At 62.3% G+C, this 45,606-nt stretch carries 36 protein-coding genes and 1 riboswitch (1 of these 37 cut by a window edge); of the genes, 27 read left to right on the top strand and 9 right to left on the bottom strand.

Features of this window, described 5'->3' with window-relative positions:
- The first annotated feature begins 1,121 nt into the window (after window positions 1-1,121).
- Window positions 1,122-1,571 (top strand): Na+/H+ antiporter NhaC family protein, encoded by a 450-nt coding sequence (locus tag BSP239C_RS21380; protein WP_101574192.1) that lies wholly within the window; start codon window positions 1,122-1,124, stop codon window positions 1,569-1,571.
- 50 nt (window positions 1,572-1,621) lie between these two features.
- On the opposite strand, the gene BSP239C_RS15140 is transcribed toward BSP239C_RS21380, so the two are convergent.
- The 3 genes from BSP239C_RS15140 to BSP239C_RS15130 all read right to left on the bottom strand — a co-directional run bounded on the left by BSP239C_RS15140 (window position 1,622) and on the right by BSP239C_RS15130 (window position 5,869).
- A complete protein-coding gene (locus tag BSP239C_RS15140; protein WP_101574191.1) occupies window positions 1,622-2,509 on the bottom strand; it encodes an N-acetylneuraminate synthase family protein in 888 nt (295 codons plus the stop codon).
- Entirely contained in the window at window positions 2,506-3,876 is a 1,371-nt protein-coding gene (locus BSP239C_RS15135; protein WP_101574190.1) for an acylneuraminate cytidylyltransferase, read from the bottom strand. The genes BSP239C_RS15140 and BSP239C_RS15135 overlap by 4 nt, the downstream gene beginning before the upstream one ends.
- A gap of 178 nt (window positions 3,877-4,054) precedes the next feature.
- Window positions 4,055-5,869 (bottom strand): dolichyl-phosphate-mannose--protein mannosyltransferase, encoded by a 1,815-nt coding sequence (locus BSP239C_RS15130; protein ID WP_257930237.1) that lies wholly within the window; start codon window positions 5,867-5,869, stop codon window positions 4,055-4,057.
- 139 nt (window positions 5,870-6,008) lie between these two features.
- Between BSP239C_RS15130 and BSP239C_RS15125 the strand changes: the two genes are divergently transcribed.
- The 12 genes from BSP239C_RS15125 (at window position 6,009) to BSP239C_RS15070 (ending at window position 19,635) form a co-directional block, all read left to right on the top strand.
- Window positions 6,009-6,620: a DUF4190 domain-containing protein gene (locus BSP239C_RS15125; RefSeq protein WP_257930236.1), complete on the top strand. Its 612-nt coding sequence runs from the start codon at window positions 6,009-6,011 to the stop codon at window positions 6,618-6,620.
- Between the two features lie 207 nt (window positions 6,621-6,827).
- On the top strand, window positions 6,828-7,268 hold the full coding sequence (locus tag BSP239C_RS15120; protein ID WP_101574188.1) for a DUF4190 domain-containing protein: 441 nt from the start codon (window positions 6,828-6,830) through the stop codon (window positions 7,266-7,268).
- 91 nt (window positions 7,269-7,359) lie between these two features.
- Complete coding sequence (locus BSP239C_RS15115; protein ID WP_101574187.1) at window positions 7,360-7,809, top strand: DUF4190 domain-containing protein; 450 nt, start codon at window positions 7,360-7,362, stop codon at window positions 7,807-7,809.
- A gap of 406 nt (window positions 7,810-8,215) precedes the next feature.
- On the top strand, window positions 8,216-9,076 hold the full coding sequence (gene rsmI / locus BSP239C_RS15110; protein ID WP_101574186.1) for a 16S rRNA (cytidine(1402)-2'-O)-methyltransferase: 861 nt from the start codon (window positions 8,216-8,218) through the stop codon (window positions 9,074-9,076).
- Between the two features lie 445 nt (window positions 9,077-9,521).
- Window positions 9,522-10,406 (top strand): DUF559 domain-containing protein, encoded by an 885-nt coding sequence (locus BSP239C_RS15105; protein WP_180959054.1) that lies wholly within the window; start codon window positions 9,522-9,524, stop codon window positions 10,404-10,406.
- A 220-nt stretch (window positions 10,407-10,626) separates the two neighbouring features.
- Window positions 10,627-12,342 (top strand): methionine--tRNA ligase, encoded by a 1,716-nt coding sequence (metG, locus tag BSP239C_RS15100; protein WP_101574184.1) that lies wholly within the window; start codon window positions 10,627-10,629, stop codon window positions 12,340-12,342.
- Entirely contained in the window at window positions 12,342-13,262 is a 921-nt protein-coding gene (locus BSP239C_RS15095) for a TatD family hydrolase (RefSeq protein WP_101574183.1), read from the top strand. The genes metG and BSP239C_RS15095 overlap by 1 nt, the downstream gene beginning before the upstream one ends.
- A gap of 232 nt (window positions 13,263-13,494) precedes the next feature.
- The gene (locus tag BSP239C_RS15090) at window positions 13,495-14,724 is read left to right on the top strand and encodes a resuscitation-promoting factor (protein WP_101574182.1); all 1,230 of its coding nucleotides are present in this window, start codon (window positions 13,495-13,497) and stop codon (window positions 14,722-14,724) included.
- 492 nt (window positions 14,725-15,216) lie between these two features.
- Window positions 15,217-15,510 carry a co-chaperone GroES gene (gene groES / locus BSP239C_RS15085; RefSeq protein WP_009883265.1) on the top strand — a complete coding sequence of 98 codons (294 nt, stop codon included), beginning with the start codon at window positions 15,217-15,219 and terminating at the stop codon, window positions 15,508-15,510.
- A 36-nt stretch (window positions 15,511-15,546) separates the two neighbouring features.
- Window positions 15,547-17,136, top strand: coding sequence for a chaperonin GroEL (gene groL / locus BSP239C_RS15080; protein WP_101574181.1), 1,590 nt, complete (start codon window positions 15,547-15,549; stop codon window positions 17,134-17,136).
- Window positions 17,137-17,431: 295 nt separating this feature from the next.
- Window positions 17,432-18,217: an ABC transporter ATP-binding protein gene (locus BSP239C_RS15075; RefSeq protein WP_101574180.1), complete on the top strand. Its 786-nt coding sequence runs from the start codon at window positions 17,432-17,434 to the stop codon at window positions 18,215-18,217.
- Window positions 18,214-19,635 carry an FtsX-like permease family protein gene (locus BSP239C_RS15070; RefSeq protein WP_101574179.1) on the top strand — a complete coding sequence of 474 codons (1,422 nt, stop codon included), beginning with the start codon at window positions 18,214-18,216 and terminating at the stop codon, window positions 19,633-19,635. The genes BSP239C_RS15075 and BSP239C_RS15070 overlap by 4 nt, the downstream gene beginning before the upstream one ends.
- 23 nt (window positions 19,636-19,658) lie before the next feature.
- Here BSP239C_RS15070 and BSP239C_RS15065 read toward each other — a convergent pair whose 3' ends face one another.
- From BSP239C_RS15065 to BSP239C_RS15050, 4 genes are all read right to left on the bottom strand, one after another.
- Entirely contained in the window at window positions 19,659-22,220 is a 2,562-nt protein-coding gene (locus BSP239C_RS15065; RefSeq protein WP_101574178.1) for a PEP/pyruvate-binding domain-containing protein, read from the bottom strand.
- Window positions 22,221-22,280: 60 nt separating this feature from the next.
- The gene (locus tag BSP239C_RS15060; protein WP_145997467.1) at window positions 22,281-23,468 is read right to left on the bottom strand and encodes a hypothetical protein; all 1,188 of its coding nucleotides are present in this window, start codon (window positions 23,466-23,468) and stop codon (window positions 22,281-22,283) included.
- Window positions 23,437-23,832, bottom strand: a complete 396-nt coding sequence (locus BSP239C_RS15055; protein ID WP_101574176.1) for a polyketide cyclase — start codon at window positions 23,830-23,832, stop codon at window positions 23,437-23,439. Before BSP239C_RS15055 ends, BSP239C_RS15060 begins: the two co-directional genes overlap by 32 nt.
- 94 nt (window positions 23,833-23,926) lie before the next feature.
- Window positions 23,927-25,444 carry a class I adenylate-forming enzyme family protein gene (locus BSP239C_RS15050; protein ID WP_101574175.1) on the bottom strand — a complete coding sequence of 506 codons (1,518 nt, stop codon included), beginning with the start codon at window positions 25,442-25,444 and terminating at the stop codon, window positions 23,927-23,929.
- 72 nt (window positions 25,445-25,516) lie between these two features.
- Here BSP239C_RS15050 and BSP239C_RS15045 point away from each other — a divergent pair, with 72 nt between their 5' ends.
- The gene (locus BSP239C_RS15045) at window positions 25,517-26,119 is read left to right on the top strand and encodes a TetR family transcriptional regulator (RefSeq protein WP_180959053.1); all 603 of its coding nucleotides are present in this window, start codon (window positions 25,517-25,519) and stop codon (window positions 26,117-26,119) included.
- On the top strand, window positions 26,116-27,810 hold the full coding sequence (locus BSP239C_RS15040) for an acyl-CoA dehydrogenase family protein (RefSeq protein ID WP_101574173.1): 1,695 nt from the start codon (window positions 26,116-26,118) through the stop codon (window positions 27,808-27,810). The genes BSP239C_RS15045 and BSP239C_RS15040 overlap by 4 nt, the downstream gene beginning before the upstream one ends.
- Before the next feature lie 74 nt (window positions 27,811-27,884).
- Here BSP239C_RS15040 and BSP239C_RS15035 read toward each other — a convergent pair whose 3' ends face one another.
- Window positions 27,885-28,331 (bottom strand): hypothetical protein, encoded by a 447-nt coding sequence (locus BSP239C_RS15035; RefSeq protein WP_145997466.1) that lies wholly within the window; start codon window positions 28,329-28,331, stop codon window positions 27,885-27,887.
- 161 nt (window positions 28,332-28,492) lie between these two features.
- Between BSP239C_RS15035 and BSP239C_RS15030 the strand changes: the two genes are divergently transcribed.
- The 6 genes from BSP239C_RS15030 to BSP239C_RS15005 all read left to right on the top strand — a co-directional run bounded on the left by BSP239C_RS15030 (window position 28,493) and on the right by BSP239C_RS15005 (window position 37,934).
- The gene (locus BSP239C_RS15030; RefSeq protein ID WP_101574171.1) at window positions 28,493-29,458 is read left to right on the top strand and encodes a pseudouridine synthase; all 966 of its coding nucleotides are present in this window, start codon (window positions 28,493-28,495) and stop codon (window positions 29,456-29,458) included.
- Between the two features lie 39 nt (window positions 29,459-29,497).
- Window positions 29,498-30,160 (top strand): GntR family transcriptional regulator, encoded by a 663-nt coding sequence (locus BSP239C_RS15025; RefSeq protein ID WP_101574170.1) that lies wholly within the window; start codon window positions 29,498-29,500, stop codon window positions 30,158-30,160.
- A gap of 185 nt (window positions 30,161-30,345) precedes the next feature.
- The gene (guaB, locus tag BSP239C_RS15020; protein WP_101574169.1) at window positions 30,346-31,872 is read left to right on the top strand and encodes an IMP dehydrogenase; all 1,527 of its coding nucleotides are present in this window, start codon (window positions 30,346-30,348) and stop codon (window positions 31,870-31,872) included.
- A 322-nt stretch (window positions 31,873-32,194) separates the two neighbouring features.
- Complete coding sequence (locus BSP239C_RS15015) at window positions 32,195-33,904, top strand: pyridoxal-dependent decarboxylase (protein ID WP_101574168.1); 1,710 nt, start codon at window positions 32,195-32,197, stop codon at window positions 33,902-33,904.
- Window positions 33,901-35,403, top strand: a complete 1,503-nt coding sequence (locus tag BSP239C_RS15010) for a lysine N(6)-hydroxylase/L-ornithine N(5)-oxygenase family protein (protein ID WP_101574167.1) — start codon at window positions 33,901-33,903, stop codon at window positions 35,401-35,403. Before BSP239C_RS15015 ends, BSP239C_RS15010 begins: the two co-directional genes overlap by 4 nt.
- The gene (locus BSP239C_RS15005; protein ID WP_101574166.1) at window positions 35,400-37,934 is read left to right on the top strand and encodes a GNAT family N-acetyltransferase; all 2,535 of its coding nucleotides are present in this window, start codon (window positions 35,400-35,402) and stop codon (window positions 37,932-37,934) included. Before BSP239C_RS15010 ends, BSP239C_RS15005 begins: the two co-directional genes overlap by 4 nt.
- Before the next feature lie 75 nt (window positions 37,935-38,009).
- Here BSP239C_RS15005 and BSP239C_RS15000 read toward each other — a convergent pair whose 3' ends face one another.
- On the bottom strand, window positions 38,010-39,251 hold the full coding sequence (locus tag BSP239C_RS15000; protein WP_101574165.1) for a DUF418 domain-containing protein: 1,242 nt from the start codon (window positions 39,249-39,251) through the stop codon (window positions 38,010-38,012).
- Between the two features lie 84 nt (window positions 39,252-39,335).
- Here BSP239C_RS15000 and BSP239C_RS14995 point away from each other — a divergent pair, with 84 nt between their 5' ends.
- The 6 genes from BSP239C_RS14995 to thiM form a co-directional block, all read left to right on the top strand.
- A complete protein-coding gene (locus BSP239C_RS14995) occupies window positions 39,336-40,088 on the top strand; it encodes a TetR/AcrR family transcriptional regulator (protein WP_101574164.1) in 753 nt (250 codons plus the stop codon).
- A gap of 151 nt (window positions 40,089-40,239) precedes the next feature.
- Window positions 40,240-41,262: a LacI family DNA-binding transcriptional regulator gene (locus BSP239C_RS14990; RefSeq protein WP_101574163.1), complete on the top strand. Its 1,023-nt coding sequence runs from the start codon at window positions 40,240-40,242 to the stop codon at window positions 41,260-41,262.
- A gap of 165 nt (window positions 41,263-41,427) precedes the next feature.
- Window positions 41,428-42,525: a substrate-binding domain-containing protein gene (locus BSP239C_RS14985; RefSeq protein ID WP_101574162.1), complete on the top strand. Its 1,098-nt coding sequence runs from the start codon at window positions 41,428-41,430 to the stop codon at window positions 42,523-42,525.
- A 20-nt stretch (window positions 42,526-42,545) separates the two neighbouring features.
- On the top strand, window positions 42,546-43,370 hold the full coding sequence (locus BSP239C_RS14980; RefSeq protein WP_101574161.1) for an ATP-binding cassette domain-containing protein: 825 nt from the start codon (window positions 42,546-42,548) through the stop codon (window positions 43,368-43,370).
- Window positions 43,367-44,578: a sugar ABC transporter permease gene (locus tag BSP239C_RS14975; RefSeq protein WP_101574160.1), complete on the top strand. Its 1,212-nt coding sequence runs from the start codon at window positions 43,367-43,369 to the stop codon at window positions 44,576-44,578. Before BSP239C_RS14980 ends, BSP239C_RS14975 begins: the two co-directional genes overlap by 4 nt.
- Before the next feature lie 167 nt (window positions 44,579-44,745).
- A riboswitch (TPP riboswitch) is annotated at window positions 44,746-44,849 on the top strand.
- Window positions 44,837-45,606: the 5' portion of a hydroxyethylthiazole kinase gene (thiM, locus tag BSP239C_RS14970; protein ID WP_101574159.1), read on the top strand. The gene runs 67 nt beyond the window's last position; only the first 770 of its 837 coding nucleotides appear in the window; the start codon lies at window positions 44,837-44,839; the stop codon falls past the right edge of the window. It overlaps the preceding riboswitch by 13 nt.

Here is a 45,606-nt window from a genome sequence, read left to right as displayed (position 1 = left end):
GAGTCCCCGCTTCTGCTGTGGCGTGACACGGTGGTTGTGTCATACCCGGATGCGAGAATCATTACCTATACGCGGCAACGGAGCTGGAATCAGGACCGACTGGCCAGCCATGAAAAATCGAGGTTAGAGCCGAACGTTATGTGGTTGATGTTGGTGCGGACCGACTTGAGATCGTGGATTCCAGTTCGAACGGAATTCGTATGGAGCCTGTCCCCGATGGGGTGAGTCCTCACGCATCAGATCCCTGCGGTGGATGTACGAGTGCTACTCATCAGGCGCTTGCCTCAATATGCAAGACAACCGCTCCTGTTGACTGCGTTTTGAGTGGCGTTGGCTGCGCGGGTTGCGTAGCAGGTTGCACTAAGATCAACTTAAATTGCATCGGGTGCGTTGCTACGACGTGCGGGGCTGCGCTTATAAAGTGTTGCAACAAGCAAGAAGGTGGAGCTTGCTTCCCTTGTGGAGTAAAGCCGTGAAAGCAGTTAGAAGTGGAGGCGTAAGTCATGAGAGATATCATTATGTCGTTTGCTCTCGGTTTGTCGTTGGCCACGAGCATTTTAAGTGGGGTTGGTGAACCCACCTTCGGGGTCACGTCAATTTTGTTTGTGATTGTGTTTCCCCTTATCCTTTTGTCGACGTTCATCGCGTTGCTGGTCCAGCACCGAAGAAAGGACAGGGGCGCGGATGTGTCTCAGTTTGTTCCAAAGTGAGGATTCGAGACTTCATGGTGCCAATAGTTGAATAGGTTCCGGGCAGCGGGCTGGTGGAATCCTAGACTGAAATTCGTTTAAGGGCATGATTCTAATATCTCATTGGAGTCATGCCCTTTATGTCATTCAGGATTCGTCAGCGGGTGCTGTGAAATTGTCGATAACTTAGAAGCGCGTTCGGGCGTACTTTCGGCGTGCGGCAGCCTCGTGTCAGTATTGTCTTTAATGCGAGATCGGTGGACTAGGAGATTCGCTCCAACGAACGCTTCGGCGAGCGAGCCGTCTTCTTCTGCCACCCCTAATTAAGCGGTCATGTAGTCCGATGCCAATGTCGCATGCGCTCGGCTATTTGATGCCTGGCATCGATGCCGGAACTGACAGGACTCCAATCTCGCCGGCTTTTGTTTAACCTTGAGAACTGTAGCGATCGTCGCCGCTGTCCCGTGCGGTATCTTGGAGAAGACTGGCACCTTCGCTGATCTGATCAACCCGCTCACTCGTCGGAGCAATCCGACTGGCTCGCCTATCACATCAACGATCTTCGCGACATTCCGTGTTTGGTTCTCTGGTGGTGCACAGTTCCTCGCGATCATTCTGGCGGCCCGTGGATACCTAGAGCCGTACAGGGCGATGAATCTCTTCCCGTTGAACCTCTCCAAGACAGTCGAAGCCGCAGGTGAATCGCTGTGGCGGAGCTCCTACCACGACCGCGGCTTCTTTCGCCGGAGTCTCGGCATCGACCAGTCGCGTCGATTCGTCACCGAACCGAGCGCAGTCTTCTTGAATCTACATGATCGCCGCAACCTCTCGTTAAGAGTGTTGCGACGATCATGTGAGCCCGGCGAGGTGATGGGGCCGTAATCAGCCGATCAGGTCAAAGCGCGATCAGATCAGCCGAGGGTCAGATCAGATCAGACGCTGACCTTGCGGAGCGAATCGATCTTCGACTCTTCGCCTGGCATGACGCGCTTCTCACCGTCACCGAAGGCTGTTTCGAGGACGCGCACGCCCTTGACCAGTGAAGTGAACTCGCGTGGTTCCATCGATGCGGACTGGTCCGAGCCCCACATGGAGGAGTCCAGGGTGATGTGGCGTTCGATGGTCGCAGCGCCCAGTGCGGCGGCGGCGAAGGAGATCTCGAGGCCCAGCTCGTGGCCGGAGTAGCCCACATTCACGCCGTAACGCTCGCGCATGGTGGTGATGGCCTTGAGGTTGACCTCTTCGGGAGGCAGCGGGTAGGTCGAGGTGGCGTGCATGAGAACCAGCTTGTCGCGGTCGAAGACCTCGACGGCTGCATCTAGCGTGGCCCAGTCGGACATGCCCGAGGAGCACAGGACCGGCTTGCCGGTCGCGGCGATCGCACGGAGGAGTTCGAAGTCCGTCAGCGAGGCCGAAGCGACCTTATAGGTCACTGCGTCGAACTTGTTTTCGAGGAAGTCCACGGAGTCAGTGTCCCAGGGGGAGGCGAACCACTGCAGACCGACTTCCTTGGCGTAGCGGTCGATCTCGGCGTATTCTTCCTGGCCGAACTCGACGCGCCACTTGTAGTCGAGGTACGTCATCTCGCCCCATGGGGTGGAGCGCATCTTCGACTTCTGGTGTTCGGGCACAGCCACATCTGGGTTGCGCTTCTGGAACTTCACGGCCTGGGCACCGGCGGTGACGGCGACATCCATGAGCTGCTTCGCGATTTCGACGTCGCCGTTGTGGTTGATGCCGATTTCGCCGATCATGTAAACGGGCTGATTCGGGCCGACGAGGTGGTTGCCGATGGCCACTGGGGCGAGTTGATCAGTCATGAAACCTGCTTTCGATTGGTACGCAAACCTTCTGCGTGATTCGTGAGCAACGGCTGTTGCTGCTGGATGGATGGTTGCTTGTGGTGTGAGTCGGAGCTGAGTACCGATGTCAGTGTTCGAGCCGGCAGCTGCTCCGTTGCCGAGTTCGGCACCGGAATGAGGTCGCAGACTTCGCGGACCGCTCCCTTTCCGCCGGGCCGATCGAGGACCACTCGAGCCGCTGCGAGCACCTTGGGGTGGGCGTCCGCGACTGCGATGGGCCAGCCGACGACGTCGAAGGCTTCGAGGTCGTTGATGTCGTTTCCGACGTAGGCCACCCGGGCCGCGTCGAGTCCCTGTTCTTCGATCCACGACGCCAGGACCTTCGATTTATTGTCGACGCCCTGGGTTACATCCACGTGAAGTTTCTCCGCCCTGCGGGTGACAACTGGGTTGCGTTCCTTCGACAGGATCATGACAGGGACCCCTGACTTCACCAGGCGTGAGACTCCCATGCCGTCGCCGCGGTGGACGCGGACCTGTTCGTTGCCGTCCTCGTCGACGTAGGCGCCGTCGTCGGTGTGGACGCCGTCGAAGTCGGTGACGAGGGCGTCGACGTCGATGACCTGCGCGGTCTCCTGTGTGGAGGCGATCGCGCGGACCAGTGACAGGTCGGACATGTCGTCGATTTCACGGGCGTGCTCGGGTGGGACCTCTTCGATGGTGACGCGACCGAAGAAGCGGTGTCCGTGTTCGATGAGTCCGTCGGTGCGCATGACGTAGAAGGCGCCGGTCTCGTTGTAGTGCTTGGCCCGGTCCTGACGGCGGGGCCGGAAGCTGGCTTCGTGCCCGACGGCGACCGCCGATTCGCCTTCGTCGAGGCGCCATAGGAACGAATGGTCCTCAACGGCGGAGAACACGACATCGGACTCACCGTCACGGACGGCGGCGACCGCATTGGCGATCGAAGCGGAGTCGATGAACGGGGAGGTGCACTGCATGAACACGGTGGTGTCGAATTCCTCGCCGAGGCTGGCCAGCGTGTAGATCAGAGCCGACTCACTGGTCGCGGTGTCACCGGCGATGTCAGCGGGACGATGGGACACCTCGGCGCCGGCACGAATTGCCTCTGCGGCGATACCCTCATGATCGGTCGAGACGACCACGCGGTCGATGCTCGGCGTCGACTTGGCCGCGTTGATCGCGCGAGCCAGAAGCGAGACGCCGGCGACCTTCTGCAGGTTCTTCAGCGGAATTCCCTTGGAGCCGCCCCGGGCGGGAATGATGGCCACGGCCCGATGCGGCCGTGCTGCGCTCTCGTTGTCAGCGGGCGCTGTGGCCACGCGATCGGTGGGCGCTGGGGGAGTCAGAGTCGATTGGTAGTTCACAATGATTCGACGCTAACGACGGCATGTGGCCCCCAGGTGAACGAGCAATGTCGCCGAGGCGACACCTTCGTGGCGGGTGTATGTCGAGTTCTGGTGGGGTGGGGTCAGTCACCCGTGGCGACGGTGCGCGGGGCGCCTGAGGTGACGGGGCGCGGTCACCCGCGCTGATGTGGCGAGGTCAGCGCCAGGTGACGTTCCACATGCGGTTGTTCCAGGCTTCGAACGGGATGACTTCGCCGGTGTAGATCGGCCAGAAGTAGGAGAAGGCCATGATCGCGGCCACGAGGATGAGACCCACTGCCATCCGGCGGCCGAACAGAGACCAGGGGATTCGGGTGCCGCGACCGGCGAAGAGGGGACCGCGCGGATTGGGCGCAAGGTGGGTGGAGATGGTCGGGACGCGGCCCCACAAGAGGGTGAGGCAATAGGTGAATGCGAGAACGACGAAGGGCACCATGACGACCGTGTAGAAGGTGAAGATGGTGCGTTCCTGGTAGGCGAACCAAGGCAGCCAAGTCGCGGCGAGCCCGGCCAGGATGACACCGGCGCGGACGTCGCGGCGGATGATCCAGGCGCCCAGCGCAACGAGGATGGCGATGGGTGCCAACCCCCAGATCACCGGATTGCCCACCGAGGTGATCGCCGAGGAGCAATGTTCCACGGTGCAGCCCATGCTGCCCTGGTCCGGGGATTCGTAGTAGAAGGAGGTCGGCCGCCACTGGACGATCCACCCCCACGGGTTCGACATATAAGGGTGTTCGGAGTCGAGTCCGACATGGAACGAGTACGCCGTGTAGTGATAGTGGGCCAGAGACGGCAGCCACAACAGCCAGTCCGGAAGGGAACTCCACCACCCGCCGTTGTCGAAGGCCCACTGCCGATCCCAGGCATCGGTGGAGCGAATCCAGCCGGTCCACGTGACGATGTAGGTCAGCAGGGCCACCGGCACCAACTTGATGAACGCCGGAATGCTGTCGCGAATCAGCATGCCCAGCCAGGGATGGACGATGCCTGTACGGTGGCGCGAATGCACGTCCCAGGCGACGACGAGGATCCCGAACGCGGCGACGGCGTAGAGCCCCGACCACTTCACCCCCATCGCCAGGCCCAGGCTGATACCTGCGGCGATGAGCCAGGGACGCACGCCGAGGCGGGGCCCGAAGTTGATCAGATCCTTGCGTGGCAAAGGGCGACGATCCCGAGATCGTTCAGGTGGGCCGTTTGAGGCCGTGTACCGGGCGAGCTTCTTCGTGACGAACTCTCGGTCGACGACGATGAAGGCGAAAGCGAGTAGGACGAAGGCCATGAGGACGATGTCGAGCAGGCTCGTGCGCGAATGCACGAAGTGCTCACCATCGATTGAGAGCAGACCGGCTGCGACGCAGGCGAAGAACGCGGAGCGGAAGAGCTTCCAGGCGATGAAGCCCATGAGGAAGATCGTCAGCGTTCCCACGATTGCTACGGAGAAGCGCCACCCGAAGGAGTCGTCGGCGCCGAAGATGTGGATGCCGGCGCCGATGATCCATTTGCCCAGAGGAGGGTGGACGACATATTCGGGAGTGGACTCAATGACGCTCGGGTCGCCTGCATTGAATGAGTCGTCGGCGTTCTCCGGCCAGGATCGTTCGTAGCCGTACTTGAAGACGGAGTAGGCGTCCTTGACGTAATAGGTTTCGTCGAAGATCAGCCGGTGTGGGAAGCCGAGATTGAAGAGGCGGAGGGCGCCGCCGATCGCCGTGATGAGCAGCAGTGCCGGCCACATCCAGATCGGTGCCCGAGTCGCCCACATTCCGGCGGTGAAGGTACGCCGACGGATGGCAGCAGCATTGGCGCGAATCGATTCGCGCCGGTTCGCGCGACGTTCTCGGGCGATGAGTTTGGTGGGGGCCGCGGGGGAGTCTGTGGGGTGGGTTTCGGAGCGTGAAGGGTCGGTGGACTCATCCGTGGGGTCGGTCGACCGCCCCGGCGCCTGGGGATCTTCGGGTTGAGTCATTATCGTCAAGTTTAAGGTCCGAGGAGATGCTCGCTCCCATCTGGTCCCCAGGGTGAGTCGTTCACGTATTGTCCTTCGAGCCGTCAGGACGACTAAGGTAGTCCTCAACAGGCGGCAAACGAGTGAAACGGTGACGAGCGTGTCTTACAACCCGAACTATCGTCCGAGTGATCCACCACAGGTCGGATCCCAGCAGTTCAACAACGGCTACGGGGCCTCACAGCCGCAGCCCGGATACGGCACCGGCCAGTATCAGGACCAGGGGCAGTACTCGAACCCGAACCCGTATCAGCAGCCCCAGTCCGGTCCCGCGGTCTACAGTCAGCCGGACGCTTACAGTCAGCCGGGCACATACAGTCAGCCGGGCACCTATGGCTACAGCCAGCCAGCGACCTACGGTGCGTCGATGATGTTGATGCGGCCAGCAATGAACTCGCTGTCGGGCTGGGCGATGTGGATGGGCATCATTGGACTGGCCGGCGGTTTCGTCTGCGGCATCCTCTCTCTGGTTCCCATCATCGGCGTCCTGTTCTCCATCATTGCGATGTTCTTGTGGCTCGCCCCAATCCTTGCCGTCATCTTCGGCCACGTGGCCCGTGGACAGATCAAGAGGACCGGTCAGGACGGCCGAGGCCAGGCCACCGCCGGTCTGATTATGGGCTACATCGGGATTGCCTTCGCCCTGCTGGCAGTCATCATTGTCGTCGGAATTGTGGGTCTCGGCGTCTTCGCTGCTGGGATGAGCTACTGATCGGCTCACGAACGGCTCCCGGTCGGTTCCCGAACGGCCAGCTCACGAGGATCCATTTTCTGCTCTGACACCCGTGGTGCAGGACTGCAACAGGGTTGGCTCTCTGAGGACTGCTTGGCTCGATAGCGTTGAATTCAGACGCAAGGGGAACATCCCTTCTACAGGGATCAGCCCGCGAACAGCCACAGCAACAGGAGCGAACCAGATATGCACACTTTGCAACTGCCAGCCAGCGGAATCAACGCAGCTTCGAGTTCGGGATACTCACACGGCGGAGCGCAAGGTGGCTACCCAAGTTATTCCGCACATTCGAATCCCGCAGCGTACGGGCCCAACCCGGGAATCGCAGGACCAATGGCGTATGTCTACCAGCCGATTGTGCCGACGAACACCCTGGCGATCATCGGCATGGTGATGTCGCTGATCGGGGCTTTTACGTCCTTTGTCCCGGCCGGAATCGTCGGAATCGTTATGGGTCATGTCGCTCGCAAGCAGATACGCCAGCGGGGTGAGCGTGGAGACGCGATGGCGGTGACTGCGCTCTGGGCCGGATACCTCGGTGTTGGATTCTGGCTGATCTTCTGGGGCCTCTACTGTGTGGTCGTTGTGCTCGCAATTGCGGCAGGGGCCGCTGAAGGGTCGTACTGAAGTCGGAATTGAGACGCATCTGCGACAGTCTCACCTTTTGTCACAGAGAGCGACTCGGTACCGTTGTAGGCATACGCAAGGAGATCGCGCCATGAGCAGTCAGAGCAACTGGAACAATCCAGACATGTATTACCAGCAGCCGCAGTCAGGCACTGGTTCGAACAATAACTATGGGTCGAACGCAGACTATTCGGGTTCGGCTTACACGGCGAATGCGGTGTACGGTGCAAACACTCAGTACGCAGGTCCAGGACCGGCCGTCGTCTACCAGCCGCTTCCGCCCACGAATTCTTTGGCGATCATCGCCCTCGTCACCTCGATCTTCGGAGTGATGAGTGGTGTCTTCCTCGCCGGTATCGCTGGCATCATCATGGGCCACATTGCTCGAAAGCAGATTCAGGAGTCCGGTGAGCGCGGCGGGGGAATGACCACAGCCGCCTTGTGGGTCGGCTATGGCGGAACCGCGCTTTGGCTGGTCTTCTGGCTGCTGATGATCCTGTTCTACCTTGGCATGTTCGCTCTGATGTTCGCGACAACGTGATCGACAACGTAATCATTGACTGATTGCGTCGGCGTGACGGCGCAGTTGTGATGGCGGCCGCGTGACTGCGGCGGCGCGATGGTTCAGTCGCACTCGCTCAGTCGCACTCGCTCAGTCGCAAAAGCGACGGCGGGTCCGTTTGATTCGGAATGTTGCCGTCGCTTCACCGGTCGAGAGCAGACAGCTAAGATCACGACAGGGCTGACAACGGTGCTGAAGACAGTTGCAGTCCGAAGCTCTGTATATCCGGCGACTGCTCCAGCAGCCACCATTCACTCAACTACCTTTCTCCCAGCCACTGTTCTCCAAACAACTGTTCTCCCCGCCACTGTTCTCCCACCCGCTGTCGGCCTAGAGGCGTGAATGCCCCGCAGACGACATCTCGCAGATTCACAGGTGCCCGATAATGACCGAAACCGCTGAACATGACTCACCGCATCCCGGCGGCCAGCTCATCTTGGTCGGCACCCCGATCGGCAACCTCGGCGATGCGAGCGAACGCATGCAGCGCGCCATTGCCGCAGCCGATGTCATCGCGGCCGAGGACACTCGCCGTTTCCTGTCGCTGACGCAGCGTCTGGAGCTCACGCACACCAACCGTGTCATCAGCGTCTTCGACCACAACGAACACTCCCGGGCACCCGAGCTCGTCGAACTCATCCGCTCCGGGCAGACCGTTGTCCTGCTCAGCGATGCGGGAATGCCCGCTGTCTCGGATCCCGGCTACCGCGTCGTCAAAGCCTGCGCGGAGGCAGGACTGCCGATCACCTCGACGCCTGGACCCTCTGCAGTGCTCATGGCGCTCGCTGTCTCGGGACTGCCCAGCGACCGGTTCAGCTTCGAAGGCTTTCTGCCGCGTAAATCCGGGGCACGCAAGAACCTCCTCGAGGAGCTGCGCAGCGAGAAGCGGACCATGGTGTTCTTCGAAAGCCCCCACCGCATCGCCGACACGATGGACGATTTCCTCACCGTCATCGGACCAGATCGGCCTATGAGTATCAGCCGTGAACTGACGAAGACCTACGAAGAGACCCTGCGCGGGACCGTGTCCTCGCTGCGTGATCTCGCAGCCGACGGACTGCGCGGGGAGTTGACCCTCGTGCTTGCCGGAGCCACCGCGGTCGAGACCGCCCCGGAGGACCACCTCGACGCTGTCGGTGAACTCGTGGAGTCAGGAGTGCGGGCGAAAGACGCTGCAGGGCAGGTCGCAAAGCAGTTCGGTCTGTCCAAACGTGAGGTCTACGAGGCCTGGCTGCACCGAGAGTGAGAGGACCGGGGCTTCGGGCGCCGGAGCTCAACTGTCGCTCCTCAGGTTGCGGAACAATACATGGGTTGCAACCCATGTATTGTTCCGCAACCTGAGGCGTCATCGACTAGTTCCGTGCAGACTCCCGGCGAGGTGCGATTGGCTCAAGTCTGACTCCTGGGGACAACCCGTCGACTTAGACGTAGTCAGCCTGTGGACGCTGACCAGTTGTGCACAGGGTGTTGTCCGAGGCTCGTAATCGCAACGGTGCGGAGGACATTATGCGGACATGTATAACATTGTTTGCTACGACGATCTCGCAGCCGCTGGTGTCAACACGACACTGATCAGAGGCGCGAAGAATTGCTGCCTGGTGAAGATCTGTCGAGGAGTGTATTCGGTTATAAGGCAGTGTAAGGATCCAAAGCACTCGGCGATAGCAGTATTCGGAACCGACAGTGAGTGGATGCGCTACCACGAACAGAGCCTGCATAAGGAGAAATCGCATCGTCGTCGCTATCTCGACCACCTTGCCCGTTTGAGAACTCTTCACTATCCGCACTATCGCAACGATGACGTGATCTGCGGAGTCTCAGCAGCTCGGTTGCACAAGATCAAATTGTTCGACGTGACCGACGGCCCGGTGACGGTGAGCCATCCGAAAGCCAATTCAAGCAGTCGGGAGCTGATTCGATCGCGACGGACTCTAGTGGGTGCAGATAAACAGATCGTCAGCGGATTGGCAGTGACGACAGCTGCGCGAACGGCGGTGGATCTGATCCGGACACTGGGGCCGGCCTCCGGATTCGTCGCACTCGAGCAGGTCCTTCGAGAACATATGTTCGGCTCCGACGAAGAGTCAATCTTCAGCTTCGGGTATCCGAGAGATGCACTGACTCGAGTTCCGGATGCTGTGGATGAACTGTTCGCGCCGACAATAGGACGGTTGGCAACGGGGAAGATCCAAGCACGAACGCTCACTTCAGCGATCAGCCCCTTTTCCGAAAGCTATGCGGAAAGCCGTGCTTCTCTGAACCTGCACCAGCTGGGCTTACGAGACTTCAGTCAGCAGATCGATATCTTCGACGGCCACCGGCTGCTGACCCGCTTGGATTTCTTCCACAGAGCGACGAAAGTGGTGCTCTATGTCGACGGGACCCAGAAGTACGTAGATGCCGGATTCGACCGAATGAAGAAGGAAAGTCACCAACATAATCGGCTGTTGGCGATGGGGTACAAGGTCGTTCGCTTTAGGTTCAATGAGATTCTCAGCCTCGGTACTTTCGCCAACAAGCTTTTCAGCCAAGCGCCAGAGCTCCGTGGATTTTGCTGCAACAAGCTCGTGGTCTGAACACCCGCCTGACGATTCAAGTGCTCGATTGTCTGGGAACCGGAGTAGCTGTCCGCGCCAGTAGTCAGGTTGCGGAACAGTACACGGGTTGCAACCTATGTACTCTTCCGCAACCTGAGTCGTTTCCACCTCGACGGCTCGCTCCGCACCTCTCCCACCCACCCACACCCTCCGCACCCGTGCGCGCCCACGCCGCGGCGTCCCTTAGACTGTGTGACCTATGGGTTATTACTTGACGACAGCTATCGCTTACCCCAATGGGGCCATCCACATCGGTCACGCATATGAGTACATTGCGGCCGATACGATCGCGCGGTTCAAGCGCCTCGACAATCACGAGGTGTTCTTTGCAACCGGCACCGATGAGCATGGTCTGAAGATGCTGCAGGCGGCGAACAAGCTCGGCATTACGCCCAAGCAGCTCGCCGACGACAACGCGAAGAACTTCCGCGACACCCAGCTCGCGCTCGGCTCCACGTTCGACCGCTTCATCCGCACCACCGACGAGGACCACTACGAAGCGTCCAAGGCGATCTGGCGCAAGCTCGAAGAGGCTGGCGACATCTACCTCGACACCTACGCCGGCTGGTACTCCGTCCGCGACGAGGCTTTCTACACGCAGGACGAGACCGAGGTCGTCGACGGCGTCCGCCTCTCGACCGAGACCCGCACCGAGGTGACCTGGACGGAAGAGGAGTCCTACTTCTTCCGCCTCTCGAAGTACCAGGACAAGCTGCTCGACCTGTACGAGACCCACCCGGAATTCCTCGGCCCGGACTCCCGCCGCAACGAGGTCGCTTCGTTCGTCGCCTCTGGCCTGAAGGACCTCTCGGTCTCGCGCACCACCTTCGACTGGGGTGTGCCGGTGCCCGGCAACGAGAAGCACGTCATGTACGTGTGGATCGACGCCCTGACGAACTACCTCACCGCCGCCGGATATCCCGATGACCAGGAGCGCCTGGACAAGTGGTGGCCCGCCGACGTGCACATCATCGGCAAGGACATCATCCGCTTCCACAGCGTCTACTGGCCCGCGTTCCTGATGAGCGCCGGCATCGAGCTGCCGGGGCGCGTCCACGCCCACGGCTTCCTCTTCAACGCCGGTGAGAAGATGTCGAAGTCCGTTGGCAACGTCGTCGATCCCATCGACCTCGTCGACGCATTCGGCCTCGACACCCTGCGTTTCTTCCTCTTCCGCGAGTTCTCCTACGGCAATGACGGGTCCTACACGAAGGACTCGATCATCACCCGCAAGAACTCCGACCTCGCCAACGAGTACGGCAACCTCGCCCAGCGCTCGCTGTCGATGATCGCGAAGAACTGCGACGCACAGGTTCCACAGCCCGGTGACCTCACTGAAGAAGACGAAGCGCTCCTCGCGTTGGCCCGCGCCGTCCCCGAGACCGCTCGGCGCCACGTCGACACCCAGGCACTCCACCTCTACGTCGAGGCCTGCTGGAAGGTCCTGTCCGAGGCCAACCGCTACTTCTCCGCCCAGGAACCCTGGAAGCTGAAGAAGACCGATCCAGATCGCATGGCCACCGTGCTGTGGGTGACGATCGAGGTCGTGCGCATCATCTCGATCCTCATCCAGCCCGTCATGCCCGATTCCGCCGGCCAGATCCTCGATCTCCTCGGCGTCGAAGAAGGTGTTGGTGGGGCCGGCGCGAAGGTGCTTCCGACGGCGACGGACAACGGTACCGGCGCCGAGGCGATGGCCCCTGTGACCGTAGGTGCCGGAGTCGGCGTCGCCGCAGGTGCCGCTGCCGCAGCGGCAGGAATCGCACCGATGGCCGCGGCGTCGGCCGAGAACGGTGTCAATGCCGCCGAGGTGGATCCTCGTTCGTTCGCCGCGATCGACTTCCCACTGGAGCCTGGCACCCCACTGCCTAAGCCGGTCCCGGTGTTCCCAAAGTTCGTGGAGGAGACCGAATAATGGCTTCACGCGCCGCCGGAACCTATCCTCCGGTGCCTGAACCACTTGCCCACCCGGTCGTCGACACCCACACGCATCTCGACATCTGCACGGGTGTGCGACTGCCCTTGGGTGCGGGCGAACCCGAGCCCGAAGTCAGGCCTGACAAGGACGAAGAGTTCCCGAGCCTCGACTTCTTCTTCGACACCGCCCAGTCGGCGGGCGTCCAGCGCATCGTCCAGATCGGCTGCGACCTCCCGGCCGCACGGTGGACGACCGAGCTGGTCACGCAGCAATCACAAGATGGTCGCTCGTGGATGCTCGGCGGTGCTGCACTGCACCCGAACGAGGCGCCGAGGTTGGCCGAGCGAGGAATGCTCGACGACGCACTCACCGAGATCGAGTCACTCGTGACCTCCAACGACCGCATGCGCGTGGTGGGGGAGACCGGACTCGACTACTTCCGCACCGGTGAAGAGGGTGTCGCCGACCAGCAGCGCTCCTTCCGCGCTCACATCGAGATCGCCAAACGCACGGGCAAGGCCCTGCAGATCCACGATCGTGAGGCCCACGCCGATGTGCTGCGCATCCTCAAGGAGGAAGGTGCTCCCGAGGTCACCATCTTCCACTGCTTTTCCGGCGACGAGTCGATGGCCCGGGAATGCGCCGCTGCCGGTTACTTTATGTCGTTTGCCGGGAACCTCACGTTCAAGAACGCGGATGAACTCCGCCGTGCCGCAGCTGCAGCACCACTTGAACTGCTGCTGACCGAGACCGATGCTCCATTCCTCACCCCGCACCCGCATCGCGGTAAGCCAGGCGGTCCGTACTTGGCCGCAGTCACGGCACGCAAACTCGCCGAGGTGCGCGGTATGGATGAAGGCGAGCTCTGCGCGGCAGTGTGGAAGAACGCAGAGACCGCACTCGGCAGCTGGGACTGAACTGCAGCTGCTGGGACTGAAAGACAACCTCGGCGGGGGTGAGTCTGACGTTTGATTGGCCACCTCGGAGGGCGAATGTCACGATTGTGACGAAGCCCGGAAACACGGGGAAGTCCTGGTCAGAGGGCCAGCTTACGGGCCCTCGCCGTTACATGTTTGTAATGTTTTGCGTAACTTGTAACGAATCGGTTACAGTGGATGAGTTGATGACCTCTGCCCCAGGGATATTTTTGTGATTGATTTTCTTAAGAACCGCAAAGTGCAGATTGCTGCACAGGCGGTTGTGATTACCGGACTCGTGGGTGGCACGGGCGCCGTGGTAACCATGAACAAGCCAGTGACCTTGGATGTCAATGGTCAGTCCGAGGAAGTTCGGACCTTCGGTGGCACCGTGGGGGATGTCCTCGACAGCCGCGACCTCGACATCGAGAAGCGCGATCAGATCAAACCAGGCGTGAACAAGAAGATATCGCGGGATATGACGATCACCGTCAACACCGCGAAGGAACTTTCACTGTCTGTGGACGGCAAGAAGAGCGACGAGGTGACGCACGCGAACACTGTTGGTCAGGCATTGGCCGACCTCGGTGTGGACGCTAAGGGCGCCGACCTCAGCGCGAAGCCGAATCAGAAGCTCAAAGATGAAGGCAACGACATCGATGTGACGACCGCCAAGGACCTCACAATCGTTGCCGACGGCAAGGATCACAAGGTCTCGGCCGCAGCGGGCACCGCCAAGGAAGCCCTCGCTGAAACCAAGCTGAAGCTGGACAAGGACGACTTCATGTCCGTCCCCCTCAGCTCCAAAGTCTCCGACGGCCAGGTTCTCACCGTGAACCGTGTGAAGAACGACACCGTCAAGGAAAAGCAGGCCATCAAGCCCAAGACCGAGACCAAGAAGTCGGACTCCCTCTACGTGGGTGAGACGAAGGTCGAGGACGAAGGCAAGGAAGGCCAGAAGCAGGTCTCCTACAAGGTCAAGACCGTTAATGGCGATGAGGTGAAGAAGGAGAAGAAGAGCGAGAAGGTCCTCTCCGAGCCCAAGACCAAGGTCGTCATCCAGGGCACCAAGAAGAAGGAAGCTCCAGCTGAGAAGCCAGACGATTCCAGCAGCGGATCGGATGCCGGAACCGGTGACAACGGTTCGGGCGGCTCCGACGATGGTGACAAGAGCACCGGCGGCGGTGACTCGGGCTCCAGCAGTGGCAACATGAGCACCCAGGAGATCAAGGACATGCTCGGTGGGCCGGGATCGAAGTGGTACTCGGTCGTTGAGTGCGAATCGAACTTCGACCCGAAGGCCTCGAACGGCACTCACTTCGGTCTCTTCCAGTTCCTGCCTCAGACCTGGCACTCCATGGGCGGCAGCGGCAATCCCTCGGACGCCAGCCCGCAGGAGCAGTTCCAGCGTGCCAAGAAGCTGCAGGCTCAAGAAGGCTGGGGGCAGTGGCAGTGCGCCTGATCTCAGAGCGCAATCGCTGATCTGAAGCGATCGGCACATGAGCTGAACTAGACAATGCGCAGTACGGACTCGGGAGTTGATCTCCCGAGTCCGTACTGCGCATTCACGTGGCGCTAGAGATCTGCTGGAAGTGTGCTCGCAGCATGTGGAACCGCATGACCTTCGAGCCGCCTCCGGGCCGCCTACAGCACCGCCTCCGGGCCGCCGACAGGGCCGCGTTCGGGCCGCCTACAGGGCCGCGTTCGGGCCGCCTACAGCACCGCCTCCGGGTACCTTTCCTGGGGTTTCGCCCAGAGCGTGGACAATCCTTGGCACTCGAGTTGACCGAGTGCTAAGAGCGTTCTAAAGTCGAATTAGCACTAGCACTCAGCGAGTGCCAGTTTTAATGAGACGGTCGATCCACTCGGCACCCGCGACGACGAGGGGATCATGGCACACGCCGCCGTCTGACTCAAAGAAGAATTGAACCCCAGCGAAGGGAGAGGGCCCGATATGTCGGTCTCCATCAAGCCACTCGAAGATCGGATTGTCATCCGTCAGGTCGAAGCAGAGCAGACTACCGCCAGTGGTCTGGTCATTCCCGAAACCGCCAAGGAAAAGCCTCAGGAAGGCGAAGTTGTCGCAGTGGGCCCAGGCCGCGTTGCTGACAACGGAAACCGCGTCCCAGTCGACGTGGCCATTGGCGACAAGGTCATCTACTCCAAGTTCGGCGGCACCGAAGTCAAGTACGCAGGAGAAGAGTTCCTCGTGCTCTCGGCTCGTGACGTGCTCGCCGTCATCGGCTGAATCCCCTGAACAACTACTTCACTGACAGGAGGACGAATGCCTAAGAATCTGGAATTCAACGACGAGGCCCGTCGTGCACTCGAAAAGGGTGTGAACATCCTCGCGGACACCGTCAAGGTGACGCTGGGACCCAAGGGCCGCAACGTTGTTCTCGACAAGAAGTGGGGCGCACCCACAATCACCAACGATGGCGTGACCATCGCTCGTGAGGTCGAGGTCGACGACCCATACGAAAACCTCGGCGCTCAGTTGGCCAAGGAAGTTGCCACCAAGACCAACGACATCGCCGGTGACGGAACCACCACCGCGACCGTCCTGGCGCAGGCCTTCGTCAACGAAGGTCTGCGCAACGTAGCCGCCGGCGCCGCACCAGGTGCCCTCAAGCGCGGAATCGAAGCTGCCGTCGAGGCTGTCTCCACCGAACTCGGAACCATCGCCCGCGATGTCGCCGACTCCTCGGAGATCGCACACGTCGCCGGCCTGTCCGCTCAGTCCGAAGAGATCGGCAAGCTCATTGCCGACGCCTTCGACAAGGTGGGCAAGGACGGCGTCATCACGATCGACGAATCCCAGGCCGCATCTGTTGAACTCGAAATCACCGAGGGAATGCAGTTCGACAAGGGTTACCTCTCGCCGCACTTCGTAACCGATGCTGATCGCCAGGAAGCTGTGCTCTCCGACGCGCTCATCCTCATCAACCAGGGCAAGATCTCCAACATCCAGGAGCTCCTCCCTGTGCTGGAGAAGGTGCAGCAGGCCGGAAAGCCTCTGTTCATCGTGGCAGAGGACATCGAAGGCGAAGCTCTGTCGACGCTGGTCGTCAACAAGCTGCGCGGCATCATCAACGTTGCCGCCGTCAAGGCTCCCGGCTTCGGCGACCGCCGCAAGGCGATCCTCGAGGACCTCGCCGTCCTCACCGGTGGCCAGGTCGTCACCCAGGACATGGGCATGAAGCTCGACCAGGTCACCCTGGAAGAGCTCGGCAACGCCCGCACGATCACCGTCACCAAGGACAACACCACCATCATCGATGGTGCTGGCTCCGATGAGGACGTCAACGGTCGGGTTGCCCAGATCCGCAGCGAGATCGACAACACCGACTCCGATTGGGACCGCGAGAAGCTGCAGGAGCGCTTGGCTAAGCTCTCCGGTGGTGTCGCAGTCATCAAGGTCGGCGCCGCCACCGAGGTGGAGCTCAAGGAACGCAAGCACCGCGTCGAAGACGCAGTGTCGGCTACCCGTGCAGCCATCGAAGAGGGCGTCGTCGCCGGCGGTGGATCAGCTCTGATCCACGCCTCCAAGGTTCTGGCCGGAAACGACCTGAGCCTGAGCGGAGACGCAGCCACCGGTGCTGACATCGTCAAGCGCGGCGTCGTCCAGCCTCTGCGCTGGATCGCTGAGAACGCTGGCCAGGACGGCTACGTCGTCGTATCCAAGGTGACCGACCTCGAGTCGGGCCAGGGATACAACGCCGCCACCGATTCCTACGGCGACCTCATCGGCGCTGGAATCATCGACCCCGTCAAGGTCACCCGCTCGGCACTGCGCAACGCCGCTTCGATCGCCGCACTGGTTCTCACCACTGAGACACTGGTCGTCGAGAAGAAGGAAGAAGAAGAGGACTGAGTCCCATCTGATTCTCATCGGCGCGCAGCGAGTGCGTTGAACTGATACACGTGTGGCCCGGAACGTTTTGTTCCGGGCCACACGTGTTTTTCATGCCTGCAATCTGACCTATAACCCCAATCTGGAAGCCCGCCGAAGCGCTTAGGCATATCCGCAGGTCGCGAAGGCAGCGGCTTGCGCGGATGGCCGAGCATGCAGGCGGCTCACACCTACTGGTCAGTCAGAACCCATGTTCCTTGCCGTCGATGATCGTTAGTCTGGATGAGGCAGTGTTACGCAACAATGTAGGGACACCATGACGACAGCTTCACCGATGCCCATCGCTCAACTTCGTGATGTCTCGAAGGTCTTTGATCCCGATGGGGCGGCGCTGGTCGCTCTCAACCAGGTGTCTCTCGATATCGCTCCCGCCCGGCTGACGGCCATCATGGGCCCCTCGGGTTCGGGCAAATCCACTCTCATGCACGTTCTCGCCGGACTCGATCGTCCGAGCTCGGGCACGGTGCACATCGGCGAACGGGACATCACCGGATTGCATGAGGACGACCTGACCACCTTGCGGCGGCGGCGGATCGGTTTCGTGTTCCAAGCGTTCAACCTGGTGCCGACCCTCACGGTCAGGGAGAACATTCTGCTGCCCTTCGAGCTCGACGACCGCAAACCCAATGCCGACGAGCGTGCCTGGATCTCCAGCATCATCAAGCGACTCGGCCTGGACAACCGGCTGAAGCATCGGCCCGGTGAGATCTCTGGCGGACAGCAGCAGCGCACGGCCATCGCCCGTGCTCTGGCCACCCGACCGGACATCCTCTTCGCCGACGAACCGACCGGCAACCTCGACGGCCGATCGGGGCGTGAAGTCATGGCCATCATGTCCGAGGCCGTTCGCGAGCTCGGTCAGTCGATTGTCCTCGTCACCCATGATCCGCTTGTGGCTGCCCACGCCGACCGCGTCGTGTTCATCGCCGACGGCACGCCCGTCTCCGAACTCAATGACACGATCAGTGCCGAAGCGATCGCGCAGACGATGCTCGATCTGGACGCGCAGGCCGAGGCCGTCGAGGCTGGAGGGCGCCGATGAACCCGATGCGGGAGATCCGGACCAACCCGCGCCAGTTCGCCCCCAGCTTCCTCGTCGTCTTCATCGCTGCCCTCTTCGGCACTGTCATCATGCAGGGCATCGAGATCCTCACAGCCTGGATGTCTTCAGCGAAGATCATCGCGGAATCGGACACGGCTCAAGGTCTGCTCACAACGGTGGGGCTGGTCTTCTTCCTCATCGCACTGTTCGTCTCGAGCATCGTCATCGCCAATACCTTCTCCATCATCATCGCCGGTCGCAGCCGCCAGCTGGCGCTGCTGAGGCTCATCGGCGCCTCGTCTGCACGGCTGCGTCGAGCCGCCTCGGTGGAGGGACTGCTGGTCTCGATCCCCAGCGCCATCGGCGCGGTCCTCGTCTCGACTGCACTCGCGCTGGCAACGACGGCCTACCTCGGCGCTCGGATCACCGAGGAGCCCAAGCTGTTCACTCCGATGATGTTCCTGCCGGGTGCCGCGACCATCGTCGTGACCTGGTTCTCCGCGTACCTGGGTGCCCGTCGCATCACCGGCATCTCTCCGATCGAGGCCACCTCGCAGGCGGTCGAGCGCCGGCCAGAAGATGTGCGCGCATCGATGGGGGCATTGACGGGTGCACTCATGCTGCTGTCCATGGGGATCACCCTTCTCATCAGCGGTGTCGTCGCCGCCAGCGGGCACACGGTCAGTGCTGCGGGGGTGCTGCTCGTTGCACTCGGTGCGATGCTGACGTTCGTCGGCGTCATCGTCGGCAACCCTTGGATCCTCCCACCGCTGCAGGCGCTCACCGGGTGGCTGCTCGGCCGCACCGCAACCTCACGCCTGGCCGCCTCGACGATCGCTCGTCACCCCACCCGCAATGCACGCACGGTCATCGGTCTCGTCATCGGCATCACTCTCATCGTCATGTTCGCCACAGCCATGACGACGTTCAGGGACCAGCTGCTCGAGTACGCCGAATCGCTCGGTGACGAAGGGTGGGGAGGCTTCGAAGTTGTGCTGAAGACCATCATCGACCAAACGATGCTGTTCTTCCTGGGGATGGTCCTCTTCTCCGTCATCATCGCCATCATCGGAGTTGCCAACGCACTCATGCTCTCCGTGCGACAGCGCACGCAGGAGATCGGTCTGCTCATGGCGCTGGGTCAGACGCCGCGACGGGTGCGACGCATGATTGTGGCCGAAGGAATGCAGCTGAGCGTGACGGCCTGCCTGGTCGCGGTGCCTCTGGGCATCGTCTTCGGCTGGATCGGTGCGCTGTCTCTGCTGTCCCCGCTGACCGGAATCTTCGCACCGTCCGTGCCCTGGTGGGTAATCATCTCCGTCGTCGCCGGCTCGCTTCTGGCTGTGCTCGCCGCCAGTCGTGCCCCGGCGCGCGCGGCAACGTCGATCAGCCCCGTGGAGGCTCTCGAAGCGGTGTGATGCTGGGCTCGCCGAGGCGGGTCTCAGTTCGGTGTCACCGTGCCGTTGCTGCCGTTGACGTTCACCGTCTGGCCCGAGGTGAAGCGGCTGGTGGCATCCCGGATGGCCATGACTGCGGGCAGGCCCAGTTCACGGGCCGTGACCGCGCCGTGGGAGAGTGCTCCGCCGCTTTCCGTGATGATGCCGCTGGCCTGATAGAACAGGGCGGTCCATGCAGGGTTCGTGGTCCGAGCGACCAGAATCGCACCATCCGGGAAGGACGAGAAGTCCTCGGGACTGTGGACGACGAAGACTTCGCCCGTGACCTCGCCGGGGCTGCCGGCAGTTCCCTTGATGAAGTCACCGTCCGTGTCATCGCCGACCTCGGAGGCACGACCGTGCTCCCATTCGGGAGTCCTCTCAACCGCTTCCTGATACCCGGCCTTGTTCTTCTCGGCGATCCCAGTCAGACCCGCCAGCGCCTCGGCAGGGGAGAGCTGGCCATCACCGCGCCCAGTGCCGACTTCCGTGGCACGGATCGCTGCGTCGAGAGGCTCGAAGTTGATGAAGTAGGCGTCCATGGGATCGGTGAGAACACCCTGGTCGACGAGCCTTCGACCCAGCTCGCACAGAGCCCGGCGCATCGGCAGGGTCAGCCGCGTGGTCTGGTAATGCTCCAGATCATCCAGAGCCGTGTATGCACGTGCCAGTCGGATGACCTCCTGGACCAGATAGCGCAGCTTCTCCGGGGCGGCATTGATCACGGCCCGCTCGGTCTCAGCCTGCAGGACCTTGCGCTCCAAGTCGGAGTCCGCCGAGGCGTTCGTCTCGCGGTCGGCCAGCAGGCGAACCTGATCGAGGACGATATGCGGGGCTTCGACCCAGGTCGGATGGTAGGCGTCGAAATCGAGTTCACGGTGGCCGTGCTTGGCCAGGAAGGTCGCGAACTCGTCGAAGAAGGCAGGGAAATCATCGAGGACCGCCAGTCCCGCCTCTCCTGTATTGCTGCGCAGCGTCGACACCAGCTCGGGATTGCTGCGCACAGTGCGTGAAAGCTCCCAGAGCTCGGCGTTGACCTGGGAGGTCTTCGTCTCCGTCGAGGCCAGCAGCCGCTCGAATACGAGCTGCGCCGTCTCCTTGTCCACGGCAATCTCGAGCATGTGAGAGAGCGCACCGTAGAGAGTCTGCTGCGTCAGAGAGATCGCGATATTGGGGCGGAAATACTCGGTGCCGAGGTCGCTGATGGCGATCACATGGTCCCACACCTGGGCCAGCGACTTGTCCTCCAAGGGTTCGTGGGAGAGCCTGCCGATGCCCATGAGGTACGTGTCGAGATCACGCATCCACCGCACCGGCAGTTCCTGTACCCAGCCGAACTGCGAGGCGATCTCCGGCAGAGATTCGGTGATGGTTTCGACGCTGGAGAGCATCTTCGTCGGCAGCCGGCCAGCGTAGAGGTCGACGGCCGTCTGATTGCCATAGATGTAGAAGTCACGCATCACGAACCATTTGTCGTCAAACGGCGGCAGACCCATGAGGTCGAAGCTGTGATTGAGCGAGTAATGGAACCCCGCCTCGACGAGGTCCCAGGTCAGAGGCGTCACAGGGGTGGGGAATCGTTCCGCGGATTCATCTCTAGTCCACCGAGGTGCGACGCGGGTGATCGGACGGGACTGCAGAAGGAAGAGGTCATCACCGCTGAAGGCCCACTCGATGTCCTGAGGGAAACCGAAATGATCCTCGGCCCGCACAGACAGCTGCGCCACTGCTTGGGCCTGCTCGGGCGTCAGAGCAGGACGAGTACGCTGATCCTCGCCGAGGTGGATGACCGTCGTCCTCGCATGGCCGTGACCGTCCGGTTCGCTAGGTTCGGCCGGTTCGCTCATCACGAGAGCCTTCGGCTTGTCCGCGATCTCGGACGCGATCTGGGTGCCGTCGGCGCGGGCGATGCGGAATTCGTCGACCGGTTCCTCCCCACCAACGACGGTCTCGCCCAGGCCGAACGCAGCATTGATCAGGACTTCGTCCGTGTTTCCACGTACCGGGTCGACGGAGAACGCGACCCCGGCAGCCTCCTCAGCGCTGACCGCGACCATGAGCTGGACGACAACGGCCATCTTCGCCTCCAGCTGGTCAACACCAAGCTGCTGACGGTAGCGGAAGGCATGCGGATTCCACAGGGAGGCATAGCAGTCTCGCACCGCCTCTGCGATGGCCTTAGTCCCACGCACGCCGAGGTAGGTGTCGTGCTGTCCGGCGAAGGCCGCACCGGGCAGATCCTCCATGGTGCCTGAGGAGCGGACTGCCACGGCCTCATCGCTCAGGCCCGCAGCCTGGGCCGCTGCAGCGAAGTCGGCAAGCCACGAATCGGGGACAGGGGTGCTGCGGATGAGATCGCCGATCGCCTCGGCGGGGTGCTGGGTGTCCATGAGCTCGGTGACTCGGGACTGGAGAGGTGCGATGAACTGGGTGTAGGCCTCGGCGGTGACGATGAAACCGCCGGGCACGGGCAGGTTCTGCGCGGACCTCGCGAGACTGGCGCCCTTGCCGCCGCTGGTCGCCAGTTCGGTGGCGAGGGGATCGGTGAAGCCGAGAGTGAGAGTCACGAGAGCTCCTAGAGATGTCGCAGATGAGGGCGGATATCGAAGGGACAGGGGACGGCCGAGTCACAGACGGACGCGACGGAGACCAAGAAGCAGCCAGCCGCAGACCGCGCTGACGATGCCGATTCCGATGACCAGGGGCCAGAAGAACGCGGCAGCGATGAGTACCGGTATCCAGACCATAACCGCTGCGAAGCCACCGAGGAGGCGGAAGAATGTGACAGTATTGCGACCGTCCGCGCGCGATCCGGCAAAAGCAGCCGCCCCGAGTATCGGAGCGAAGAGCCACATGAGTGTGAGGCCGACCCAGCGCAGGACCTTCACTGCAGAACTCACACCTCCACGGCCATCGTCAGCCACGTGTGTGTCGGTCGCTGCATGTGCCGCAACGGTGCTGGTATCTGTGCTGGTGACGGAGCTGGTCGGGGGAGTCGCAGCTTCGTTCTGCAGATCGAGGAAGGCCCGCGCGAACGTGGCCGATCCGCTCGCAGTGTGTCGGGCGGTGGTGAGCGCCTCCGCCTGGATCCGTTCGAAGGTGGCCTCATCGGGGCAGTTCACCGAGACGTCATCGAGGGCCGCTTTCAGCGCCGAGGCGACCTGGGCCTCCCACACGGATCGATCCTGGCCATTGCGGTCAGGAATCGTGATCGATTTCCCGCGGACCACCTCGGCGCGGGAACGGAACCGGTCAGGGGTCGAATAGAAGAGGCCGACCGGGATGATCTCGAGGTCGAGGCTCTCCTCGATGAGGGTGCAGGCGACGCGGGCGGCACCCGATTTGTAGGGCTGGGGTCGGTGGCCCCATTCGCTGCTGGATTCGGGGAAGATGCCGAGGTCACCGCCTCGGCGAAGGTGTGCAGTGCCGGCTTCGACCGGGCTGGCCACCGATGCTGGGTCGAGGTTGTAGCGCTCGACATCCTTGGGGCGGACGACGGGGATGCCGGCGATGAAGAGGCGGAGGAACCAGCTGCGGATGAGCTGGATCGAGACGAGGAACTGGGCCCGCGGGAACGCGGCGAGCACCTGATGACCGTCGATGGCACCATTGCGGTGACTGGAGATGATGAGGCGCGGACGCTGGTTCGCGCTGCCTGCGGCGTCCTCATCGCTGAGGTCGAGGACATGGATGCGACCGAAGTACAGGGTGCGCATGGCGGCGTTGATGAACCTGTGACCCCACCTCATGGTGGAATCAGCCTGCTGGGAGGCCTCCGATCGGTCAGCCTTCGAGGACATCACGGAGTCGTTCAAGGTCCTTCTGCACGGCAGCGGTGTCGCGGGCGAATTCCTCGTCGCTGACATTCGGGAGGCGGTAGACCGTGAAGACGACTTCGCTGACATCATCGTTGTGGAGCACACGCAGCGGATTGTGCACGGCGGTGCCGTCGGGGAAGATCACGTCGTGGTCGAGGATCCCGAACTCGATGCCGGGTCGGAAGCTGACCTCGACCTCACCCATCGGCGAGTCACTGATCCACCGTCCGGCGTCATTGCGAATGCCTTCGCTCAGGCCAGCTGCCCATTGCGGAAGATTAGCCGGATTGCCGGCGAAGACCGCGATGTCGGAGGGGTCTCGGCGGATCGTCTGCGAAATGTGCTGCGCGTCGAAGCTCATGACCCAAGTGCACCACAGGAGCCGCGATCCGGCCAGAGGCCGCGGGCGCGTGTCCGGCGATACCGTGGCCGCGCCCGTTCGGCAGTGGCAGCCGCTACCCGGCAGCGACCTCGCTGCGGAGTTTGTGCTTGAGCAGTTTGCCTGAAGGGTTGCGGGGGAGCTCTTCGGTGATGATGACCTCGCGCGGCAGCTTGTACCGCGCGAGCTTGTCAGCCAGATAGTCACGCAGCTCCTCGACTTCGAATGGCCGGCCATCGGCGGTGGTGATGAATGCGACGATTCGATCGCCCCACTCGGCATCCGGCTTCGCCACCACTGCGACATCGGCAACCCGCTCGTGAGCGATGATCGCCTCCTCCACCTCGAGGGAGTAGACGTTCTCTCCGCCGACGATCATGACGTCCTTGCTGCGGTCGACGATGAAGAGGTAGCCGTCCTCGTCAAGCGTTGCGATATCGCCGGTCTTGTACCAGTCGCCTTCGAAAGCGGCCCTCGTCGCCTCGGGGTTGTTGAGATATTCGCGCATGCGGGTATCACCAGTGAACCAGATTTCGCCCGTGTCTCCGGGGCCGGCCTCTGTGCCGTCGGCCTTGACGACGCGCATCGCATTGCCGACCATCGCCGTTCGGCCGACCGAACCGGCCTTGCGCAACTGGTCCTCCGGCCTGAGCATGCAGCCGGTGGGTCCCATTTCGCTCATGCCGAACAGGTTGAAGAACTGATCGGTCCCATAGGCTTCGATGAGCATGGCCGCGGTCGACCGATCGATGGGGGACCCGCCGTAGTTCCAACGCCGGATGGTGGAGAAGTCATAGTCTGCGAAGTCGAGGCCGAGCTTCTTCGCCGTCATCACCGGTGCAACATAGGCGATGGTCGGACCGAAGAAGGTGGTGATCTTCTCCTCGGCGATGATCGTCATCGAATCCACCGGATGGAACGCACGTTGGAGCACGATCGTGCCGCCGGTGAGGATAGTGGGGAGCAGGCTGATGTTCAGCGGAGCCGAATGCCAGATCGGCATGCAGATGAGATAGCGGTCGTCGCTGCGATAACCCATGTTGAGGTTGATCAGGGTCGCGACCTGGGACATGTTGCGGTGCGAATGCACGCACCCCTTGGGTGAGCTGGTGGTCCCCGAGGTGTAGAGGATCTGCGCCACGTGTTCGTCTGTGAAATCACCCGGTTCGCCGGGTTCGGCCGCCGCCAGCTGAGAGTCGAAGCTGCCCGGCGCCGCGGATTCGGTCTCCAACCAGGTGATGCCCGGGGCACCCGCACGCGCCGTTTCGGCCAGCTCGGCGCTGACGATTCCCAGCTTCGCACCGGAATGCTCGATCGTGTACTTGACCTCAGGAGCCTGAAGCTTGTGATTGACCGGAACGACGATGGCTCCCAGATACCAGGCGCCGAAGGCAGCGAAGACGAACCCGGGTACGTTGAACGTCATGATTCCGACGGTGTCACCAGCCACGATGCCGTTGTCCTCGAGCACACGTGCCGCCTTGAGAGCGTGGTGTCGAAGTTCGGCATAGGTGTACCTCTCATCCCCATAGACCAGAGCTTCGTGATCCGGGTCGCGCAGGACGGTGGAATCGAGCATAGTACCGAGCTTCATTGCTTCTCCTTGTGACGAATGCCATACTTTCAACAATTGAACCATGATTCATTTCTTTGGGGAAGGGGTAACGTGGCTTATCGCGAAACTCCCAGAACTCGTGCCAAGGCCGAACAGCGGCGGGCCCGGGTCGAACGCGCAACCCACCATGTCATCGCCTCGGGCGGGTTCGCCTCGGCGAGCATTGCCGCTGTTGCACGCAAGGCCGAGTGCAGTGCCGGCCTCATCTACACCTACTACGACAACCGCGACGAGCTGCTGGGGATCGTGTTTGCTCGAGCCGCTGGCCACGAACTCGCCGTGATCGAGGCAGCTGTCGCCGCGTCGACGAATGCTGCGGACGTTGTCAGCTCGGTCGTCGATGTCTTCATCCGCCGCGCGGTTGCCGGCCGCACCCTCGCTCACGCGCTCCTGTTCGAGGAGGTCCCCGACACCGTGCAGATCGAGCGCCGAGCACTGCGGCGCGGGTACGTGGCCGTGATCGCCGAAGGCTTGACCCACCGGTACACCGTCGATGTCCCCGCCGAGGTGGTGGCCAGGTCCGTGGTCGGATCCATCTCCGAGAACCTCGTTGACCTTCTCGATCCAGACCGGGCTCCTCCAAGCGCCTCCGAAGTCGAATCACTCATCACCGCACTGTCCACATTCGCGCGCACCGCCATAGGAGAACAATGACCCACGCACCAGCGACTCAAGCCGGCTCATCTGCCACAGCCGCCGTATCCACTACGCACACGGTGTTCAACCAGGCGAAACCTCGGCGGGACATCAACGAATACAGTCTCAACACGGCCCTCGTCGAGGCCGTGGAGGCCTACGCCCCACATGCGTCGACACCCGAGCTCGAACGCATCGGTGAACTCGTCGGCAGTGCCGACTTCATCAATGATGCGCGCTTGGCCAACGAACACGGACCGGAGCTGAAGACACACGATGAGTGGGGCAACCGCATCGATGCGATCGAATTCCATCCCGCCTATCACCGCATCATCGGCGAAGCACTGCGCAGCGGCGCGCACTCACACGCCTGGAGCTATCCCGGACCTGGTGCGAGCGCGGACCGTGCCGTCAGGTTCATGCTGTTCTCTCAGATCGAACCCGGCCACGCCTGCCCGGTGTCGATGACTCATGCCGTCATTCCGTCGCTGCAGGCCGACCCGTCCTTGGCCGATTTCTGGGTCCCGAAGGCCACGGCGAACGACTACGACCCGAGGCGCATCGACCCGGCTGAGAAGAGCGCGGTCACCTTCGGAATGGCGATGACCGAGAAGCAGGGCGGCTCGGACGTACGTGCGAACACCACCCGCGCGGTCCAGGACGGCGACCGCTACCTCATCACCGGACACAAATGGTTCTGCTCAGCCCCGCAGTCCGATGCCTTCCTCGTCCTCGCCCACCTCGAAGAGGGTCTGAGCTGCTTCATCGTCCCGCGCATCCTGCCCGGTGGCGAGCTCAACACGGTGCGGATACAGAGACTCAAGGACAAGCTGGGCAACAAATCCAACGCCTCCTCCGAGATCGAATTCGAATCCACCGCCGGGTGGCTGCTGGGTCAGCCGGGCAAGGGCGTGCGCACGATCATCGAGATGGTGTCCCAAACTCGGCTCGACTGCATCCTCGGCTCCACCGCGGGCATGCGCCAGTCCGTGGCAGAAGCCGCCTGGCACTCTCGAGGACGGGCCGCGTTCGGGGCGACGCTGATCGAAGCGCCGCTGATGCGCGCCGTCATCGCCGATCTGCAGCTCGAAGCCGAAGCGGCCACCTTCACCGCCATGCACCTGGCCTCCGTCCACGACGATGACAGCGTGGAGGCGGCCGATTTCCGGCGATTGGCCACCGCCGTCGGCAAGTACTGGATCTGCAAACGCGGACCCGAGCACGCCTACGAAGCGCTCGAATGCCTGGGCGGAAATGGGTATACCGAAGCCTTCCCGCTGGCCCGCCGGTACCGTGAACAGCCGGTGATGGCCGTGTGGGAAGGCTCCGGCAACGTCATCGTCCTCGACGTGCTGCGCGCCCTGGGTCGTGAGCCGCGGACGGCGAAGGCCTTCCTCGGCTTCCTCGAAACCGGGCTTGGCCGCCATCCGGACTTCGATGCTGCCTTTGAGGCGCTCGCCGGTTCCCTCCAAAGTTCACTCGAAGCTGTGACCAGCGGAGATCCTGCCAGGCTCGCAGGCGTCCAGCGCAGTGGACGAGTGCTGGTGGAGAAGATGGCACTGCTCATGCAGGCCACGATCCTCTTCGAATCCGCCCCCACCGAGGTGGCCGCCGGGTTCGCGTCGGCACGGCTGGGTCCCAATCGGGGCCGGGAATACGGTGCCCTGCCCAGCGACGTCGACATCGACTTCCTCGTCGAACGTGCCTGAGTCGGCCATCGACCTGAGTCAACCATCGAAGTTGGGCAGCGGTTGGGCCGGGTCAGCTGCTGAGGTGTGTCGGCTCAGCCCCGGCGGTGGGCGGACCGGCAGCGGCGCCGGTCGAGGCGGAGGGTGCGCGAGCGGATCCTGAGGATGCGCATCGCACACTCCGGCGGTCCGTGGAAGCTCGGACGAGGGGTACGTCTGAGGCTGGGAGGAGCAATGTTGTGTGCGTCGGGCGCCCAGTCCTCGTCGCGGCGCTGCCCGAACTCCGAGCGGTCGATGAAGGCTTGGAGTTCGGTGATGAGCTTCAGTTGGAGGTCGTCGACCGAATCGATGCCCTCGGAGTATTCGAGGGAGATGTCGACGGACTCCCAGTTGGCGACGACCCTGACGATCCACTTTCGTGAGTCGGCCGGGTCGTGATTCATTCCGTAGCCGTCCCATTCGTCGTTGGCGAACATGCCGAGAACGACTGGAGCGATGACCTTGTTGAGGAGGAACTCTTCCGTCAATTCGGTGTTGTCCATGTCTCCCACCATAGAACTGTCGGCTCCTGATTGCTCGCATACGCACGGCATTTCTCGCAGACGCGCGGCTGTGTAATGAATCGTTGGCCACGAACGTCTTCGCAGGCCATGCTCGACATCGGGGTCATGTGCGACAACGCGTCGACAGCTAGACTGATTCGATGCCCCGCAGTCCGCTTCCGCCTCGCGAAGGAATCTCGGCGACCTCGCTGCGAGCTCCCGGCGGAAAGTCGACGCACGACAAGAACCATCTGCCGGTCCCGGACACGATCGGTCAGTGGCTGGGGGAAGAGTTCCCCGATGCCACCCCCGAAGCCCGTCGCAGCCTGTTGACCACAGGAGACATGCGCAACGGCGTCGGAGTACCAGTGACCTGGGACGATCCCGTGGAGCCCGGTGGCTTCTACTTCTTCCACCGCCCGGTGCCGCCGGAAGAGCGCATTCCGTTCGAGATCTCCGTCGTGTTCGAAGACGAGGAACTGCTCGTCATCGACAAACCGCACTTCCTCGCGAGCACTCCCAACGGGCGCTTCGTGCGCGAATGCGTCGTGACCCGGGCTCGCACGGATTTCAACCAGCCCGAACTCGTGGCCATCCACCGTCTCGACCGTGTCACCGCCGGACTGCTCATCCTGTCGAAGCGCCCCGAGACCCGTGGCCGATATCAGAGCCTATTCCAAAACCGGTTGGTCGATAAGACCTATCGTGCCCTGGCGCCGATGCCTCCCGAGGACATGGAGTTTCCCATCGTCAAGGAATCGCGGCTGTACAAGCCTCGCGGTGGCCGACAGGTTCTCGAAGTCGAGGGCGAGCCCAACGCAATCAGTCACATCAGCCTGCTGCGTGAACGCGACCGTCTGCGCGAGCGCGAAGTCGGGTTCGAGTCGGGGACTGTCGGCGAGTACGAACTTCGACCGTTGACGGGCAAGACCCACCAGCTGCGCGTGCATATGAGCTCGCTCGGGCTGCCCATCCTCGGCGACCCGGTCTATCCCGTCGACAATTCTCCTGACCCCTACGATTTCAGTTCACCGCTGCAGCTCCTGGCCGCTTCGATCGGGTTCGAGGATCCGCTGACCAAGCGCCCGCGGCGCTTCGAATCCAGACTGAGCTTGGGGGAGGCGTGACTTTGCCCATGAACGGCGGGGACACGGTAGCCTGGTGATATGAGTCCACACGCACCCGGATGTACCTCAGAGGCGATCGTCGCCCTGGTCCGGTCCCGAATCACGACCGGCGAATACCCTGCCGGCAGCCCGGTCCGGGATGGTGCGCTGGCGAAGGAATTCAACGTCTCGCGCAACACCGCACGCGAATCCCTGAGCCTGCTCCGTCACGCCGGACTGCTGACTCAGGAGACGAACCGCGGCTTCTTCGTCCGCACCTTCGACCTCGACGAACTCAAAGACCTCTACCAGGCCCGACGCGTCTTCGAAATCCGAGCCGTCCAAGAATCACAGGACGCCACCGACGAGGCGATGAACCGTGTCGAAGCATCCGTCGTCAAGGCCGAGAACGCTCCGAACAATGAGAGCTGGTCCGACGCGCAGGAACACTCCGCTTCATTCCACCAGGCCATCGTCGGCCTGCTCGGCTCCCCTATGCTCGACGAGTTCTACGTCAACCTCATGGCCCGCCTCTCAACGACATTCGCCCGCTCGAAGGAGCCCGGAAAATACCACTCCCACTGGGCGAACCCGCACCGGGACATCTTGGAGAAGATGCGCTCGGGGGACCGACATGGAGCCGAAGGCCTTCTGCGCATCCACCTTGATGACTCCGAAGCCTCGACACTCGACCTGGCACGCTCGGTCGGCGAAGGCCGCTGACGACGGAACAGTAGGACCACCTCGGCGAGAGATCGGGTTACGCGACGTTACAGCCACCTCGGCGAACTTTCCTGAGTGCCGGTGTCGGCAGTCTCACAGTGCTCGGTATTTGAAACGCTGGATAAGCGATGTATGTCTTCGATAGCATTGAGCCACCGTACTCACCGCGTCGAAAGGCTGTACCCATGGGGATTCCCGAGCAGGAAACACAGGCCGCAAACGATCCGTTCTCATTGACGGGGCTCACGTATGACGATGTCCTTCTCCTGCCCGGTGACACCGATGTCATCCCCTCTGACGCCACCACTACCACACGTCTGACCAGAGAGATCGAGCTCAACATCCCCCTGGTCTCGGCCGCCATGGACACCGTGACCGAATCGCGGATGGCCATCGCCATGGCCCGTATCGGCGGACTGGGCATCATCCACCGCAACCTGTCGATGGAAGATCAGGCGGCGCAGGTCGACTACGTCAAGCGCTCCGAATCTGGGATGATCAACGATCCGCTGACGATCACCCCCGAGAAGACGCTGGAAGAACTCGACGAGATCTGCGGCAAGTACCGGATCTCCGGACTGCCCGTCGTCGATGAGAACAATGTGCTGCTGGGCATCGTGACCAATCGCGACCTGCGTTTCGTCACTCGCAGCGAATTCCCGACTCGCACCGTGGCCGAGACCATGACCCGGATGCCGTTGATCACGGCCCCGGACGGCGTCTCTGCAGAGAAGGCCTTCGAGCTGCTGGCCGAGCACAAGGTCGAGAAGCTGCCCCTGGTCGATGAGAACGACGTCATCAAGGGCCTCATCACTGTCAAGGACTTCGTCAAGACCGAGGAATACCCGCTGGCCACGAAGGACGACGAGGGGCGTCTGCGTGTGGGCGCGGCCGTCGGATTCCACGGCGATGCCTATGAACGCGCGACACTTCTCGCCGAGGCTGGCGTCGACGTTCTCGTCGTCGACACCGCCAATGGACATGCTCGCGGCGTGACCGACATGATCAAGAAGATCAAGGCTGATCCGACGTTCGACAAGGTCCAGATCATCGGCGGAAACGTTGCCACGAAGGAGGGCGCACAGGCCCTCATCGATGCCGGAGCCGATGCCATCAAGGTCGGTGTCGGACCGGGTTCGATCTGCACCACTCGTGTGGTCGCAGGCGTCGGCGTCCCCCAGGTCACGGCCGTCTACTTGGCCGCTCAGGCGGCTCGCGCAGCCGGTGTTCCGGTCATCGCCGATGGTGGGCTGCAGTACTCGGGTGACATCGCCAAGGCCATGGTCGCCGGTGCCGACACCGTGATGCTCGGCTCTTTGCTGGCCGGCTGCAGCGAATCGCCGGGCGAACTAATCTTCATCAATGGTAAGCAGTACAAGGCCTACCGCGGCATGGGATCACTGGGCGCCATGGCTCCACGTCAGGGCAAGTCCTACTCCAAGGACCGCTACTTCCAGGACGATATCGACACCGACACCGACCTCATCCCCGAGGGGATTGAGGGCCGTGTCGCCTACCGTGGACCTCTCAAGCAGGTCGCGCATCAGCTCACCGGTGGTCTGCGTCAGTCGATGTTCTATGTCGGCGCTCCCACCATCGACGACCTCAAGGCCAAGGGCAAGTTCGTCCGCCTGACCACCGCGGGCCTCAAGGAAAGCCACCCGCACGACATTCAGATGACCGTCGAAGCCCCGAACTACGTCGTGAAATAAGAGTTCTCGACCATACGAACGGCCGTAGCTCCTGCCTCCTGGGCAGGAACTACGGCCGTTTTCGTTGTCTCAGGATGTCAGACGAATTGCCCTGATGTGATGAAGGCCACGCGCGAATTTCTGGGCCATATACGCCTGTTGTCAATCCTGGGCTTGGCCGCGCGAGCGCTGACGAGGGTGCCGTCGGGGCCTGGGTGAGGTTACTTGTGTAGTCGGTAAACTACAGCGCGACTTGCCTTGCTTCTCGTTGTCCTTAGGGTAGGTTTCCCTAATGTAGTCCGGCCTTACCGGACCGTGAACCGAAGGAGGCAACCGTACCGCTATGACTTCACTGCTCTCTGACACCCCAGTTTCTGACGTCCCTGGGCCTGACGCTCAGGCATCGATCAAGGCCGCGCCGCTGACCGACGCAGCGCAGGCACCGACCGACGCAGCGCAGGCACCGACCGACTCAGCCTCGGCACGCACCGGTGACGCACTGCTGGGATCCCACAGTGCCGAAGCCTACGCCGAGCTCATGCATGATGTCGTCGACGTACTCGCGAAACGATTCACCAGTGTCGACACACCCACCTCGGCGAATGACCGAGCCAGCCTCGAAGCCGAAGTCGCAGGCTTCGACCTCGACGGGCAGGGCATCGGAAACAGCGCAGCCCTGCGCGAGGCCGATGGCCTCTACGCTCGCAACGCCGTGTGGTTCCACCACCCCAGCTACGTCGCCCACCTCAACTGCCCCGTCGCCGTTCCCGCCGTCGCGGCCGAGGCGATGCTCGCCGCGATCAATACCTCCGTCGACACCTACGATCAATCCGAAGTCGCCACCCTGATGGAACGGCGACTGGTGCAGTGGGCCAGCCAGCACGTCGGATTCGACGTCGGCGACGGAATCTTCACCTCTGGCGGCACCCAGTCGAACCTGCAGGCACTGTTCCTGGCACGCGAGAATGTTGTGCGCGAGAACGTCGTGCGCGAACAGCAGGCGCAGGCGGTCGACCGCACCCAGCCCGGCCACAGCGAGACATCACGCCGCAGCATTCTGTCCCGGCTGCGGATTCTCACGACGAGCCAGACCCACTTCTCGATCTCCCGCGCCGCCCACATCCTCGGACTCGACACAGAAGCTGTCGTGAGCGTGGACACCGATGGGGCCGGTCGAATGGACGCCGAGGCGCTGGCCGAGCTGATGCGCGACATCGACGACACCGGCGGCATCGTCATGGCCGTCGTCGCCACGGCCGGAACCACCGACCTCGGTGTCATCGACCCGCTGGCGGCTATCGCCGAGGTCTGCGAGAACGCTGGCGTGTGGATGCACATCGACGCCGCTTACGGCGGGGGACTGCTGTGGGCCCCACGACGCAAACATCTGCTTGAGGGAATCGGCCGGGCCACCTCGGTGACCATCGACTTCCACAAGACCTTCTTCCAGCCGGTGTCCTCCAGCGCACTGCTGGTGCGCGATCTCGGACTGTTCGCGCCGACCCTGCACCACGCGGACTATCTCAACCCGGAAGCCGAGGCGTACAGCGCGGAGGCCGAACCGAACCAGGTCGACAAGTCGCTGCAGACCACTCGCCGCTTCGACGCGCTGAAACTGTGGACGACGCTGCGTGCCCGCGGTGCCGGTGAGATCGGTGAGCTGCTCGACACCGTGTGCGACCTGGCCGCCGAGGTCCGTGAACTCCTCGAGGCGCAGCCCGACTTCCAGGTGCGGGGAGCCTCAGACCTGAGTACGGTTCTGTTCCGCTTCGCACCCGAGACCGCCGACGCGGCCACGGTCGATGAACTGGTGCCGATGATCCGCCGAGTCCTTTTCCGCTCCGGTCGCGCAGCGATCGCGCGCACCACGATCGAGGGCACACCCTGGCTCAAACTCACCCTCCTCAACCCGGACACCACGGTCGATGACATCACCGCAGTGCTCGATCTCGTCCGCGCCACCGGCCACGGCATCCTCGCCGGCCGGTACTTGGAGACCACGCCACCTGACCATGGGCGAGCATTCACCACGATCGAAGGAGGCGCAGCATGAGCACATCCGAGACACACGTCCATGACATCGTCGGCATCGGCATCGGACCCTTCGGCTTAGGACTGGCAGCTTTGTCTGACCCGCTGCCCGATGTCGACGCCGTGTTCCTTGACCAGCGCGCAGAGTTCCGCTGGCATCCGGGCATGATGATCGAAGGCGCCACGGTCCAGGTCCCGTTCCTCGCCGACCTGGTGACCATGGCCGATCCCACCTCCCGCTTCTCCTTCCTCCAGTTCCTCAAGGACAACGGCAGGCTCTACCCCTTCTACATCCGCGAATCCTTCTACCCGCTGCGCGCCGAATTCGACGAGTATTGCCGGTGGGTCGCCGCCCAGCTGGAGACGCTGCGCTGGAACCGCACCGTCACCTCGGTGACCAAGGACGATGGCATCTACACGGTGACCGCCGAGGTGGCCGATGGTTCCGGTCAGACGGTGAGGGTCGAAACCTACCGCGCTCATAATCTGGTCCTCGGGGTCGGCACTTCACCGGTCCTGCCCGAGGCCCTTCTTGAGCTTGAGACAGCGGGTGCCGGTCCGGTCATCCACACTTCGCAGTACCTCGACCACAGGGAGACGCTGCTCGAGAGCGGATCCATCACGATCGTCGGCAGCGGTCAGTCCGCGGCTGAGATCTACCGGGACCTCATCGAGGAAGCCGAAGCCCGTGACGTGCGGCTCGACTGGGTGACGCGATCGCCGCGCTTCTTCCCGATGGAATACACGAAGCTGACCCTGGAGATGACGTCCCCGGAGTACACCGACCACTTCCGTGCCTTGCCCGATGACCTGCGTGAACAGCTCGGCCGCGAACAGCGAACCCTGTACAAGGGCATCAGCGCCGAGCTCGTCGACGACATCCACGACACCCTCTACCGACTCAGCCGCGGCGGCAGGAAGCTGCGCACCAATCTGCTGGCCGAATCCGAACTGATCTTCGCTGGACGCGATGCGAACAACGGCGACTATGCACTGCGCTTCCGCAACACCTCGCTGGACAAGACCTTCGACCGCCGCAGCGGATCGGTCGTCTCTGCCACCGGCTATAAGTCTCAAGTTCCAGCCTTCCTTGACGGGCTGGGCGAGGAGGTGCGCTTGGATGCCAAGGGCCGCCTCGACGTCAGCCGTCACTACACGGTCAACGACGCTGGCACCATCCACGTCCTCAACGGCGAAGAGCACACTCACGGAGTCACCGCACCGGATCTGGGCTTCGGGCCTTGGCGAGCATCGGTCGTGCTTTCACACGTGACCGGACGCGAACCGTACCCGGTCGAAAAGACGATCGCGTTTCAGACCTTCGGCGTCCCAGACGACGGGGCACTTGACGATGGCGCGCTCGACAGCGGGGCCCTCGACGATGCAGCTGCGGACACCGCGGCGACAGACACCGCAAAGCTGAGCACGCGGGAGGACTTCGAATCGCACTTCGACTTCTCCGACTCCGACGCTGACTCCGATACCCATCCCGCAGATGACAGGGAGATGACACACGTATGACCACCGAACTCATGACAGACGCACCCGTAACCGCCAGCTCTGCACTCACCGTGGACATCCGCGCCGTAGACCCGGTCCGGGATGCCAAGAACATCCACGTGTGGCTGAGCCATCCGCGCGCTCACTATTGGCAGATGACCGAACTCGGCGAGTCCGAAGTCCGCGACTACCTCGGCGGCATCCAGGATTCCGCCGATGAGAATGGCTGGGTCGGCTCGGTCGATGGCGTCGACTGCTTCTACGTCGAAACCTACGTGCCCTCCACGCTGATCCCACACGATGTTGTGCCCAGCGGGCCAGGCGACATCGGAATGCACCTGCTCGTGGCCCCACCCGACGGCGACGGCACGCGTGGACTCACCAATCGGATCATGGCCGAGGTCATCGACTTCTGCCTGCGCCCATTCGAAAACGGTGGCCGAGGCGGTCACCGCGTCATCGTCGAACCTGATGTGCGCAACAGCGCCATTCTCGAGAAGAACCGGGCCGCCGGCTTCAAGCCAGTGGGCGAGGCGACCATCATGATGGGGGAGGAGAGGAAACGTGCGCTGGTGAGCATCTGTGCCCGTGGGGACTTCGAGGCCAGTCAGCTGGTGACGCTCATCGACCGTGGTGAGAACGGTCGCAACACAGCGGGCAGCAACGATACTGCGGGCAGTCGCAACTCGCGGACCGCTGTGGGGGAGGCCCTGTCAGATGACGAGGGTCTCGCTCTGGTCGCCGCCACCCCTGCCACGTACGCCCACCTCAATGACGACACCTTCGCAGTGACCCAACGCCACCTCGTGGCCAAGGCTCTGTCCGAGTTCGCGCACGAACGTCTCATTGCCCCAACTCAGCCCACCGGCCCGGATGCCGGGCCAGACGTTTGGGAGCTGCGGATCGACGACGCCGGAGCAGGGGAGGCTGACGCCGTCACGTACACGTTCGCCGCCCGAGTCCTGGCGCTCGAGCACTGGGTCATCGACGAAGCCAGCATCACCCGCCGCCGAGGTGGCGCAGAGCTTGGTCTCGACGCGCAGGAACTCGTGGTCGAACTCCAGGAAGCCCTCGGCATCCCCGAGAATCTCATGTCGACCTACCTTGAGGAACTCGCCTCGACCCTGGCCAGCAGCGCCTTCAAGCTCGCCGAGGCGTGGAAGGGCAACCGCCCAGACTCCACAGATCTCCTGAACTCCGACTTCCAAACCACAGAGGCGGCCATGACCGAGGGCCATCCTGGGTTCATCGCGAACAACGGCCGCATCGGCTTCTCCCTCAGCGACTACCGGAAGTGGGCTCCGGAGAACGGATGCACCACCCGCATCGAATGGGTGGCGGCGAGCCGCGAACACAGCCACCTCTCGGTGGGTGCCGGACTCGACGAATCCGCACATGTCGACTGGGCATTGAGTGCCGCAGAGCGCGAACTCTTCGACTCACGGATTCGCTCCGCGGGACGCAAACCAGAAGACTTCCACCTGCTGCCGGTCCACCCGTGGCAGGCCGATCACCGGCTCGCGATCACCTTCGCCGCCGATATCGCCCGCGGTGACTTGCTGCCGTTGGGTGCTGGACTCGATGAGCATCAGCCGCAGCAGTCACTGCGCACCTTCTTCAATCACTCCCGCGCAGATGCCCCGTATGTGAAGGTTGCTTTGGCCGTGCAGAACATGGGGTTCCTGCGTGGACTGTCCCCGAAGTACATGCGCGATACGCCGACCATCAACGACTGGATCGCCGGGCTCGTCGGCTCCGATTCCACCTTCGGCGAGGCCGGATTCCGGGTTCTGCGCGAACGCACTGCGCTCGGCTACACAGGCGATGTCTACCATCGCACTCAGGAGACGAACCCTCATCGCAAGATGCTTGCGGCACTGTGGCGAGAGAACCCGCTGACCGTCGTCGCCCCTGGTCAGAAGGTCATCACTATGGCAGCGCTGCTGCACCGCGACCACAGGGGAGTAGCCTACGTCAGCGAACTCATCAGAGCCTCGAACCTGACGGCCGAGGACTGGGTGCGCTCGTACCTGCGGGCCTATCTGCAGCCGCTCGTCCACGCTTTGCTCGCCCACGATCTGGTGTTCATGCCCCATGGTGAGAACCTGATCCTCATCCTCGAAGATCACGTTGTGACCGGCGCGTTCATGAAGGACATCGGCGAGGAAGTTGCCGTGCTCGGACAGCGTGATCTGCCCGACGATGTGGAACGGATCCGAGCGCTGGTCCCGGGGGAGGAGAAGGCCCTGTCCGTGTTCACGGACATGTTCGACGGGGTGCTGCGCCACCTCGGCGGGATCCTCGATTCCGATAGTGTGCTGGGTGCGCAGAAATTCTGGTCCTTGGTCGCCGAGGTGCTCGATCGTTACGAGACCGAACATCCCGAACTCGCCCGCGGGCTCGCAGACGATGTGGATCTGAGAGCCGAACGGTTTGCCCATTCGTGCCTCAACAGGCTGCAGCTGCGCAATACCGTGCAGATGGTCGACATCGGCAACCAGGCCGAATCGCTGCTGTACGCAGGAACGATGAGGAACCCTGTGGCACGCTGATCTGAACGAAGATCACACTCGCCGAGGTGGACGCTGGGACCCAGCGCCCACCTCGGCGGCGGAGATGCTCCGTTTTCACTGTTCTTCTTGAGGATTCCGCTGAGGACGAGCGTCCACGCTACGTGCTGTGTCGGCCAGCGTACGACCGGGTCGGCTCCAGTTGGTGAAACACCGGAGGACGTACTCAGCAGGACCATATCGGTGGCGCTTCAGCCACCAGGCGCTGATCAACGTCTGGACCGCGAAGACGGCGACGGCGAGGATCATCAGAACCGGTGGGGACATCTGCCCGGCAAGGCCGAGACCAACTCCTGTGAACACCACGATCCCAGCCAGCGACTGTCCCAGGTAATTCGTCAACGCGATGCGCCCAACTGGTGCCAGTGCTGTGCGCACCCATGCTCCCCAGGGCGCGTGCATGATTCGGATCAGCGTCGCAACGTACGCGGCCGTGAGGAATGGGGACGTCACGACGCTCACTGTGGTGGCCCAGGTGTTGGTGTCACCGCCCATAACGGCGAAGAGCACCCCGCCTGGGAGGCCGACTGCGAAGCCGATCGCCTGAGTCCGTCGCAGAAGCGTGGCCCGATCTCCCGCCTGAGAGAACAGGCGCCGCCGGGCAGCAACCATTCCCAAAAGGAACATCGCCAGTGCAGTCGGTCCCTGCAGGGAGACCGCTTGAATGACGAGGAGGTCAAGGCCGGCCACGTGCTGCCCCACGATGTCGGCCAGCGACCCGAGCAGAGCTTGGGTCTGCGCTGCGGCCCCGAGGAGTGCTTCGTCGTGACTGGGCATGAACATCGAGCGATCGAGGAACGCGGCGCTGATGACGAGAGAGAGTGTCACGAAGCCATAGATGATTCCGGTCGTGAGCAGCGCAGTCCGATCACGTACCTGGTGCATCGCCAAGAGTACGAGGCAGACCACTGCGTACGTCGTGAGAACGTCCCCACCGTAGAGCAGGACGATGTGCCCCACTCCGATCACGAAGAGGCCTACCGCTCTGCGAAGCATTCGCGGCACGAACGCCGCGCCTGCGCGTTTCGCCGCATCCATCTGCAGAACGAAGCTGTATCCGAAGAGGAATGAGAAGAGCAGGTAGAACTTCATTGAGAACAGCGCGGCCACAAGGAATCGGGCCGCTGCATCGATCGGTGTCGAGAAGGTCGGATCATCGACCAGGTTGCCCGGATAGGCCGAGGCCATGAACGTGATGTTGACGACGAAGATCCCCAGCAGGGCGAACCCGCGGAGGGCATCGACATCATGGACTCGCCCGGTCTTCATGGGCTCTTGTGCAGCCGTTTGTCTATTCATGCAACAGAATTTAACACAGAAACTATATGTAGTAAACTATATGGTGTGTCAGACTGTTGCTCTACTGACAGAGAGGTGGATTCTATGACTGACGGCGCGGTGCCCGACTTCTTCCGGCGACTCTGGAGGCTGCCGGAGGTTCCTCAGCAGCGGGGGCGCAAGTCCACTCTCGATGTCGAGACGGTGGTCAGCACCGCTGTTCAGCTTGCCGATCATGGCGGCCTGGAGGCCGCGACCTTGCCCAGGGTCGCCGAGGAGCTGAACGTGACTGCGATGTCGTTGTATCGACACATCGGCTCCAAGCACGAGCTGCTGCTGCTCATGATGGACGCAGCAAGCGAACCGCGGATCCCCGAGTCGCTCGCAGCAGGGTGGCGTGAGGGTCTGCGACTGTGGGCACGCGACCTGTGGTCTCTGTATCGAGGTCGGCCATGGCTTCCCCGCGTGCCCATCTACCAAGCACCATCCGGACCACACCAGATCGCCTGGCTCGAACGAGGATTCGCGCAATTGGCTTCAACTGAACTCGATTGGAACGAGAAGCTGGCGGCGCTCACTCTGCTCAGCGGCTTCGTCCGTCAGTCAGCACTGCTCCAGGACGAGCTGAAGGAAGGACGGGAGCCCGGCCAGGCTCAATCTGAGAGTGAGCGCGAATACGGACAGGCCCTCTTCCGCGTCGTCGCCTCAGCGCAGTTCCCGTACACCTCGGCCATGTTGGCTTCTGGGGCTGTGGGGAGCGACTCCAACTCAGGTGGCGAGTCTGACCCGGACTTCGTGGATGGTCTCGAACTCATCCTCGATGGCCTCGCTGTGCGCATCGCCAACGCCTCGGCCTGACGCCGGGGTTGGTGACATCTTCCTGTCCGGTAGGTGCTGATCGCCGGACATTCTGCGTTCTTCCGTCGGCCAGCGGTTATCATCATTCCTATCGGTCGCCTCCGCGCAGACCGCAAGCGGTCCGTAGGATTCCCGACTCAAAGGTGTGGTCATGGCGAAGCAGAACGATCGGCCCACCCTGGCCACGGTCGCTTCGCGTGCAGGAGTCAGCATCAAAACGGCATCTCGGGTGCTCAACGGCGAAAAGCATGTGGCCACGTCCACCGCCGAAAAGGTCGAGGATGCCGCCGCCGAACTCGGATTCCGCCTCAATTCCACAGCCAGGCGCCTGCGCGCCGGTGGCCGGTCACCCTATATCGGCGTGGTCATGAGCGACGGGCATGACCCGTTCCAGGCTCGTCTCTTCACCCTATTGGAAGCCGAGCTGAGCACGGTCGGACTGCGCCCGGTCGTGACGGTCACCGCCGACGACGCCGACCGTGAACGCGGCTTCCTCAAAGAGTGCCTGGCCAATGACATGACCGGAATCTGTGTCATCCGATCCCACCCTGACGCCGCACTGTTCTATACCGATGCGGTGTCGGCTGACATGCAGATCGTGTCCTTCGACCCCTCGACAGCTGGACCCGGGGTCGACCTCATCGCCGGTGATGAGGAGCTCGCCGGCCGTCTGGCCGCCACTCAACTTCTCAAACACGGACACATCAGCCTCGGCGTCGTCGGCGACCATTCGACCAGCCCCATCGCCACCGCCAGGCTCGCCGGAATCCAATCGGCCTTCGCCGGACGCTCGGATATCGGGTGGCGTGCCTACATGAGGGAAGACGCCCACGATCTGGCCAGCGCGAAGAACGTCGTCGCCGCGTGGTTGGGATCGCGCAGCGCCCCCAGCGGACTTATCACCTTGTCCGCGACCCTGACCCAGGGGGCCATCGATGCCTGCCGGCGACTTGATGAGTGGCCGGCGCTGGTGGGCATCGACGATTTCCCGACTGCAGGGCTGTTGGACGTGACCGTCATCGACCGTGACGTGCGGTCCATGGCAGCCGAGGCGGTCCGGCGCCTGCAGGATTCGGCCCACCTCGAGACTGGAAGTGATCCATATCGAGGTTCGATCCAGGTTCCTGTGCATGTGATCGCCCGCGGCAGCGGCGAAGAGTCTCCGGGCAAGTGAGGCTGTCGGGAGTTACTCCGCGGAGGTGCTTCGCGTGTCGTCTGCGGGCACTCTCCGGGGACGCTCAGGACATAATTTTTCGACGAAACAGTTGACACCGGGCACCGATCGGCGAATTATATTGATCAGCCTGACAACGTTGTCAGAAAGATTGAAAGGTTCACGATGAGGCACAACCTGCAGTCCCGTAAGAAGTTCGCCGTCCTCGGCGCCTCGGTTGCTATCGGCGCTCTTGCGCTCAGCGGCTGTGGGAGTCAGAAGGGCCAAGGCAATGAGGAAAGCGGAGGCGGTTCCTCGAGCGGAGACGGTGAAGTCACCATCGCACTGCTGCTCCCTGAGTCCAAGACCACTCGCTACGAATCCTTGGACAAGCCGAACTTCGAGAAGTACGTCAAGGAAGCCAATCCCGATGCGAAGGTCAAATACAGCAATGCCAACCAGGACGCGACCCAGCAGCAACAGCAGTTCGAAGCAGCAGTGACCGAAGGCGTCGACGCGATCGTCCTCGACCCGGTCGACGCTTCGGCCGTGTCTTCGGCTCTGTCGAAGGCCAAAGCCAAGAAGATCCCGGTAATCGCATACGACCGGTTCTTCAAAGACGCGGACTACTACACCTCGTTCGACAACAAGAAGATCGGCAACCTCCAGGGACAAGCCGTCCTCGACGGACTCAAGGCCGAAGACAAGGACCCGAAGTCGGGCCCGGTCTGGATGGTCAACGGTGATCCTAAGGACCCGAACGCCGCTGACTTCAAAGCCGGCGCCGAGGAGACCCTGAAGAAGGGCGGTGCCGACATCGCCGAAAGCCACGATGCCCTTGACTGGGACCCGGGAGACGCCCGCCAATGGGTCGAAGGTCAGCTGCAGACTGCCGACAAGGACCCGATCGCCATCTACTCAGCCAACGACGGCACCGCCGGCGGAGTCATCGCCGCCACGAAGAAGGCCAAAGTCAAGCCTGTCATCACAGGACAGGACGCTGAAGTCGACGGCCTGCAGAATATCCTCAGAGGCGATCAGTACGCCACGATCTACAAGGCGATCCCACCCCAGGCCGAGTTCGCTGCGAAAGCAGCAGTCGCGCTGGCAGGCGGCGAGAAGCCAGAAGGGTCAACGACTTACAAAGACACCCCGACGGACTTCGTCGAGGCCAAGGTCGTCACAAAAGACAATGTGAAGGACATCGTCGGTGATCAGATCAAGGCTGAAGACATCTGCACCGGAGACGTGAAGAAGCTCTGCAGCGACTACGGCGTCAAGTAGAAATCGGCGAGTAGGAACATATGAATTCTCAACCCAACGATCCGGCGCCCGCGCAGCAGCGGGTGCCGGAGCCCGGCGCCGATCCAGTCCTCGAGCTGCGCGGGATCAACAAACGATTCGGTGCGGTCCAGGCGCTGACCGATATCAACCTCACCATCGGCCGCGGCGAGGTCGTCGGACTCGTCGGCGACAACGGCGCCGGCAAGTCGACTCTTATCAAGGTCATTGCCGGAGTCCATGGCTGCGACGAAGGTGAGATCATCATGAACGGGACCTCTCAGAAGTTCGCGTCGCCGAAGGATGCACAAACGGCCGGTGTCGCCACGGTTTTCCAGGATCTTTCCCTGTGCGAAAATCTCGACGTGGTGGCCAACCTCTTCCTCGGACACGAGGCTACACGCGGTGGTGTCCTCGACGAGGTGGCCATGGAGGCGAAATCTTGGGAGCTGTTGCGCAGTCTCTCGGCGAAAATACCAAGCGTGAGGGTGCCCATCGCTGCGCTCTCCGGCGGACAACGTCAGACTGTTGCGATCGCCAGGTCCCTCCTCGGCGATCCTTCGATCGTGATGCTGGACGAGCCGACGGCAGCGCTCGGCGTCGCACAGACCGCGGAGGTCCTCAATCTCATCGAGCGTCTGCGTGAACGAGACCTCGGGGTGCTGTTGGTCAGTCACAACATGGCTGATGTTCAGGCTGTGGCTGACCGTGTACACGTGCTGCGCCTGGGCAAGGATGCCGGTGACTTCCCCGGTGACGAACGCACGGACGTGCTTGTGGCAGCGATCACCGGTGCCAGCGACAATGTCGTGACCCAAAGGGCCACGCGAAGAGGAGAGCGCCGATGACCCGCAACTCATTCATCACGGACTCTCGGCTTTCGCACGAGGGATTCTTCTCGACCTTCCTACGACGCGTCAAGGAGGGCCAACTCGGTTCGCTTCCGGTGATCATTGCCCTTGTCGTCATCATCATCGTGTTCCAATCAGCGAACGACAAGTTCCTCTCTCCCGCCAACCTCGTCAATCTCTCATCAACGGTTGCCTACATTGCGATTCTCGCTCTGGGCATCAACTTGATTCTGTTGCTTGGCGAGATCGATCTGTCATTGGCGCAGTTGGGTGGGCTCGCAGCGTCACTGCTGGGAGTCCTTGTCGTCAGACAAGGAGTTCCGCCTCTGATCGCACTCGTCATCATGCTGGTGTTGGGTCTGGTTGTCGGAGCGATCCAGGGGTGGTTCTTTGCGGTGGTCGGCATCCCGGCCTTCGTTGTCACCCTGGCTGGATTGTTGGCTTTCACCGGACTGACTCTGACGACGCTGGGTGTGCAGAAGAATCTGTCGATGTCTGGTACATTCGCCTTTGACTTTGCGAACTTCTACTTTCCGGCGATTTGGGCTTATGTGTTCGGCGCAGTCGCGGTGATCGGCTTCGGAGCAGGTATCGTCTCGTCGAAACTGCGTCGCCAAGCGGCAGGACTCGACAACCCTAGCTGGACCTCGGTGACAGTGCGCATCGTGCTGCTGGCAGTGATCGTGTTTGGCTTCCTCATCCTCGTCAACCAGGACTTCGGCCTTGTGTTGCCCTTCTTGCTCATGCTGGTCATTGCGATTTCCATTGACCTAGTACTGCGCAAAACCCGCTACGGAAGATCGATCTACGCTGTCGGCGGCAAGGTCGAGGCAGCCAGGCGTGCAGGCATCCAGGTGACGTGGGTGAGAATCAGCGTTTTCATGGCCGCCGGTACCCTCGCAGCTCTTTTCGGCTTCATCAAGGCAGGTGTCAACTCGAACGCGGGTTCGACGTTGGTGACCACGCAGGATCTGCTCAATGCGATCGCTGCGGCAGTCATCGGCGGCACCTCGTTGTTCGGTGGACGCGGCACAGCCTGGGCTGCAGTGCTCGGTGCACTGGTCGTCGGTGCGATCAACAACGGTCTCTATCTCATCGGCTTCAACTCCGATGCCCAGCTGATCATCACCGCACTCGTCCTTCTCGCTGCTGTTGTCATCGATGCCCTCAGCCGCCGCGGACAGAGGTACGTCGGACGAGGTTGATGCCACCCGCACCGAGCGGACCACTTAGCATTGACCGGCGACGTTACAAAGTCGCCGGTCAATGCTAAGTAGTCCGCTCGATGAGTCTTCGTTGGGTAGACCCAGTTGCAGGGAGGCGGGGCGAGCATTCCAGCTCGCTCCGCCTCTGTCGTGCTGATACAGTCGAAGCCAATGACATGGGGTGCCTCGTGAACATGAAGCGCGGCTGAGAGAACACCCATCGAACCTGATCTGGGCCATACTAGCGAAGGGATCGTCATGGTTGACTTCGACCTGCGTTCTGCGCACGAGCATATGCGTGCGAGCAATCCACTTATCCAATGCATCACGAACACCGTCGTGCAGCAATTCAGCGCCAACGTGCTTCTGGCCATCGGCGCCGCACCGGCGATGCTCGACCACGAGGCCGATGCTGCACAGTTCACGCGCATCGCCAGCGGACTGCTGGTCAACTTCGGAACCGCCACGAACCAGCAGTTCCTTGCCGCCGATGCCGCCATCGACGCAGCCAACGAAGACTCCAAGCCGTGGGTTCTTGACCCGGTGAGCATCGGAGCCGTCGATTTTCGGACCACCCGAATCCGCCGTGCCGCAGCCTCGGGACCTACCGCGATTCGCGGAAACGCCTCCGAGATCGCGGCCTTGGCCGGAGTCGGGGTGGGCGGTCGAGGCGTCGACTCCACCGACGAGGTGGATGCTGTGATTCCTGCCGCTGCCGAACTGGCGCGGTCGACCGGAGCCATCGTCGCGGTCTCAGGACCCAGGGACGCGATCGTCGCCCATATCGACGGAGTCGATCATGTCGCCCGCCTCGACGGGGGCCACTCTTATATGCCGCTGGTCATCGGCACCGGGTGTTCACTCGGCGCAGTCACCGCCGCGTACCTCGTCGGAGCAACGACCGCCTCGGCGAGGTTCGATGCTGTGATCGCCGCCCATGCGCACTTCAAGGTTGCCGGTGAAAGAGCTGCAACTGGTGCCAAGGGCCCCGGCAGCTATTCGGTGAACTTCCTCGACGCGCTGTACAC

The sequence above is a fragment of the Brevibacterium sp. 239c genome, from assembly GCF_900169365.1.
Classification (GTDB): Bacteria; Actinomycetota; Actinomycetes; order Actinomycetales; family Brevibacteriaceae; genus Brevibacterium.
This window is presented reverse-complemented; position numbering and strand designations above follow the sequence as displayed.

What these genes read in the sequence shown, in the direction of transcription:
- BSP239C_RS14975 (WP_101574160.1), top strand. Translation starts at nt 43,367, where the DNA reads ATGACCCGCAACTCATTCATCACGGACTCTCGGCTTTCGCACGAGGGA.
- BSP239C_RS15055 (WP_101574176.1), bottom strand. Translation starts at nt 23,832, where the DNA reads ATGAGCTTCGACGCGCAGCACATTTCGCAGACGATCCGCCGAGACCCC.
- BSP239C_RS15040 (WP_101574173.1), top strand. Translation starts at nt 26,116, where the DNA reads ATGACCCACGCACCAGCGACTCAAGCCGGCTCATCTGCCACAGCCGCC.
- BSP239C_RS15000 (WP_101574165.1), bottom strand. Translation starts at nt 39,251, where the DNA reads ATGAATAGACAAACGGCTGCACAAGAGCCCATGAAGACCGGGCGAGTC.
- BSP239C_RS15010 (WP_101574167.1), top strand. Translation starts at nt 33,901, where the DNA reads ATGAGCACATCCGAGACACACGTCCATGACATCGTCGGCATCGGCATC.
- BSP239C_RS15120 (WP_101574188.1), top strand. Translation starts at nt 6,828, where the DNA reads ATGCACACTTTGCAACTGCCAGCCAGCGGAATCAACGCAGCTTCGAGT.
- BSP239C_RS15005 (WP_101574166.1), top strand. Translation starts at nt 35,400, where the DNA reads ATGACCACCGAACTCATGACAGACGCACCCGTAACCGCCAGCTCTGCA.
- BSP239C_RS14995 (WP_101574164.1), top strand. Translation starts at nt 39,336, where the DNA reads ATGACTGACGGCGCGGTGCCCGACTTCTTCCGGCGACTCTGGAGGCTG.
- BSP239C_RS15075 (WP_101574180.1), top strand. Translation starts at nt 17,432, where the DNA reads ATGACGACAGCTTCACCGATGCCCATCGCTCAACTTCGTGATGTCTCG.
- BSP239C_RS14980 (WP_101574161.1), top strand. Translation starts at nt 42,546, where the DNA reads ATGAATTCTCAACCCAACGATCCGGCGCCCGCGCAGCAGCGGGTGCCG.
- BSP239C_RS15130 (WP_257930237.1), bottom strand. Translation starts at nt 5,869, where the DNA reads ATGACTCAACCCGAAGATCCCCAGGCGCCGGGGCGGTCGACCGACCCC.
- rsmI (WP_101574186.1), top strand. Translation starts at nt 8,216, where the DNA reads ATGACCGAAACCGCTGAACATGACTCACCGCATCCCGGCGGCCAGCTC.
- BSP239C_RS15015 (WP_101574168.1), top strand. Translation starts at nt 32,195, where the DNA reads ATGACTTCACTGCTCTCTGACACCCCAGTTTCTGACGTCCCTGGGCCT.
- metG (WP_101574184.1), top strand. Translation starts at nt 10,627, where the DNA reads ATGGGTTATTACTTGACGACAGCTATCGCTTACCCCAATGGGGCCATC.
- BSP239C_RS15140 (WP_101574191.1), bottom strand. Translation starts at nt 2,509, where the DNA reads ATGACTGATCAACTCGCCCCAGTGGCCATCGGCAACCACCTCGTCGGC.
- groL (WP_101574181.1), top strand. Translation starts at nt 15,547, where the DNA reads ATGCCTAAGAATCTGGAATTCAACGACGAGGCCCGTCGTGCACTCGAA.
- BSP239C_RS15030 (WP_101574171.1), top strand. Translation starts at nt 28,493, where the DNA reads ATGCCCCGCAGTCCGCTTCCGCCTCGCGAAGGAATCTCGGCGACCTCG.
- guaB (WP_101574169.1), top strand. Translation starts at nt 30,346, where the DNA reads ATGGGGATTCCCGAGCAGGAAACACAGGCCGCAAACGATCCGTTCTCA.
- BSP239C_RS15095 (WP_101574183.1), top strand. Translation starts at nt 12,342, where the DNA reads ATGGCTTCACGCGCCGCCGGAACCTATCCTCCGGTGCCTGAACCACTT.
- BSP239C_RS15115 (WP_101574187.1), top strand. Translation starts at nt 7,360, where the DNA reads ATGAGCAGTCAGAGCAACTGGAACAATCCAGACATGTATTACCAGCAG.
- BSP239C_RS15025 (WP_101574170.1), top strand. Translation starts at nt 29,498, where the DNA reads ATGAGTCCACACGCACCCGGATGTACCTCAGAGGCGATCGTCGCCCTG.
- BSP239C_RS15070 (WP_101574179.1), top strand. Translation starts at nt 18,214, where the DNA reads ATGAACCCGATGCGGGAGATCCGGACCAACCCGCGCCAGTTCGCCCCC.
- groES (WP_009883265.1), top strand. Translation starts at nt 15,217, where the DNA reads ATGTCGGTCTCCATCAAGCCACTCGAAGATCGGATTGTCATCCGTCAG.
- BSP239C_RS14985 (WP_101574162.1), top strand. Translation starts at nt 41,428, where the DNA reads ATGAGGCACAACCTGCAGTCCCGTAAGAAGTTCGCCGTCCTCGGCGCC.
- BSP239C_RS14990 (WP_101574163.1), top strand. Translation starts at nt 40,240, where the DNA reads ATGGCGAAGCAGAACGATCGGCCCACCCTGGCCACGGTCGCTTCGCGT.
- BSP239C_RS15105 (WP_180959054.1), top strand. Translation starts at nt 9,522, where the DNA reads ATGCGCTACCACGAACAGAGCCTGCATAAGGAGAAATCGCATCGTCGT.
- BSP239C_RS15035 (WP_145997466.1), bottom strand. Translation starts at nt 28,331, where the DNA reads ATGGACAACACCGAATTGACGGAAGAGTTCCTCCTCAACAAGGTCATC.
- BSP239C_RS15050 (WP_101574175.1), bottom strand. Translation starts at nt 25,444, where the DNA reads ATGAAGCTCGGTACTATGCTCGATTCCACCGTCCTGCGCGACCCGGAT.